The 56,068-nt window shown below is 74.1% G+C and carries 52 protein-coding genes and 1 riboswitch; of the genes, 42 read left to right on the top strand and 10 right to left on the bottom strand.

Annotated elements, in window-relative coordinates; genetic code table 11:
* Positions 1–78 precede the first annotated feature (78 nt).
* The 11 genes from ligD (ACILRH_RS10280) (at position 79) to ACILRH_RS10230 (ending at position 11,364) form a co-directional block, all read left to right on the top strand.
* Positions 79–1,002, top strand: coding sequence for a non-homologous end-joining DNA ligase (ligD, locus tag ACILRH_RS10280; RefSeq protein WP_395692985.1), 924 nt, complete (start codon positions 79–81; stop codon positions 1,000–1,002).
* Entirely contained in the window at positions 999–1,901 is a 903-nt protein-coding gene (gene ligD / locus ACILRH_RS10275) for a non-homologous end-joining DNA ligase (RefSeq protein ID WP_395692983.1), read from the top strand. Before ligD (ACILRH_RS10280) ends, ligD (ACILRH_RS10275) begins: the two co-directional genes overlap by 4 nt.
* A gap of 126 nt (positions 1,902–2,027) precedes the next feature.
* Positions 2,028–2,567 (top strand): hypothetical protein, encoded by a 540-nt coding sequence (locus ACILRH_RS10270; protein ID WP_395692982.1) that lies wholly within the window; start codon positions 2,028–2,030, stop codon positions 2,565–2,567.
* A gap of 175 nt (positions 2,568–2,742) precedes the next feature.
* Positions 2,743–3,321 (top strand): hypothetical protein, encoded by a 579-nt coding sequence (locus ACILRH_RS10265; RefSeq protein ID WP_395692980.1) that lies wholly within the window; start codon positions 2,743–2,745, stop codon positions 3,319–3,321.
* A 44-nt stretch (positions 3,322–3,365) separates the two neighbouring features.
* Complete coding sequence (locus tag ACILRH_RS10260) at positions 3,366–4,055, top strand: response regulator transcription factor (protein ID WP_395692979.1); 690 nt, start codon at positions 3,366–3,368, stop codon at positions 4,053–4,055.
* Entirely contained in the window at positions 4,048–5,262 is a 1,215-nt protein-coding gene (locus tag ACILRH_RS10255; protein WP_395692978.1) for a sensor histidine kinase, read from the top strand. The genes ACILRH_RS10260 and ACILRH_RS10255 overlap by 8 nt, the downstream gene beginning before the upstream one ends.
* Before the next feature lie 207 nt (positions 5,263–5,469).
* Positions 5,470–6,276 (top strand): HAD-IIA family hydrolase, encoded by an 807-nt coding sequence (locus ACILRH_RS10250; RefSeq protein WP_395692976.1) that lies wholly within the window; start codon positions 5,470–5,472, stop codon positions 6,274–6,276.
* A 4-nt stretch (positions 6,277–6,280) separates the two neighbouring features.
* Positions 6,281–9,022: a hypothetical protein gene (locus ACILRH_RS10245; protein WP_395692975.1), complete on the top strand. Its 2,742-nt coding sequence runs from the start codon at positions 6,281–6,283 to the stop codon at positions 9,020–9,022.
* Entirely contained in the window at positions 9,009–9,842 is an 834-nt protein-coding gene (locus ACILRH_RS10240; protein ID WP_395692973.1) for an ABC transporter ATP-binding protein, read from the top strand. The genes ACILRH_RS10245 and ACILRH_RS10240 overlap by 14 nt, the downstream gene beginning before the upstream one ends.
* The gene (locus ACILRH_RS10235; RefSeq protein WP_395692972.1) at positions 9,839–10,477 is read left to right on the top strand and encodes an ABC transporter ATP-binding protein; all 639 of its coding nucleotides are present in this window, start codon (positions 9,839–9,841) and stop codon (positions 10,475–10,477) included. The genes ACILRH_RS10240 and ACILRH_RS10235 overlap by 4 nt, the downstream gene beginning before the upstream one ends.
* 167 nt (positions 10,478–10,644) lie before the next feature.
* Positions 10,645–10,798, top strand: a riboswitch (cyclic di-AMP (ydaO/yuaA leader).
* Between the two features lie 20 nt (positions 10,799–10,818).
* Positions 10,819–11,364 (top strand): C40 family peptidase, encoded by a 546-nt coding sequence (locus ACILRH_RS10230; RefSeq protein ID WP_395692971.1) that lies wholly within the window; start codon positions 10,819–10,821, stop codon positions 11,362–11,364.
* Positions 11,365–11,401: 37 nt separating this feature from the next.
* Here ACILRH_RS10230 and ACILRH_RS10225 read toward each other — a convergent pair whose 3' ends face one another.
* Complete coding sequence (locus ACILRH_RS10225; RefSeq protein WP_395692970.1) at positions 11,402–11,968, bottom strand: hypothetical protein; 567 nt, start codon at positions 11,966–11,968, stop codon at positions 11,402–11,404.
* Positions 11,969–12,090: 122 nt separating this feature from the next.
* On the opposite strand from ACILRH_RS10225, the gene ACILRH_RS10220 reads away from it, so the two are divergent.
* From ACILRH_RS10220 to ACILRH_RS10205, 4 genes are all read left to right on the top strand, one after another.
* Positions 12,091–12,498: a hypothetical protein gene (locus ACILRH_RS10220; RefSeq protein ID WP_395692968.1), complete on the top strand. Its 408-nt coding sequence runs from the start codon at positions 12,091–12,093 to the stop codon at positions 12,496–12,498.
* 1 nt (position 12,499) lies between these two features.
* Positions 12,500–13,843, top strand: coding sequence for a hypothetical protein (locus ACILRH_RS10215; protein WP_395692966.1), 1,344 nt, complete (start codon positions 12,500–12,502; stop codon positions 13,841–13,843).
* Between the two features lie 463 nt (positions 13,844–14,306).
* Positions 14,307–15,368, top strand: coding sequence for an IS110 family transposase (locus ACILRH_RS10210; RefSeq protein WP_395690555.1), 1,062 nt, complete (start codon positions 14,307–14,309; stop codon positions 15,366–15,368).
* Positions 15,369–15,582: 214 nt separating this feature from the next.
* Positions 15,583–16,620 carry a hypothetical protein gene (locus ACILRH_RS10205; protein ID WP_395692965.1) on the top strand — a complete coding sequence of 346 codons (1,038 nt, stop codon included), beginning with the start codon at positions 15,583–15,585 and terminating at the stop codon, positions 16,618–16,620.
* Here the strand turns inward: ACILRH_RS10205 and ACILRH_RS10200 are convergent.
* Genes ACILRH_RS10200 through ACILRH_RS10180 form a run of 5 tightly spaced genes read right to left on the bottom strand, consistent with a single transcriptional unit; the run spans position 16,577 to position 22,255 of the window.
* Positions 16,577–17,761, bottom strand: a complete 1,185-nt coding sequence (locus tag ACILRH_RS10200; protein WP_395692964.1) for a glycosyltransferase — start codon at positions 17,759–17,761, stop codon at positions 16,577–16,579. The genes ACILRH_RS10205 and ACILRH_RS10200 overlap by 44 nt on opposite strands.
* Positions 17,758–18,558 carry an ABC transporter ATP-binding protein gene (locus ACILRH_RS10195; protein ID WP_395692963.1) on the bottom strand — a complete coding sequence of 267 codons (801 nt, stop codon included), beginning with the start codon at positions 18,556–18,558 and terminating at the stop codon, positions 17,758–17,760. The genes ACILRH_RS10200 and ACILRH_RS10195 overlap by 4 nt, the downstream gene beginning before the upstream one ends.
* Positions 18,551–19,399: an ABC transporter permease gene (locus tag ACILRH_RS10190; RefSeq protein ID WP_395692962.1), complete on the bottom strand. Its 849-nt coding sequence runs from the start codon at positions 19,397–19,399 to the stop codon at positions 18,551–18,553. Before ACILRH_RS10190 ends, ACILRH_RS10195 begins: the two co-directional genes overlap by 8 nt.
* A gap of 7 nt (positions 19,400–19,406) precedes the next feature.
* Positions 19,407–20,690, bottom strand: coding sequence for a nucleotide sugar dehydrogenase (locus tag ACILRH_RS10185; protein WP_395692960.1), 1,284 nt, complete (start codon positions 20,688–20,690; stop codon positions 19,407–19,409).
* Positions 20,687–22,255, bottom strand: coding sequence for a glycosyltransferase family 4 protein (locus tag ACILRH_RS10180; RefSeq protein WP_395692958.1), 1,569 nt, complete (start codon positions 22,253–22,255; stop codon positions 20,687–20,689). Before ACILRH_RS10180 ends, ACILRH_RS10185 begins: the two co-directional genes overlap by 4 nt.
* Positions 22,256–22,406: 151 nt before the next feature.
* Between ACILRH_RS10180 and wecB the strand changes: the two genes are divergently transcribed.
* Genes wecB through ACILRH_RS10150 form a run of 6 tightly spaced genes read left to right on the top strand, consistent with a single transcriptional unit; the run spans position 22,407 to position 32,452 of the window.
* A complete protein-coding gene (gene wecB / locus ACILRH_RS10175) occupies positions 22,407–23,522 on the top strand; it encodes a non-hydrolyzing UDP-N-acetylglucosamine 2-epimerase (protein ID WP_395692956.1) in 1,116 nt (371 codons plus the stop codon).
* Complete coding sequence (locus ACILRH_RS10170) at positions 23,519–25,309, top strand: glycosyltransferase (protein WP_395692955.1); 1,791 nt, start codon at positions 23,519–23,521, stop codon at positions 25,307–25,309. Before wecB ends, ACILRH_RS10170 begins: the two co-directional genes overlap by 4 nt.
* Before the next feature lies 1 nt (position 25,310).
* A complete protein-coding gene (locus ACILRH_RS10165; RefSeq protein WP_395692954.1) occupies positions 25,311–27,455 on the top strand; it encodes an acyltransferase family protein in 2,145 nt (714 codons plus the stop codon).
* The gene (locus ACILRH_RS10160) at positions 27,452–29,200 is read left to right on the top strand and encodes a glycosyltransferase (protein WP_395692952.1); all 1,749 of its coding nucleotides are present in this window, start codon (positions 27,452–27,454) and stop codon (positions 29,198–29,200) included. The genes ACILRH_RS10165 and ACILRH_RS10160 overlap by 4 nt, the downstream gene beginning before the upstream one ends.
* 1 nt (position 29,201) lies before the next feature.
* On the top strand, positions 29,202–31,376 hold the full coding sequence (locus ACILRH_RS10155) for a glycosyltransferase family 4 protein (RefSeq protein ID WP_395692951.1): 2,175 nt from the start codon (positions 29,202–29,204) through the stop codon (positions 31,374–31,376).
* Entirely contained in the window at positions 31,373–32,452 is a 1,080-nt protein-coding gene (locus ACILRH_RS10150) for a glycosyltransferase family 2 protein (protein ID WP_395692949.1), read from the top strand. The genes ACILRH_RS10155 and ACILRH_RS10150 overlap by 4 nt, the downstream gene beginning before the upstream one ends.
* A gap of 350 nt (positions 32,453–32,802) precedes the next feature.
* Here ACILRH_RS10150 and ACILRH_RS10145 read toward each other — a convergent pair whose 3' ends face one another.
* Positions 32,803–33,189, bottom strand: a complete 387-nt coding sequence (locus tag ACILRH_RS10145; RefSeq protein ID WP_395692948.1) for a YybH family protein — start codon at positions 33,187–33,189, stop codon at positions 32,803–32,805.
* A gap of 180 nt (positions 33,190–33,369) precedes the next feature.
* Here ACILRH_RS10145 and ACILRH_RS10140 point away from each other — a divergent pair, with 180 nt between their 5' ends.
* Genes ACILRH_RS10140 through ACILRH_RS10110 form a run of 7 tightly spaced genes read left to right on the top strand, consistent with a single transcriptional unit; the run spans position 33,370 to position 37,918 of the window.
* Positions 33,370–34,638 carry a CpaF family protein gene (locus tag ACILRH_RS10140; RefSeq protein WP_395692946.1) on the top strand — a complete coding sequence of 423 codons (1,269 nt, stop codon included), beginning with the start codon at positions 33,370–33,372 and terminating at the stop codon, positions 34,636–34,638.
* A gap of 1 nt (position 34,639) precedes the next feature.
* Positions 34,640–35,494, top strand: a complete 855-nt coding sequence (locus tag ACILRH_RS10135; protein WP_395692944.1) for a type II secretion system F family protein — start codon at positions 34,640–34,642, stop codon at positions 35,492–35,494.
* Entirely contained in the window at positions 35,491–36,408 is a 918-nt protein-coding gene (locus tag ACILRH_RS10130; protein ID WP_395692942.1) for a type II secretion system F family protein, read from the top strand. Before ACILRH_RS10135 ends, ACILRH_RS10130 begins: the two co-directional genes overlap by 4 nt.
* A gap of 20 nt (positions 36,409–36,428) precedes the next feature.
* Positions 36,429–36,623, top strand: coding sequence for a hypothetical protein (locus tag ACILRH_RS10125; protein ID WP_395692940.1), 195 nt, complete (start codon positions 36,429–36,431; stop codon positions 36,621–36,623).
* A 5-nt stretch (positions 36,624–36,628) separates the two neighbouring features.
* Positions 36,629–37,015, top strand: coding sequence for a TadE/TadG family type IV pilus assembly protein (locus tag ACILRH_RS10120; protein WP_395692939.1), 387 nt, complete (start codon positions 36,629–36,631; stop codon positions 37,013–37,015).
* Positions 37,012–37,476, top strand: a complete 465-nt coding sequence (locus tag ACILRH_RS10115; protein WP_395692938.1) for a hypothetical protein — start codon at positions 37,012–37,014, stop codon at positions 37,474–37,476. Before ACILRH_RS10120 ends, ACILRH_RS10115 begins: the two co-directional genes overlap by 4 nt.
* On the top strand, positions 37,463–37,918 hold the full coding sequence (locus tag ACILRH_RS10110) for a pilus assembly protein TadG-related protein (protein WP_395692936.1): 456 nt from the start codon (positions 37,463–37,465) through the stop codon (positions 37,916–37,918). The genes ACILRH_RS10115 and ACILRH_RS10110 overlap by 14 nt, the downstream gene beginning before the upstream one ends.
* A 64-nt stretch (positions 37,919–37,982) precedes the next feature.
* Here ACILRH_RS10110 and ACILRH_RS10105 read toward each other — a convergent pair whose 3' ends face one another.
* Entirely contained in the window at positions 37,983–38,192 is a 210-nt protein-coding gene (locus ACILRH_RS10105; RefSeq protein ID WP_395692934.1) for a hypothetical protein, read from the bottom strand.
* A 168-nt stretch (positions 38,193–38,360) separates the two neighbouring features.
* Here ACILRH_RS10105 and ACILRH_RS10100 point away from each other — a divergent pair, with 168 nt between their 5' ends.
* Positions 38,361–39,374, top strand: a complete 1,014-nt coding sequence (locus ACILRH_RS10100; protein WP_395692933.1) for a carboxypeptidase-like regulatory domain-containing protein — start codon at positions 38,361–38,363, stop codon at positions 39,372–39,374.
* A 116-nt stretch (positions 39,375–39,490) separates the two neighbouring features.
* Here the strand turns inward: ACILRH_RS10100 and ACILRH_RS10095 are convergent, their stop codons facing one another.
* The gene (locus tag ACILRH_RS10095; protein ID WP_395692931.1) at positions 39,491–41,692 is read right to left on the bottom strand and encodes a hypothetical protein; all 2,202 of its coding nucleotides are present in this window, start codon (positions 41,690–41,692) and stop codon (positions 39,491–39,493) included.
* An 87-nt stretch (positions 41,693–41,779) separates the two neighbouring features.
* Here ACILRH_RS10095 and ACILRH_RS10090 point away from each other — a divergent pair, with 87 nt between their 5' ends.
* The 5 genes from ACILRH_RS10090 to ACILRH_RS10070 are packed head-to-tail and all read left to right on the top strand — an operon-like array spanning position 41,780 to position 47,043.
* Entirely contained in the window at positions 41,780–42,226 is a 447-nt protein-coding gene (locus ACILRH_RS10090; protein WP_395692929.1) for a CAP domain-containing protein, read from the top strand.
* A 21-nt stretch (positions 42,227–42,247) separates the two neighbouring features.
* Positions 42,248–44,194: a PAS domain S-box protein gene (locus ACILRH_RS10085; protein WP_395692928.1), complete on the top strand. Its 1,947-nt coding sequence runs from the start codon at positions 42,248–42,250 to the stop codon at positions 44,192–44,194.
* A gap of 9 nt (positions 44,195–44,203) precedes the next feature.
* A complete protein-coding gene (locus tag ACILRH_RS10080; RefSeq protein ID WP_395692926.1) occupies positions 44,204–44,956 on the top strand; it encodes a response regulator in 753 nt (250 codons plus the stop codon).
* A gap of 34 nt (positions 44,957–44,990) precedes the next feature.
* Complete coding sequence (prfB, locus tag ACILRH_RS10075) at positions 44,991–46,109, top strand: peptide chain release factor 2 (RefSeq protein ID WP_395692924.1); 1,119 nt, start codon at positions 44,991–44,993, stop codon at positions 46,107–46,109.
* A 40-nt stretch (positions 46,110–46,149) separates the two neighbouring features.
* Positions 46,150–47,043 (top strand): oxygenase MpaB family protein, encoded by an 894-nt coding sequence (locus tag ACILRH_RS10070; RefSeq protein WP_395692922.1) that lies wholly within the window; start codon positions 46,150–46,152, stop codon positions 47,041–47,043.
* 89 nt (positions 47,044–47,132) lie between these two features.
* On the opposite strand, the gene ACILRH_RS10065 is transcribed toward ACILRH_RS10070, so the two are convergent.
* The gene (locus ACILRH_RS10065) at positions 47,133–47,714 is read right to left on the bottom strand and encodes a hypothetical protein (protein ID WP_395692921.1); all 582 of its coding nucleotides are present in this window, start codon (positions 47,712–47,714) and stop codon (positions 47,133–47,135) included.
* A 36-nt stretch (positions 47,715–47,750) separates the two neighbouring features.
* On the opposite strand from ACILRH_RS10065, the gene ACILRH_RS10060 reads away from it, so the two are divergent.
* From ACILRH_RS10060 to ACILRH_RS10025, 8 genes are all read left to right on the top strand, one after another.
* A complete protein-coding gene (locus ACILRH_RS10060) occupies positions 47,751–49,616 on the top strand; it encodes an alpha-amylase family protein (protein WP_395692919.1) in 1,866 nt (621 codons plus the stop codon).
* Between the two features lie 46 nt (positions 49,617–49,662).
* A complete protein-coding gene (gene ftsE, locus ACILRH_RS10055; RefSeq protein WP_395692916.1) occupies positions 49,663–50,352 on the top strand; it encodes a cell division ATP-binding protein FtsE in 690 nt (229 codons plus the stop codon).
* A 58-nt stretch (positions 50,353–50,410) separates the two neighbouring features.
* Entirely contained in the window at positions 50,411–51,322 is a 912-nt protein-coding gene (gene ftsX / locus ACILRH_RS10050; protein WP_395692914.1) for a permease-like cell division protein FtsX, read from the top strand.
* Between the two features lie 54 nt (positions 51,323–51,376).
* Positions 51,377–52,639 carry a peptidoglycan DD-metalloendopeptidase family protein gene (locus tag ACILRH_RS10045; RefSeq protein ID WP_395692912.1) on the top strand — a complete coding sequence of 421 codons (1,263 nt, stop codon included), beginning with the start codon at positions 51,377–51,379 and terminating at the stop codon, positions 52,637–52,639.
* A 55-nt stretch (positions 52,640–52,694) separates the two neighbouring features.
* On the top strand, positions 52,695–53,174 hold the full coding sequence (gene smpB / locus ACILRH_RS10040; protein WP_395692910.1) for an SsrA-binding protein SmpB: 480 nt from the start codon (positions 52,695–52,697) through the stop codon (positions 53,172–53,174).
* Complete coding sequence (locus ACILRH_RS10035) at positions 53,167–54,063, top strand: amidohydrolase family protein (RefSeq protein ID WP_395692908.1); 897 nt, start codon at positions 53,167–53,169, stop codon at positions 54,061–54,063. The genes smpB and ACILRH_RS10035 overlap by 8 nt, the downstream gene beginning before the upstream one ends.
* Positions 54,064–54,109: 46 nt before the next feature.
* Positions 54,110–55,132, top strand: a complete 1,023-nt coding sequence (locus ACILRH_RS10030; protein ID WP_395692907.1) for a hypothetical protein — start codon at positions 54,110–54,112, stop codon at positions 55,130–55,132.
* 106 nt (positions 55,133–55,238) lie between these two features.
* Positions 55,239–55,874 carry a maleylpyruvate isomerase family mycothiol-dependent enzyme gene (locus ACILRH_RS10025; protein WP_395692905.1) on the top strand — a complete coding sequence of 212 codons (636 nt, stop codon included), beginning with the start codon at positions 55,239–55,241 and terminating at the stop codon, positions 55,872–55,874.
* The last annotated feature ends 194 nt before the right edge of the window (positions 55,875–56,068 follow it).

The following is a 56,068-nucleotide window of genomic DNA, read 5'->3' as shown; positions in this document are numbered from 1 at the left end:
TGTGTGGGTGCCCAGTGTGACTCATGTGGCGGCACCGAGTCATCGGTCGGGAGTCATCGGTCGGGCAGGATGGCCCGCATGCGCCCGATGCTCGCCACCCCCGGCCACAGCGTCCCGCCGGGGGAGGAGTGGGTGCACGAGGTGAAGTGGGACGGTGTCCGCGCGCTCACCGAGGTGCGCGACGGCGTGCTGCGGATGACCAGCCGCAACGAGAACCTCATCACCGTCGCGTGGCCCGAGCTCGCCACCAGCCCGTACGCCGACCGCGACCTGCTCGTGGACGGCGAGATCATCGCCCTCAACGACCGCGGCGTCCCCGACTTCCGCACGCTCCAGGAGCGGATGCACGTCCGCCGCGCGGCGACCGCGGAGCGGCTCGCGACGAAGGTCCCGGCCGTCTACATGGTCTTCGACCTGCTCCGGCTCGACGGCCGCGACCTCGCCGGGGAGCCGCTGGCCGCGCGGCGCGCCGCGCTGGAGGCGCTCGGCCTGGACGGGACCTGGCAGGTCCCCGCGCAGTACGACGACGGCCCGATGCTCCACGAGGCGACCCGGCAGCAGGGCCTGGAGGGCGTGGTCAGCAAGCGCCGCACGTCGACCTACCGCTTCGGCGAGCGGTCGCCGTACTGGCTCAAGCTGCCGCACCGGCACCGGCTCTCCTACGTGGTCGGCGGGTGGCGGCCGCAGGAGGGCACCTCTGACCGGCTCGCGGCCCTCCTCGTGGGGGAGCCGACCGCCGCGGGCCTGCTCTACCGTGGCCGGGTGGGCAGCGGCATCGGGGCGCGGCAGAGCACGGCGCTCACGGCACTGGTGGCCGGGCTCGAGCGCACCACCAGCCCGTTCGCCGACGAGGTGCCGACCGTGGACGCGCGCGGCACCCGGTGGCTCGAGCCGGTCCTCGTCGTCGACGTGGACACCCACGGGGTCGGCTACGACCGGCTGCGGCAGCCGTCCTTCCAGGGGGTCCGCTCCGACCTCGTGCCCGAGGACCTGCTGCGGTGAGCCCGGCGAAGGAGGAGGTGCGGGTCGACGTCGACGGCCGCACGCTCACGATCAGCAACCTGCACAAGGTGATGTACCCGCGCACCGGCACCACCAAGGGCGAGGTGCTCAACTACTACGCGCAGGTCGCGCCGGTGCTGCTGCCCCACCTGGCCGGCCGCTGCGTGACGCGGATCCGGTGGCCGCACGGCGTCCAGGAGGGCAGCTTCTTCGAGAAGAACGTGCCCCAGGGCACGCCGTCGTGGGTCCACACCGCGAAGGTCCCGACGACGGGCAGCCGTGCCCAGTCCGGCAGCGACACCCTCGTCTTCCCGGTCGTCGACGACCTCGCGACGCTCACCTGGCTGGTCAACCTCGCCGCCCTCGAGCTGCACGTCCACCAGTGGACCGTGGACGGCCGGGGCCGGGTGCGCGGCGCCGACCGGGTCGTGATCGACCTCGACCCCGGGGAGCCGGCCGGTCTCCACGAGTGCTGCCAGGTGGCGCTGCGGGTGCGGGACAAGCTGGCCGAGCGCGGGCTCGAGGCGCGCCCCGTCACCAGCGGCAGCAAGGGCCTGCACCTCTACGCGACCCTGCCCCGGCGGCTTCCCCCGGACGAGTCGACCGCCCTGGCCAAGGAGGTCGCCGAGGAGCTGCAGGGCGAGCATCCCCAGCTGGTGACCGCCACCATGACCAAGACCCGGCGCACGGGCAAGGTCTTCCTCGACTGGTCGCAGAACGCCGGCTCGAAGACCACCATCTCGCCGTACTCCCTGCGCGGTCGGGAGGTGCCCACCGTGGCCGCTCCCGTCTCCTGGGCGGAGGTCGAGCAGGGCGCCGAGGACGTCGAGGGCCTGCGCCAGCTGCGCCTGGAGGAGGTCCTCGACCGGGTGGCCGAGCGGGGCGACCTGTTCGCCTGAACGGCTGCGGGACCCGCCCGGGAGCTGTTACCGAACGGTGGAGATCTCTTGGAGATCGCGTGGATCTGACGTGCACCCGTCGCGCCTAGGGTTGGGAGGCGTACCAGAGGACTGGGGGGCCGTCCGATGACAGCGATACCGATCAACGCCGCGAACGCGGCGAGCACCGCCCGGAAGTTCCTGATCCCGGTCGGGAGCATCGTCGCGGCCGGACTCGTGGCCAGCATGATGGGGGTGCCGTGGACCAGTGCCAGCGAGGCGTCCGACGGCGTCAAGCTCGTCGCCGACGCGCACCAGGGCGCGACCCTCACCATCTCCCAGCTGCAGCCCGGCGACTCGGTGTCGCGCAGCGTCACCATCCGCAACTCCGGTGCCCAGCCGTCGCGGCTCTCCTTCCAGGAGACCGGTGGCCCGGCCCCGTTCGCGGACGGCGAGCTGCACCTGCAGATCGCCCAGGACGGGCGCACCCTCTACGACGGCAACTTCGCCGCGATGAGCGACCTGGCCCAGGACGTCGGCGTGCTCGACCCGGGGGCGTCGAGCACCTTCGTCTTCAAGGTCTCGCTCCCCGACGACGCTCCGTATGCCAACCAGGGGGCGCCGGCGACGGCGTCCTACACCTGGACCAACTCAGACCTCGGCACGTCCGACTCGTGGAGCGGCTAGGCGAACGCCTCGCCACGACATGAGGAGGACGGCCGTCCGTGCGACCGGGGGAAGCCCGGACGGGCCACCTCGGAGCCGGTGACACGGACCGGCTCGTCCGGCGCAGCGGGGGGCCGCGCCGGACGAGCGGTCCAGTCGGCTCGACACCCCCCCCGGACCAGTTCTCGGAGACCCCATGGAGATCGCGACCTCCCCGCAGCACCCGGCGTCGACGCCGTGGTGGCGGTTGGTCGCGCTCGTCGTCGTCCTCGCCCCGGTCAGCGCGCTGGTGCTCCTGCCGGTGGGCCTGGGCCTGCAGCGGTACGTCGCGAGCGGCGACGCCATGGACGGCGATCGTCCCGGTGGCATCCCGCGCGGCGCGGTCGTCCTCGAGCGGGAGGTGCCGGCCGACGACCTGCGGCCCGGTGACGTGATCTCCTTCCATCCGCCCTCGTCGTCCGGCGTGGACCGGATGGTCACCCGCCGGGTGGTGTCGATCGGCCCCGGCGGCATCGTCACGCGCGGCGACGCCCTGCCGGCGGCCGACCCGTGGCGGCTGCGACCGGGCGGGGACCCGGTCCCCCGGGTCGTGATGGTCGTGCCGTGGGTCGGCTACGCCTACCTGGTGGTCTCCGACCCGCTGGTGTGGCTGGTCGTCCTCGGGTCCGCGGCCGCGGTCGGGCTGCTCGCGACGCGGACCGGCCGGCGGGCCCGGGACGCGCCGGCTCCGCGGGCCGGGCCGGTCACCGCCCTGGGTCGCGGGACACAACCGTGAGCACTCCGCACGAGCGTGGCCCCGAGGGCCCTATGCTCGCTTCCATGGCGCACAAGGTTCTGGTCGTGGAGGACGAGGAGGACATCGCGTTCCCCCTGGTCCGCACGCTGGAGCGTGAGGGGTACGACGTGTCCTGGGTGGACAGCGGGCAGAAGGCCCTCGACACCCTGGCGTCGGCCCCGGAGGTGGTGATCCTCGACCTCGGGCTGCCCGACATCGACGGCCTCGAGGTGTGCCGTCGAGCCCGGGAGGCGGGGTTCGAGGGGGCGATCATGATCGTCACGGCCCGGGCGGGCGAGCTCGACCGGGTGGTCGGGCTCGACTACGGGGCCGACGACTACCTGGCCAAGCCGTTCGGCCTGGCCGAGCTGCAGGCGCGGGTGCGCGCCCTGCTGCGCCGTACCTCCTCGACCACCGGCGGGGCGGACGCCCAGCCGGACGGTCTGCGGATCGACGTGGACGCCCGGCGCGTCTACGCCGGCACCGAGGAGGTCCCGTTGACCGGCAAGGAGTTCGAGGTCTTGAACATCCTCGCCGCCAACCGGGACAAGGTGGTCTCTCGGGGTCGGCTGATGGCCGACGTGTGGGACGAGAACTGGTACGGCTCGACCAAGACGCTGGACGTCACGATCGGTCGGTTGCGCCAGAAGCTGGAGAGCGTAGGCGTGACTGATCGCGTCGTGGCCGTCCGAGGCGTGGGTTTCCGCCTCGAGGGCGGCCACCCCGATGCGTGAACGCCTGACCATCGCCTTCGTCCTGCTGACGGTCACCCTCCTGCTCGGGGCCGGGGTGGTCCGCTCGTTGGTGCTGCGCGACCTGATCCGCGAGCAGGAGTCGGCGCACCTGCACCAGGAGGTCGTGCTGGTCGCCGCGATGGCCGACGACCGTCTCGCCTCGGGGGTGGCGGTCAACGACGAGTTCCTGCGCTCGGTCGTCGGCCAGCAGGCGCGCATCGAGTACGACCCGCCGCACGGGGAGTCCGTGGTCGCCCGGGGTGCGGAGTACGCCGGCAGCGGCGACCCGGCCGACGACATGTCCGCCAGCGCCGCCGTCGGGGCCGGCAAGCTGACGATCAGCCAGTCCGACGACGTGATCGCCGACATCATCTCCCGCGACCTGGTGCCGCTCCTCGCGCTGTTCGTCCTGGTCGCGCTCGTCGCGGGCGTGGTCGGGTTCGTCATCGCCTCGGCGCTGTCGGCGCCGTTCCAGCGGCTCGCGGTCGCGGCCGGCAACCTCGGTCGCGGCCGGTTCGACCTCGAGCTGCCGCGGACCCGGATCCCCGAGGCGCGGGCGATCTCCACCGCGCTGCGCACCAGCGCCCACCAGCTCGAGGAGCGCCTGCAGCGCGAGCGCGACTTCGCCGAGCACGCGTCGCACGTCCTCAAGACGCCCCTGACCGGCCTGCGCCTGGAGCTGGAGGACCTCACGCTGCGCGACGACGTGCCGCCCGACGTGAAGGAGGCCGCGACCCGCAGCCTCGCCGCCGTCGACGAGGTGAGCACGGTCGCGGGCGAGCTGGTCGAGATCTCCCGCCAGGGCGCCCTGGTCGCCGGCTCGGAGCTCCCTCTCGCCGACCTGGCCACCCAGATCGCCCAGCGGTGGGCGGACCGGCTGGCCGGCCACGGCCGCACCTTCACCGCCGCCGCGGAGGGTGACATCACCATCACCTACACGCCCGGGCCCGTGGAGCACGTCACCGACCTGCTGCTCGCCGACGTCGTGCGGCGCGGCTCCGGCGCCGTCCGCCTGGTCTTCCAGGGCGAGGAGGGTGGCCAGCTGCGGATCCGCCTCACCGCCGCAGGGCGGTCGAAGCCCCGGCGCGACGACGGTGAGCCGCAGGACCGGATCGCCCAGGCCCGCTCGGTCGTCGAGGCGCTCGGCGGGCGGGTCACCGGCGACCACCCCGCCGACGGCGTCGACGTACTGCTGCCGCGGCGGTAGGTGGCAGGGTGGATGAATCCCCGGCTGACCGGGGATTCATCCGGGGTTGTCAGGCTCTTCACGACGTTGTCAGGGGTTGCAACCCCTGACAACGTCAGGTTTCCCCGGCTGACCGGGGATTCATCCACCTCCCACGCCGGACCTACATGCCCGATCCGGCGCACCGACGCGGCGCACCGCCGCCCCGCAGGGCTCTAGGGTCGACCCATGACGTCACGCCCCGTCGAGACCTGGCTGACCGACATGGACGGCGTCCTCGTCCACGAGGAGGTGCCGATCCCCGGCGCCCAGGAGTTCATCGAGGCGCTCAAGGCCTCCGACCGGCGCTTCCTGGTGCTCACGAACAACTCGATCTTCACCCCGCGCGACCTGCGGGCGCGGCTGCTGGGCAGCGGCATCGACGTGCCCGAGGAGGCGATCTGGACCTCGGCGCTCGCGACCGCCCAGTTCCTCGCCGAACAGCGACCGCACGGGACGGCGTACGTCGTGGGCGAGGCCGGCCTGACGACCGCGCTGCACGACATCGGCTACGTGATGACCGACCGGGACCCCGACTACGTGGTGCTGGGGGAGACCCGGACCTACTCGTTCGAGGCGATCACCCGCGCGATCCGGCTGGTCGCCGCCGGCGCGCGGTTCATCGCCACCAACCCCGACCCGAGCGGGCCGAGCCAGCACGGGATGCTGCCGGCCACCGGCTCGGTGGCGGCGCTGATCAGCACGGCGACCGGGCGCACGCCGTACTTCATCGGCAAGCCGAACCCGCTGATGATGCGCAGCGCACTGAACCGGCTGGAGGCCCACTCCGAGACGACCGTGATGATCGGCGACCGGATGGACACCGACATCATCAGCGGCCTCGAGGCGGGGCTGCGGACCGTCCTGGTCACCACCGGGTCGACCCGGCCCGAGCAGGTCGAGACCTTCCCCTACCGGCCGACGCGCGTCGTGGACTCCATCGCGGACCTGGTCGCCGAGATCGAGGGTGGAAGCGCTCCCACCGCCGTACCCTGACCCGATGACCCGGTCGGCCCTCCCCCCGCTGTGGCGGGCCGCGCCGACCCGGTTGACGCGCAGCCCCGGATGGCTGCTGCTGGTGCTGGCGGCAGCGACCCTGTTCGTCGGGTCGGTGGTCGCGCCGCCGCTGTTCGTGGCCACCGCCCGGGCGACCGCGCTCGCCGACGGGCTGGCGGCCACGGCCGGGACCCCCTACGGCCAGGACTCCGGTGACCTGCGGGTCACCTGGGACGCCACGTTGGCGGACACCGCCGAGGAGGGGGTCCTCGCCCGGCTCGCCGGACTGCCGTCGTACGGCGACCCGGTGCTCACCGGCGCCGGCACGGCCCAGAGCGTGTCCAAGCGCGCGGTCGCCGTCGCGAACGGCCGCGAGTCGCGGGCGGTGCTGTGGACCCACGACGGCGCCGTGGCGGCCCTCGGTGGGGACCCGGCCTCCGACGGCGTGTGGCTCTCGGCGGACGCCGCGCGGGACCTCGGGATCGGGGTCGGCGACCGGTTCCGCCTCGGCCTGATCGACTCGTTCTTCCACGACGAGCACACGATGGCTCCGGTCGTGCTGGCCGGCACCTACGACACCGCCGCGGGCACCACGCTGCCCGCGGCGCTGGCGGGGCTGCCCGATGCCGACCGCTGGTTCCTGCCGATCGACCCGCAGAGCCCCGGGACGCCCGCCCCCATGGCGATCGTCGGCAAGCAGACCTTCGACCGGCTCGCCCGGCGGGTGGCGGCGGAGCCCTTCTACGTCGCCGACCTGCGGCTGGATCCGGACGTGACGCCGGCCGCCGCCCACCGGGCCGTCGACGCGGTCGAGAGCCTCTCCGACGACGCGTACGACGGCAGCAGCGACCTGCGCGCCCAGCTGATGACCAGCCGGCCGGAGGCCGCCGAGCTGAGCGTCGCGACCGGCCTGCCGGTCGTCGTCGAGGCGGCCGACGCCACGGCGACCTCGGCCCGCGACCAGGTGCGCCCCTACGCCGTCGGGGGCGAGGTGCTCGCCGCCGTGCTGCTGGTGGCGGCCTGGGTGCTGCTCGGGCTGAGTCGCCGGCGTGAGCAGCTGCTCGCGACCGGCGTGGGACTGCGCCCCCTGGAGCGGGCTGGGCTCGCGGCGGCGGAGGCGCTGCCGGCGTGCCTGCTGGCGGTGCCCGCTGGGCTGGCGCTGGCGCACCTGGGCGTGGCGGTCGCCGGCCCCGGCGCCGTGCCGAGCGGTCCGCTCGCGTCCGACCAGGTGCAGCGGGCCGGATGGGCCGCCGTCGTGGCCCTGGCCCTGCTCACCCTCACCGCGGGGCTGGCCGCGCTCACCGCCGACCGTCTCGACCGGGTCTCCCGGCTGGGCCGCGGAGGGGCCGCGATCCCCTGGGGGAGCGCGGTGCTGGTCGCCACCGTGGTGGTGGCGGTCGCCGTCGTGACCGTCGACGTCGGTCGGCGCAGCAGCACGCCGCTCACCACCGTGTTCCCGTTCCTCGTGGCCGCGAGCGTGGCGGTGCTGGTGCTGCGTGGGCTCGCCTGGCTGCGCTCGCGAGGACGGTCCCGGGCGCGACCGGGGTCCCCGCGTTGGCTCGCCGGCCGTCGCTCGGGACCGGTCGTGCGCGAGGTCGGTGCGCTGGCCGGTGTGGTCGCGGTGGCGCTGGGGCTGTTCGCCTACACCCTCGCGGTGCAGCGCGGCATCGAGGAGGGTGTCGCCGACAAGACCGCCGCCCTGTCCGGTGCCACCACCACGATCGAGCTCACCGACGAGCTGCGCGGCCACGGCACCGCACGCGCGGTGGACCCACCGGTCGCGAACAGCACCGCCGTGTGGTCGAGGGGGGCCTCTCTCCCGCCGGTCTTCGGGGAGATCCCCGTGCTCGCCGTCGACCCCGCCTCCTTCGCCGCGGTCGCCGACTGGGGCGGCTCCGGCGAGCTCGACCGCGGGCGCGACCTGCTGCCCCGCCTGGCCCGGCCCGCGAAGGGCCTGCCGGTCATCATCGCCGGGGACACCGACCTCGAGGCGGGGGACCAGGCCCTGCTCGACTTCACCTCCCAGGCCGAGGTGCCGATCTACGTGCTCGGCGTCGTCGACGCCTTCCCCGGGTCGGCGAGCGGTGCCGGCTCGACGACGGTGGTGGCCGACAGCGCCCGTCTGTTCCGCCTGCTGGGCCGCACGCCGCCGGCCATCGACCCCCGGCTGCGGCACGCCACGAGCGAGGACGTGGGGGCGTTCACCTCGACGCTGTGGAGCACCCGGTCGGTGGCCGACCTGCGCCACGAGATGGCGCGGGCCCGGCTCGGGACCGACGGCGCCGTGACCACCGCCGGCCAGGCCCGGGTCAGCCAGGGCCTCGTGGCCGCCACCTGGGCGGGTGGCTACGTGCTGGCGCTCGGCACGGTGACCCTCGCGCTCGCCCTCGCCGCCGGCCTCGTCCTCGCGCTGCGGCTGTCGGACCGGGACGCGGTCTCGGACGTCCTGCTGCAACGGATGGGCTACCGTCCCGGCGACCTCGCCCGCGCCCGGGCCTGGGAGGTGGGGTACGCCGTGGGCGCCGGCGTGCTCGCCGCCGCGGTCGCCACGACGGTTCTGGTGCTCGGCCCGTCCACGATCGACGCCGTCGCCGGCGTACCGCCACTCACCCGGCCGCGCGCCGCGGTGACGGACGCCGTCGCCCTCGTGGCCGTCCTCGTGGCGCTGGTGATGGTCGCCTGGCTCCTCGGCACGGTGCTGGCCCGGCGCCGGCAGGCTGCGGAGGTGCTGCGTGCGGGGGACTGAGGTGCAGCCGAGCGTCGCGTGCGAGGACCTGGTGAAGGTCTTCCGCTCCGCGACCGGGGAGACGCACGCGCTGCGCGGGATCGGGCTGGAGCTGCGACCGGGCGTGCTGACGGTGGTCGCGGGGCCCTCCGGCAGCGGCAAGAGCAGCCTGCTGACGCTGCTCTGCGCGCGCGACCGGCCCAGCGCCGGTCGGCTCACGGTCCTCGGCAGCGACGTGGGCACGGCAGCCACCCGCGAGCTGCGGCGGCTGCGGCGGCGCCGGATCGGGGTGGTCCCGCAGCGGGCCTCGAGCGCCGTCTTCCCGCAGCTGCGGGCGCTCGACCAGCTCCGGCAGGTGGCCGCCTGGCGCGGCGCCGGCCGCGACCAGCCGGACGCCGCGCTCGCCACCGTGGGGCTGGCCGACCGCGCCGAGCACCGGCCCGAGACGCTCTCGGGCGGCGAGCAGCAGCGGCTCGCCGTGGCGATGGCGCTGGTCGGTCAGCCCGACCTCGTGGTCGCCGACGAGCCGACCGCCGAGCTGGACCACGCGCACGCCGACCGCGTGATGGACGCCCTCCTGGCGGCGGCCGCCGCGGGCGCCACGGTCGTGGTGAGCAGCCACGACGACCGGGTCACGCACCGCGCGGGCCGGCTGCTGCGGCTGCGCCACGGCGTCGTCTCCAGCGAGACCGCCGGCCGCGGCAGCACCGCCGCGGTGATCGATGCCACCGGTCGGGTGCAGCTGCCGCCGGACCTGCTGGGGCTGTTCCCGGACCGGCTCGTCGTGGTCGAGGCCGACGGCGACGAGGTCCGCCTGCGGCGGCCCGAGGACGCGCCGTGACCGGCCTGGAGGTCCGCGGCGTGAGCCACGGGTACGGCGCCGGCGCCGGCCGGGTCGAGGTCCTGCACGGCGTGAGCCTGGCCGTCGGGCCCGGTGAGCTGGTCGCGCTGGCCGGGCCGTCGGGCTCCGGCAAGTCGACGGTGTGTCACCTGGCGGCGGGCCTCGAGGTGCCCGAGCAGGGGGCGGTCACCGTCGACGGGCGCCCGGTGGCCGCGGTGGCGGACTGGGCGCTGGTCGCCGTCGTGCCCCAGCAGCACGGGCTCCTCGCCGGGCTCAGCGTCGAGGACAACGTCTGCCTGCCCGCCCACCGGGCCGGCGTCGACCCGGCGCCCGCGTTCGGCCGCCTGGCCGAGGAGCTGGACCTGGCCGGGTTCGCCGGTCGCGGTGTGCGCGAGACATCGCTCGGCGAGCAGCAGCGCACCGCCGTCGCCCGGGCGCTGCTCCTGTCGCCGCGCCTGGCGGTGCTCGACGAGCCGACCGGGCACCAGGACGACGACCACGTCGCCCAGGTCGTCGCCGTCCTGGCCGCGGCGGCCGGGGCCGGGTCCGCGGTCCTGGTCGCGACCCACGACCCCCGGGTCTGGGAGGTCGCCGACCGGGTCGTGCGGCTCGACGAGGGCCGGGTCCTGGTGTGACCTTGCTCAAGCCGGGCGCCTGATCCCCGCGGGGCGTGTGAGCCGGGCCACGGTCGGAGCCGTCGCCCGGTTGGCATTTCCGATAAGTCCATGATTACGGTCGACATTCGGTGCACGACGCACCACCGGCCCGGGCGAACGCCGAGTCCTGCCACCCGGGGCCGCACCCGAGTCCACGGACCACGGCAGGAGCGGGGGAACCACCTTCGCAGCCGCACCGGCACCACCGGACCGCACCCGCGGTCCCGCGGCCGCTCGGGGTGAAGCCACCAGCCAGTGGCCGGGCAGCTTCCGCCCGAACCCGACAGCTCACCTCGCAGGCGTGGGAAGGAACCACCGACATGTCCCGCATGCCCACGATCACCCGCGCCGTCGGCCGCACCGGCGTCCGGCTGCTCGCCAGCGGCGCCCTCGCGGTCGGACTGCTGAGCACCGCCCCGGCCGTCACCGCCCGCGGCGCGACCCCGCACCACCACGCACCCCACCACGCCGGGCACCACCACGCCGGGCACCACGCCGGCCGGGTCGGCAGCGCGATGGCCGTCGCGATGCACCAGAAGGGCGACCCCTACGCGTACGGCGCCTCCGGGCCCGGTGCCTTCGACTGCTCCGGCCTGGTCTACTACGCCTTCCGGCACGCGGGCTTCAGGCACGTGCCGCGCACCTCGTCGGCGCAGGCGCACTTCGCGCACCACATCAGCCGGTCGCACATGAAGCGCGGCGACCTGATGTTCTTCCACGACGGCGGCGGCGTCTACCACGTCGGCATCTACGCCGGGTTCAAGCACGGCCACCGGATGGTGCTGCACGCGCCGTACCCGGGCCAGCGGGTGCACACCGAGCGGGTGTGGACCGACGCCTGGTTCCCCGGCACCCTGCGCCGCTGACCGGTCGCTGACCGGTCGCTGACCGAGTGCCGGCCGGCTAGCGCCAGCGGAACGTCGGGAGGACCTGCTCGACGACCTGCTGGCGCCGGCCGGCCGGGAACCGCGTGTTGAACGAGAAGGTCAGCGTGACGATCCGGTCGTCGCGGATCGCGCCGTACTCCTCGAGGTACTGCTCGTCGTTGACGAGCCCGGCGACGTGGTAGACCGGCACCCCGTCGAGCTCGGCCACCGGCAGCAGCCTCGGCGGCCGGGCGTCGATGCTCGAGGAGATCCGGGTCCGGCCCAACTCCGCGGCGCCCATGGTGGATCCGAACGCCTCGATCTCCGCGAGCTCGACGTACGCGAGCCGGTCCGGGCTGTCGGCGGCGGTGGCGTCGCTCGAGATCGCGCGGCCCCGGGTCCAGCCGGAGGGGGCGGTGACCGTGCTGTGCGGCCGGACCAGGTCGACGCCGGACGCGACACCGGCGCTCGGGGACCCCGACGGCGACACCGACGAGCCCGAGGGGGAGGACGGCGCCGGGGCGGGCGCCGGGTCGGCGCTGCCGCCGCAGCCGGCGAGCAGCGCGAGGGTGCCGAGCACGACGGGGACGACGACGCGACGCATCGGTGGCTCCTGGGTTCCGAGACAGTGACCGCGAATGTAGCCGACCAGGTTTCACCGGCCGCCGGCCCGGGCAGGGGCCCAGACGAAGCCGGCCTTCGCTCGGGGGAAGGAACAGTCAATCCATGTACGCGCTGGACATGCTCGGGGAGCTCAGCCTGCCCGAGGACCTCATCGAGGACGTACGCAGCATGCTGGGTCGCAACGCCGACGACCTGGAGACCAACAACGTCGGTCCGATCGGCGCCGTGTTCGGCGGCTCCGACAGCGGCGCGCAGCTCGGCCATCACAGCAGCGTGGCGCAGCAGCACGTCGCCCGCGCTGTGGTGCAGATGGCCGCCGGGCTGCGTGGCTACCGGGACAACCTCGCCGGGTTCGTCGACGACCTCGGCGACCGTGACCACCAGAGCGCGGCGGAGCTCAGCGGTCTCGCCCAGTCGACGGCCTGCGTCGCGGCGCCGGACTTCGGCACGAACGCGGCGTGCACGCTGCCCACCAGCCAGGCGCCCACCGGCGCGGGCGAGGAGGGCTGACGTGGGTGGACCGCAGCGGGCCCGGCTCGACCGCGCCCTGCAGGGAGCCAGCGACGGCGATCTCGAGCGGCACGCCCAGGAGTGGGACCGGTGCCGGGGCATCCTCCAGCGGATCAGCATGTCGCTGGCCACGGCGTCGCCGCAGGTCAAGGAGCGGATCGGGGGCCGGACGGGACCGGCCGTCGACGCGGCGTTCCACCGCTCCGCCCAGCACATGGGTGACAGGGCCGCCCAGCTGGTCGAGGGAGCCCAGGCACTGCGCGCCGCCGCGGACGTCATCCGCGCCGCCCGCTCCGAGCAGACCGACCTCGCCGCTCACTCGTTGACCGAGCCGCCGCCCTACCGCCGCCCGTCCGGACCGCCGTCCGAGGCGGACCTGCAGGACGAGGCGCGCAGCCGGCAGGCCCACCAGCAGTACCAGGCGGCGTACGCCGACCAGGAGGAGCGCGCGCGGCGCCAGGCGGACGCGATGGACCGGGTCTTCGACCGGTCCGCGGCGACGATGCGCCGGATCCACGGCGAGCCGGACCCTCAGCCCGACCGCGACGGCGCCGGTGGGTCCGGGGGGAGCGTCGGTGGCGGCTCCGGCGGCTCGGGCGGCTCGGGCGGCTCGGGCGGCGGCGTCGGCGGCGCGGGCGGCTCGGTGCCGTCCGGGGGCTCCCACGGGGGCTCGGTCGCCACACCCACGACCCACCCCGGCACCCACGTCGGCGGCACGACCTCCGGCACCACCTCCGGTGGGACCGGCGGCGTCGGCGCACCGCAGGGGGGCGGTGCGGTCGACCCGGCCGGCCTCCCGGCCACCGGCGGGGCCGCCGGTGGCGTCCTCGGCGCGACCGGCGCCTCCGCGCCCGGGGTGAGCGCCGGCACCGGCGTCGGGCTCGCCGGGGCGGCGGCGGGCGGTGCGACCGGCGGGCTGCTCGGCACCGGCCTCGCGGCCGGAGGCGTGCGCGGTGCCTCGGTCGCCCCGGTCACCACCGGATCGGGCACCGCGGCCAGCGGGGTCCGCGGCATCGGCAGCACGGCGCGCACCGGGGTCTCCGGGACGCTGGGGCGGCCCGGCGCCGTGGGCGCGGCCGGCACCGGCGGCTCGGGCACCAGCGCCCGCAGCGGCTCCGCAGCGGCCCGGTCGGGTGCCCGCTCGGGCGCCGGCTCCGCCGCCTCGGCGGGCCGGCGCAGCGGTACGAGGGGCAGCCGGGGCGCGTCCGGTGCCCGGGGCACCGGCGCGGTCGCCTCCGGACGCGGGGGCCGCGGCACCGACGAGAAGCGGCGCCGCTCCGACGGCTTCGACGCCGCCGAGGACTGGCTCGACGACGAGGACGCCGCCCCCGGCGTGCTCGACTGAGCTGTCGATCGGTCGTGGGGAGTGGATGAATCCCCGGTCAGCCGGGGATTCATCCAGGGTTGTCAGGCTCTTCATGACGTTGTCAGGCGTTGCAACCCCCGACAACGTCAGGAAGAGCCTGACAACCCCAAGCGCCGCCGGGCGCCGCCGCCGACCCCGCGGGATGTCATGCAGGGGTGGTTGTCGGGGTGACCGGATCGGATGACTGTGAGGATTCCGTTGGCAGCCTGATGGTGCTGGGCTGTGGGTCGAGGGCTGCGGGTGTGACCCGTCGGATGACTGGCTTCGTGCCCTTGGGGCGACTTGTCCGCTCGTGGTCCTCGGCCCCGGCCCGGGTCGGAGTAGCTGGCCTGATCAGGAGCTTGACCGTCGGGTGTTGACCCACCCGTCGTGTCTCATCACAGTCCTGCCGATTTCTCCGCCCGGACCGGATCCACATCCACTCCCAGGCAAGGAGGAACGCATGACCAGTCTGACCGATCTAAGTGATCTGGTCGACGTCGTGATCGGCGTCGACACCCACGTCGACACCCACGCCGCGGCCGCCATCGACGTCCGCACCGGTGGGGTGCTCGACGAGATCACCGTCGAAGCCAACGCCGAGGGCTACGCCCAGCTGGTGGAGTTCGCTGACCAACACGCGGTGCTGCGCGCCTGGGCGATCGAGGGCACCGGCTGTCACGGCGCGGGCCTGGCCCACCACCTGGCTCGCGGTGAGGAGCTGGTCATCGAGCTCGACCGTCCCGAGCGGGCCCAACGCCGCAACGGGGAGAAGTCCGACCCCCTCGACGCGGTCCGTGCTGCCCGCGAGGCGCTCGCGCGACCCCGGTGGGGCACCCCGCGCCAGGGCGGGGAACGCCAAGCCCTATCGGTGCTGCTGGCTGCACGACGCTCCGCGGTCCAGGCCGGCACCGACGCACAGCGGCAGGTGTTCAGCCTGGTCATCGCTGCCCCCGAGCAGATCCGTGACCGGTTCCGTGGCCAACAGCTGCCCGCGATGATCAAGACTGCCGCTGCCCTGCGAACCCACGCCTCCTGGGACACCGAGACCACCACCACGGTCACCGCCCTGCGGTCCCTGGCCCGCCGCGCCCAGGCCCTCGCCCAGGAGGCCGCCGACCATCAGAAGGCGATCAAGACCATCGTCGGCCGGTGGCGACCCGACCTGCTCGCGCAGCCCGGCATCGGACCCATCGTGGCCGCGACCGTCCTGTGCGCCTGGTCCCACCCCGGTCGCATCCACTCCGAAGCCGCGTTCGCCAAGCTCGCCGGCGTCGCCCCCATCAAGGCCAACAGCGGCAAGATCACCACCCGACACCGGCTCAACCGCTACGGCGACCGCCAACTCAACAGGGCCCTGCACACCATCGCGCTCTCACGCATCCGCTACGACCAGGACACCCGCGACTACGTCGCTCGCCGCACCACCGAAGGCAAGACACCACGAGAGATCAAACGATGCCTCAAGCGCTACATCGCCAGAGACCTCTACCGCCTACTCGAAAACCGCCCCATCACCACTTGACGAACCATAGGAGCGTCGTCCCGGGCGGCCGGGGGCGCTGCGCGGCGCACCCCGCGGCCTCCACCGACCACGGGCGGTGACAGGCCCCGCCGATAGCCGGTTCGGCAACGACGACCTCGACGATGACGCCCTTCGCGGGACATCCGCAGCCCGCCTCCCTAGCGTGGGCGCCAGGCCCGGGGCGGGCCGTCGAGGGTGCGACGAAGGGTGCGATGTGGGTCGTTGCGGGCTGCTGCTCGCCCTCCTGCTGGCGGGAGGGCTGGTGCTGGGCCTCCCTGCGGGGGCGCCGGCCCAGACCGCGTCGGCCCAGACCGCGTCGGCCGCGGCCGCTCCCAGCGGCTACCGGGACACCCGCGCGGACGATGGGCGCACGGTGCCGGCATACCTGCCGAGCACGGACCCGGACCGCGTCGTCCGGGTCTTCTCGGTGACCTTCTGGGCGCGCCAGGGCGAGCGCCGGTCCGTCACGGCCGACGTGATCGCCCGGCAGCCGGCCACGACCCCGGACAGCGCACTGATGGCGGCGGTGTCGGTCAGCTGCTCGCCGACCGGCGGTGGCGTGGCGAGCGCCGGCGCGACCCAGAACCTGGTGCGCGGCTCCGGCGCCAGGTTCACGCCGCGCTTCGTGTACGACGTGCCGCGCACCGGCATGGTCGGGTGCGTGCTGGTCGCCACCGGGCTGCGCCCGCGGCCGGTGGCGAGCGGCTACGCCTCCGCGAACCGCTGGTACGTCGACGCCGGCTCCTCCCTGTCCGTCAGCCAGCCGCTGGGCTGGTGGGCGCGGTCCCTGGAGACCGACGCGCGGTCCAGGGTGCTCGGTCGCGGGCAGAGCTGGTCGCCGATCCAGGTGGTGACCCGGGTCGACCCCGCCGGCACGGCCTTCACGGTCACCAGCGACCACAAGGTCACCACCTGCTCGTCGGTCGGCGGTAGCCGGGACGCCTCGACCGCGGGGCGCGAGCTCTGCGCCGACCGCGTCGAGACGACGGGCAGCCGGGTGCGGTCGGTGGTCACCGCCGTCCAGCTCGACCGGCGCGGCGACCCGTGCGCCCGCCCGCAGGAGTTCTCGACGCTGCGCCGGGTGACGCCGACCATCCACCACGCCATGGTCTTCAGCCAGGGGGTCGTGCGGGTGAGCCGCTCGGCGGCCTGCCGCCCGGTCTTCCGGATCAGCGGCCGGCTGGAGCAGGTCGGCGGGGCCGACCTGGTCATCCACGCACCGTCCGAGCGGACCACGATCCTGAGCCACTGAGCGCCGGCGGGGGACCGGCGGGAGCGACGGGGCCGAGGCCGGCGACGGCCGCCAGCCGGCCGACGAAGGCCGGTGCCTGGCGCCGCCAGTCCAGGTGCGCGGCGGCGTGAGCGCGACCCCGGGCGGCCATCCGCCCCCGGACGGCCGGGTTGCGGTCCAGCGCGACGACCAGGTCGGCGACCTCGCCCGGGTCGGCCCGCCCGTCCCGGAAGGGTACGACGACCCCCGCGCCGACCCCGTCGACGAGCGTCGCCGCGCGCGGCAGCGCGGTGGTGACGGCGGGCACCCCGTGGGCGAGGTACTCGACCACCTTGGTCGGCTGGGAGACCCGGTAGTTCGGCTCGTCGTGCAGCAGCGACAGCCCCGCCAGCGCGCCGTCGAGCACCCGCATCGCCTCGTTGTGCGGGCGGAAGCCGAGCCACTCGACCCCGGGTGGCGCGTCGGCCAGGGCCGCGGCCGCGGCGGTGTCGGCGGCGCCGACCAGCTGCACTCGCAACCGCCCGGCGGTCCGGTCGTGCAGGAGCCGACCGAGCTCGACCATCTCCTCGACGCCGCGGGCGCGGCTGAGGTGGCCGACGTACACGACCCGCGGCTCGTCGGGCGGTGGCACGCTCGCCGGCACGGTCGTGGTGTTGGGGACGACGGGGTGCGGCCGCCGGAACCGTGAGCGGTACTCCTCCTCGGCCAGCAGCAGGTGCACCCGGTCTTCGGCGCCGCGCTCGAAGCGGCCCACCATCCGGGCCACCGGACCGCGGGCGGGCCCGGGCAGCCAGGGCTTCAGGGTGGTGCTGGCCGCGGTGTCCTCGTGCACGTCCCACACGACCGGCGGGAGCCGCAGCCCACGGGCGGCCAGGAGCAGCTCGGGGTCGTGGAGCAGGACGACGTCGTGGCCCGCGGCGTCTCGCCGCAGCACCGACCGGGCGCCGGCCAGCGCCCGCAGCCGGTGCCGGCCCCGGGCCCGGGGCAGGTCGACGTGCGTGAGTCCGGGGCACGGCGTCGGGGTGACGGCGTACGCGTGGAACGGCGCGGCGTAGGTGACCCGCCACCCCGCGTCGAGCAGGGCCGCGACCTGGCGGTGCCGGATCCTGGCGTCCTCGGGGTGGTGGACGACGGTGACGACGAGGGCCCGGGGCGCGGTCATGACACGACCCGCGGGCGGGGCCGGGCGGTGGGCAGGCCGGTGCGCTCGGAGTACTCCTCGAGCACGTCGGCGGTGGGTCCGTCGGCCACCAGCTGGCCGTGGTCGAGCCACAGCACCCGGTCGCACATGCTGCGGACGGTCGACATCGAGTGGCTGACCAGGAGCACGGTGCCCGAGGTCTCCACGATCTCCTCGACGCGGGCCTTGCTGCGCTGCCGGAACTCGGCGTCGCCGGTCGCCAGTGCCTCGTCGATCATCAAGATGTCGGGGCGGGCCGCCGAGGAGATCGCGAACCGCAGCCGCGCGCTCATCCCGGAGGAGTAGGCCCGCATCGGCAGGTGCAGGAAGTCGCCGATGCCCGCGAACTCGACGACCTCGTCGTAGCGCTCGGCCACCTGGTCGGGCGTCAGGCCGAGCGCCAGCCCGCCGAGCAGGATGTTGCGGTGGCCCGACAGGTCGCGCATCAGGGCGGCGTTGACGCCCAGCAGCGCCGCGCGGCCCTCGGCCCAGATCGCACCCTGCGCGGTGGGGAGCGCGCCGGCGATCGCGCGCAGCAGCGTGCTCTTGCCCGACCCGTTGTGGCCGATGATGCCGATGGACTCGCCGTGGTGCGCGACGAAGGTGACGCCGCGGACCGCCTGCACGACGTCGACGGCGCCGACGTGGCGGCGCAGCCGCGAGGTCCACGACGTGCCGCTCGGTCGCCGGCCGCCGTACGTGACGTACTGGACGTGGACGTCGTCCACGATCAGCGACGGGCGGTCGGGCCGGGGCTCGACAGCGGGGTGCTCAGCCACGGGCGTACCGCTCCTCCGCGCGCCAGAAGAACCAGAAGCCACCGATCCCGGCGAGCAGTGCCCACCCCAGCCCCCACAGCCACATCGCGGGGCCGACCGTGACGCCCTCCAGGAGCGCGGCGCGGCCCAGGTCGAGGTAGACCGCGATCGGCTGGTGCTGCAGCACGGCGGCCGCGGTGTCGTCCCGGACGTAGTGGTCGATGGCGAAGAAGACGCCGGAGGTGTACATCAGCACGCGCAGGACGAACGGCACCAGCCGGCCGAGGTCGCGGTGGTCGGCGACCAGCCGGGCGCACACGAACGCGACCCCGGTGCCGAAGACCCACTGCAGGGTCACCGCCGGGGCGAGCAGCAGCCACGAGGCCTGCACGGGCTCCCCGGTGAGCGGCACGACCGCCAGCATCACCGCCAGGGCTGGCAGCAGCGTGAACAGCTCGGCCATCACGGCCGCGATCGGCAGCAGGGCGCGCGGGAACTCCAGGGAGCCGATCAGCTCGCTGTTGCCGGTGATCGACTTGGAGCCGTTGGAGATCGACGAGGTCGAGAAGTGGAAGAGGAAGACCCCGATGACGAGGAAGCCGGGGAAGTTCTCCACGCCCCGGCTCGTCCTGAGCACCACGCCGAAGACGACGAGGTAGACGCAGGCCCACAGCACCGGCGTGAGCACCGCCCAGAGCTGGCCCAGGTAGCCGCCCTGGTTGCGTGCGTACGCCTTGGACGACGCCAGCACCACCGCGAAGTGGCGCCGGCGCCAGACCTCGGCGACGTAGCGGCGCAGCGGCGGGCGCACGCCCACCGGGGCGAGGCCGTGCTGGGCCGCGATCGCCGCGAGGGCGCTCATGCGGTGATCACAGGCGGTGCGCCTCCTCGCCGACGGTGACGCCGCGGGTGTCGAAGAAGAGTCGGGACCGCGACGCGAGGTCGGCGACGTCGTACGCCGTGTGCGGCTGGACGAGCACCACCAGGTCGGCGAACGCCAGCGCGGTCTCGAGGTCCGACGCGCGCGACACGGGGACACCCGGCTCCCACTCCTCCACGTGCGGGTCGTGGTAGACCACCCGGGCGCCGAGCAGGTCCAGGTGCTTGGCCAGCGGCACCGCCGGCGACTCCCGCTGGTCGCCGATGTCGGCCTTGTAGGTCACGCCCAGCAGCAGCACCGACGAGCCGTGGATCGCCTTGCCGTGCTCGTTGAGGAGGTTCTGCGCCCGGCGCGCCACGTAGGACGGCATCGTCGCGTTGATCTCCTGGGCGAGCTCGACGAACCGGAACGGGTAGCCCAGCTTGGCGCGGACGTTGTGGGACAGGTAGTTGGGGTCGATCGGGATGCAGTGCCCGCCCACGCCCGGCCCCGGGTAGAACGCCTGGAACCCGAACGGCTTGCTCGACGCGCAGCGGATCACGTCCCACAGGTCGATGCCGAGCTCGTGGCAGAACCGCGCCATCTCGTTGACCAGGGCGATGTTGATGTGTCGGTACGTGTTCTCCAGCAGCTTGGCCGTCTCCGCCTCGCGCGTGCCGGAGGCCTCGACGACGGTCGTGACGAACTTGCCGTAGAAGGCCGCGGCGCGGGCGGTGCAGGCCGGGGTCAGGCCGCCGACGACCTTCGGGGTGTTGGCCAGGCCCCAGGTGGGGTTGCCCGGGTCGATGCGCTCGGGGGAGAAGGCGAGGTGGAAGTCCTCGCCGGCGACCAGCCCGCCGGCCTGCTCGAGCGCCGGTCGCACGACCTCGTCGGTGGTGCCGGGGTAGGTCGTCGACTCGAGGACGACCAGCTGCCCGGGGCGCAGGTGCGCCGCGGTCGCGTCCACGGCGGCGCGGATGGCGGTGAGGTCCGGGCCGCCCTCGGCGCCGAGCGGCGTCGGCACGCAGATCACCACCGTGTCCGCGGCGGCGAGGACCTCGGGGTCGGTGGTCGCCCGGAAGCCGGCGGCGACCATCGCCGCGACGTCGTCGTCGCTCAGGTCGTCGACGTGGGAGCGGCCGGCGTTGAGTCCGTCGACGCCGGCCCGGTCGATGTCGAGGCCCGCGACGGTGAGCCCGGCGCGGGTCGCCTCCTGGGCGAGCGGCAGGCCGACGTACCCGAGTCCGACCACGACGAGGTCGAGGTCGGGCCCGGCGGGGGACTGGTCGGTCATGGGGTCTCTCCTCGGGTGGTGGTGCGGGGATCGGTGTGGGCGTCGGCGTAGACGTCCTGGTAGGTCGTGGCCGCGACGTCCCAGCTGCGGGTGGCCGCGACCCAGGAGCGGGCCGCGGTGCCGAGGGCGCGGCGGGTGGCGGCCGGCGTCAGCGCGGCGATCGCCGTGGCGAGGGCGGCGGGGTCGCCGGGCGGGACCAGCCGGCCGCGGTCGCTGCCGACCAGCTCACGGAGCGGGGGCAGGTCGGACGCGACGACCGGGATGCCGAGGGCCATGGCCTCGACCGGCTTCAGTGGGGGGACCAGCCGGGTCACCGGCAGGTCGAGGCGCGGGAGGCAGAAGACGTCGAGGTCGCGGTACGCCGCGACGAGGGCCTCGTGCGGGAGACGGCCGGTGAAGGTCGCGACGTCGGCCACGCCGAGGTCGGCGGCGCGCTTCTCCAGCGCTTCGCGGGCCGGGCCGTCCCCGACCACGAGCAGGCGCACGTCGTGACCGGCCCCGCGCAGCAGCGCGACAGCCTGGACCAGCACGTCCACGCCCTCGTAGTCGTTGAGGGTGCCGCCGAGGCCGACGGTCAGCGGGCCGTCCGCGGGGTACGCCGTCGGCGCGGCCGCCAGCCAGGACGGGTCGACGCCGTTGGGGACGACGTGCACCCGCTCGGCGGGCACCCCGCGTGACACGACCTCCGCGCGCATCGCCGCGCTGAGCGTGACCACGGCGTCGGCCGCCCGCATCACGCCCGTCTCGGCGGCGCGGGTGAGCCGGTAGAAGTCGCTCGCGAGGGCGTCGGGGTCCGGGCCGCCCGGTCGCGCGGTCCGGCTGAGCCAGGTCTCCTCCAGCAGGCCGCGCACCTCGTAGACCAGCGGGACGCCGTACCGCCGGCGCAGCGCGAGCCCGACCCGTCCGTTGGCGTGGTTGCTGTGGGCGTGCAGGACCGTCGGTTGCAGCCGCTCGACCAGCCGGGCCGACCGGGCGACGTCGGCGGCCAGGCAGTCGTCGGCGCGCAGCGGCAGCCGCCCGGGCAGCAGTCGGTGGTGCGGGACGCCCTGCACCGCCACGGTGGGACTCGCGGCGAGGTGGCCCTTGAGGACCGGGAAGCCCAGGCGGGTCACGACGTCCACGTGGTGGCCGGCCCGGCGCTGCGCCCCGGCGATGCCCTGGGTGCGCAGCGTGTAGCCGGCGACGGTCTCTGGCAGGGCGTTGGTGACCAGGTGCAGCACCCGGTCGAGCCCGGCCGGGACGGGCGCGGACCGGAGCGGCGGCTCGGGGAGCGGGGCGGTCAGGAGCGCGAGGTCGCCCTCGACCAGGCGCGCCAGGACCCGTCCGACGGGCCCGCCGCGGCGGGCGAGGTCGCGCGCGCGCCCGAGGTCGCCGGCCTGCAGCGCGGCCAGCGCGGCGGCGTACTCCGGACCGGACCGGCCGGGCAGCGGCACCCCGCGGACGTGGTCGGTGTCGCGTACCAGGTGCCGCAGCGCGACCGAGCCCAGGGCGGGCACGTCCCACACCACCTTCCACGGGGCCTTCTTCGGCGCGCGGCCGGCGCGGGGGAGGACCGGTGTGCTCACGACGGTCCTCCTTCGGTGGCTGGGTCGGCAGGTGGTCGGCAGGTGGTGGCGGGTGGCGTGCGACACGCCGGGTCGGGCTGGCAGGAATTCTATAGTAAGTTACTAGAGTTAGGTCCATAACGACACCCCGGTCCCGCTCGGAGGTCGATCGATGTCCCCGCTCGCCGTTCACGTCACCGGCGCCCGCCCGAACTTCCCCAAGGCCGCGCCGGTCCTCCGCGCGCTCGCCGCCCGGGAGCCCCGCGTCCGGCAGCGTCTGGTGCACACCGGCCAGCACTACGACGAGCGGATGTCGGAGGTCTTCTTCCGCCAGCTCGGACTGCCCGAGCCCGACGTCGACCTCGGCGTCGGCTCCGGGTCGCACGCCCAGCAGGCGGCCGCCGTGATGACCGGGCTGGAGGCGGTGTTCCTCGAGGAGCGACCCGACGTCGTGGTGGTGTACGGCGACGTCAACTCGACCGTCGGCGCCGCCCTGGTCGCCGCGAAGCTGCAGATCCCGGTCGCCCACGTCGAGGCCGGCCTGCGCAGCTTCGACCGGTCCATGCCCGAGGAGGTCAACCGGGTGGTCACCGACCGGCTCTCCGACCTGCTGCTGGCCACCAGTGCCGACGCCGTCGCCCACCTCGCGGCCGAGGGCGTGCCCGCCGGCCGGATCCACCTGGTCGGCAACCCGATGATCGACACCCTGCTCGCCCACCTCGACGCGTTCGACGCCGCCGGCGCGCGGGAGCGGCACGGGCTCGCGGGGCGCTACGCGGTCGCGACCCTGCACCGACCCGCGAACGTCGACGACCGGGCCGACGCCCACGCGCTGGTCAAGACGGTGCACGCCGTCGCCGACCAGGTCGAGGTCGTCCTGCCGCTGCACCCGCGCGGCCGCCCGGGCCTCGAGGCGGCCGGCCTCGAGGACCACCCGGCGGTCCGGGTCGTCGACCCGCTCGGGTACGTCGAGTTCCTCGGCCTGGTCCGCGGCGCCGACGTCGTCGTCACCGACTCCGGCGGGGTGCAGGAGGAGACCACCGTCCTCAACGTCCCGTGCCTGACCCTGCGCCCCAACACCGAGCGTCCGGTCACGATCACCCACGGCACCAACCGCCTGGTCACCCGGGAGGACCTGCCCTGGCAGGTCGAGCGGGTCCTCGCGGCCGGGACGCCGGCGCCCCGGGTGCCACCGCTGTGGGACGGGCGCGCCGGCGAGCGGATCGCCGAGGTGCTCGCCGACCTGCTCGCCTCCGCACCCGATGGCGGGTCGGGGGTGGCCGCATGATCCGGCGGCTGCTGCGCGGCCGGCCCCGGCTGCCGGCGTACCCCCTCCCCGCGACGGCGCCCGCCCGGCCGGACCTGCGGGTCGCGGTCGTCCTCGACCCGTTCTCCGAGCTCGCCTTCGGCTACGAGTGGGCGCAGGTCACCTTCGGGCCCGACGACTGGCAGCAGGTGCTGGAGGAGCAGCGCCCCGATCTGCTCGTCGTGGAGTCGGCGTGGCACGGCAACCAGGACCGGTGGCGCCTGCACATGACCGGCTCGACCGGCCCCAGCCAGGAGCTGCGCGCCCTGGTCGCGTGGTGCCGCCGCGAGGGGATCCCGACGGTCTTCTGGAACAAGGAGGACCCGCCCGGCTACGACCGGTTCCTGCCGACGGCCCGGCTCTTCGACCAGGTCTTCACCGTCGACGCCGACCGGATCCCGGACTACCAGCGCGACCTCGGCCACGACCGCGTCGAGCTGCTGCCGTTCGCGGCCCAGCCACGGCTCCACAACCCAGTTCGTCGGGGGCCAGTCCGTCGGGGGCCGGTCCGTCAGGGGCCCGCCGGCCCGCGGCCGTACGACGTGGCCTTCGCCGGCACCTGGTTCGCCGACAAGCACCCCGAGCGTCGCGAGCAGATGGAGTTCGTCCTGGAGCCCGCGCTCGACCACGGGCTGCACATCTGGTCGCGGTGGCAGCGCGGTGGCCGGCGCTACCGCTTCCCCCAGCCCTACCGTCGCGCCGTCGTCGGCTCGCTTCCCTACGAGCAGATGCTGGCCGCGTACACGGCGTACCGGGTCTTCCTCAACGTCAACTCCGTGACGGGCAGCAAGACGATCTGCTCGCGTCGTCTCTTCGAGCTCTCGGCCGCGCAGACCGCGGTCGTGTCGGCGCCGGCCGCGAGCATCGAGCCCTTCTTCGGCCGCGCGGTCACGGTCGTCGAGGACGCCGGGCAGACCCGGGCGGCGCTCGACCTGCTGCTCACCGACGACGACGCGCGCGACCGGCTGGCGCTGCAGGCGCACCGCCGCGTGCACGACGAGCACCTCCTCTCGCACCGGGTCGACACCGTCCTCCGCGCGGTCGGGCTGGACCGGGCGGTGCGCGGCACGGCAGCGCCGACCGTCAGCGCGGTGGTCGCCACCCGGCGTCCCCACCAGCTCGACCACGTGCTGCGGTCGGTCGGCCGCCAGTCCCACCGCGAGCTCGAGCTGGTGCTGGTCACGCACGGCTTCGTCCCCGACGAGGAGGAGCTGCGCCGGCGCGCCGACGAGGCCGGGGTGCCGCGGGTGGTCCTGGTGCCGGCCGCGGCGGAGCTCACCCTCGGCGCCTGCCTCGACCTCGGCGTCGACGCGGCGGGCGGTGAGCTCGTCGCGAAGATGGACGACGACAACTTCTACGGCACGCACTACCTCACCGACCTGGTCCGCGCGCTGGACTACTCCGGTGCGGACGTGACCGGCAAGTGGGCGCACCTGGTGCTGCTCGAGGCCAGCGGCGACACGCTGCTGCGGTTCGGCGACTCCGAGCACCGCTTCGTGCGCCAGGTCCAGGGCGGCACCCTGCTGACCAGCGCCGCGGTCGCGAGGCGGATCCGCTTCCAGGACCTGCCGCGCGGCGTCGACACCGCGTTCCTCGCCGACGTACGCGCGGCGGGCCTGACCGTCTACGCCGCCGACCGCTTCAACTTCGTGTCCGTGCGGAGCGCGGACCACGCCGGCCACACCTGGCAGATCAGCGACGACGAGCTGCGGGCGCGGTCCTCGCGCCTGCTCGACGTCGCCGACCCCTACGACCTCGCGGAAGCCTGAGATGACGCTCACCCTCGACCCCGCCCTCGACCACGACGACGCCACCGGCAAGGCCTCCGCCCAAGGCGGCCGCCGGCGCGCGGACCGCACCGGTGGCGCCCGCAACAGCCGGATCCGCAAGGACATCGAGGGCCTGCGCGCCGTCGCGACCTTCCTCGTCCTGCCCTACCACGCGGGCCTGATGCTCTTCCCCGGCGGCTTCGTCGGCGTCGACGTCTTCTTCGTCATCTCCGGCTTCGTCATCACCGGCCAGCTGATGAAGGAGGCCGACCGCGACGGCAGCGTGTCGCTGGTCGGGTTCTACGCCCGGCGCGCGAAGCGCCTGCTGCCGGCCAGCTCGCTGGTCCTGGCCGCGACCGCCGTGATGACCTGGCTCTGGATCCCACGGATCAAGTGGGACGTGATCGGCGGTGACATCGTCGCCTCGGCGCTCTACGTCATCAACTGGCGGCTCGCCGACCGGTCGGTGGACTACCTCGCCGAGGACGTGACCCCCTCGCCCGTCCAGCACTACTGGTCGCTCGCGGTGGAGGAGCAGTTCTACCTGCTGTGGCCGCTGCTGGTGCTGCTGGCGGTGGTGGTCGCGGCCCGCTTCGGTGTCCGCCGCAAGGCCGTGATGCTGGTCGCGCTCACCGCCGTCGCCGTCCCCTCCCTGGCCTGGGCGGGCTACATGGCGGTGGCCCAGCCGGAGCGGTCCTACTTCGTCACGACCACCCGGATCTGGGAGTTCACCATCGGCGCGTTCGTCGCGATCCTCGCCTCCCGGCTCGACCGGATGCCGGCGCGGCTCGGCGCGGCCCTCGCCTGGGGCGGCCTCGCGCTGGTGCTGCTCAGCGGACGCCTCTACAACGCGGACATGACCTGGCCCGGCTTCGCCGCGCTGGTCCCGACCGTCGGAGCGGGCCTGCTCATCGCCGGTGGCGTGGCCGCCGGGCGGTCCGGCCCGGTCCGGATCCTCGGCAACCGGTTCATGCTGTTCATCGGCTACCTGACCTACTCGCTCTACCTCTGGCACTGGCCGCTGCTCATCGTGGCCCGCGAGCACTTCGGCGGGATCTCGGTGGCCGCCGGCCTCGCCATCGTCACCTTCTCGATCGTGCCGGCCTGGCTGACCTTCCACCTGGTCGAGAACCCGCTGCGCAGCTCGAAGCTCCTGAGCCAGGTCCCGCGGATGGCGCTGAGCGTCGGCGCCAACGCGACCCTCGTCGGCGCGGCCGCCGGGCTGGCGCTGATCGTGCTGTTCTCGAACGCCACGTCGGCGACGACGGTAGTCGACGCGCGAGGCGCGGCGGCGCTGTCGTCGCACCCGACGACCGACCCGGCCGGTGACGTCACCGCCCAGGTCAGCGGCGGGATCACGCCCGACCCTCTGCGGGCGACCGAGGACGTGCCCGACCTCTACGCGAAGGGCTGCCAGGTCGACGTCGACTCCAGCGACCCGGTGTCGTGCACCTACGGGCCGGCGGACGCGAAGCTGACGGTCGCCGTGGTCGGCGACTCCAAGGCGGCCCAGTGGGTGCCGGCGTTCCAGGTGCTCGCCGAGCAGAACGACTGGCGTATCGAGACCTACACCAAGTCCGCGTGCCAGTTCGCCACCGTCGAGACCTCGCTGGACGGCGACGTCTACAGCACCTGCCGGGAGTGGACCGACAAGGTCCTCGACAAGCTGACCGGGCCGGACCAGCCCGACGTCGTGGTGACGGCCGGCCAGCGGTCCGAGGGCGTGGTCGGGGGACAGGACGGCGACCTCACCCTCAGCGAGGACGCCATGCGGCACGCGATGGTCGACACCTGGAGCCGGATCCGCGACGCCGGCGTGAAGGTGGTCGTGCTCGCCGACACCCCGCAGACGTTCACCGAGGTCTACGCGTGCGTCGCCGAGCACCCCGACGACCTCACCCAGTGCACCTACGACCGGGCGAAGGGGGTCGCCGCCAGCGGCGCACCCACCCAGGAGGCGGCGGCGCAGGAGGCCGACGTGCCGTTCATCGACCTGGTCGACTGGATCTGCCCGTCCTCGCAGTGCCCACCCGTGATCGGGAACGTCCTGATCTACCGCCAGGGGTCCCACCTCACCAAGACCTACATCGAGTCGCTCGCGCCACGGCTCGACGAGGCGCTGCAACGCGCGGGGGTCGGGGCATGAGCGCCCCGGCCGTGCGCAGCACGACCGTCAGCGTGCTGCGGGACCGGGTACGCCGGCTGCGGCCGGTGCCCCCGGCCGCGCCCGCGTGGCAGCTCCCGCCCGAGCCGGTCGTCGTGCGCCCCGACCTGCGGGTCGCCGTCGCCGGATCGGGCCGGCTCCGGCGTGGTCTGGCCGACCAGTGGCACCAGATCCCCGCCGACCCGGCCTCGGTCCGCGGCGCGGACCTGCTGCTGGTCGAGGTCGCCGACGGGCGCGTGCCCGGCGTCGGCGCCGCCGGTGACCCCCTGGTCCGCGAGCTGCTGGAGGCCGCGACGGCCGCCGACGTACCGGTCGCGGTGTGGGTGACCTCCGGCCGGCCGCCGAGCGGGCTCGACGCGACCGCGGCCTGGTCCCGGGTGCTGGCGGCGGCGACCGTTCTGCACGTCGCCGACCTCGCCGACGCCTGGCGGGCGCTGGTGCCGGACGCGCGGCTGCTGCCTCCTGCGGCCGCTGCTCGGCGGGGACCGCGCGTGGAGCGCCCCGCGGGTGAGGACGCCGCCGCGCTGCTGGTCGTGTCCGGCGCGAGCGACGAGCTCGCGGCCGGACCGGTCGCCGCCGTGCTCGCCCCGGGCCTCGCGCCGGTCGCCGACCGCGTCGACGTGCTGCTGCTCGCCGACGACCTCCCGGTCCGCGGCGTGCTGCCCGCCGCCCTCGGCGCTGTGGCCCGCCGCGGCCACGACGGCGACCTGGCCGCCGCCGTCGCGCAGGCCGCCGTCGTCGTCGATGGTCCGCGACGCAGCCCTCGCGACACCTGGGCCGTGCTCGAGGCCGCGGCCGCCGGCACCCCCGTCGTCTCCCTCGACGGGCTGCCGCTGCCGGACGGCCTCGAGGCGTCGCGGCCCGCCACCCCGGCAGCCGTGCGCGCCGAGGTGGTCGCCCGGCTCCACCACCCCGAGCTCGCCGACCGCGAGGCGCTGCGCCAGCGTCGTGCGGTGCTCGACGGGCACACGTTCGCCGACCGGGCCCGCACGCTGCTGGCCTCCCTCGGCCACGAGGAGCCCGCGCCGCCGCCCCCCACCGTCTCGGCCATCGTGCCGACCAACCGCGAGCACGAGGTCGACCAGGTGCTCGCGAACGTCGGCCGGCAGGCCCACCGCTCCACCGAGCTGGTCCTCGTCCTGCACGGCCTCGACCTGCCCGAGGCCGAGCTGCAGGCCCGGGCCCGCGCCCACGACGTACCGCAGCTGGAGGTGGTGCGCGCACCGGGCCACCTGACGCTGGGTGCCTGCCTCAACCTGGGCGTCGACGCGGCCGGCGGTGACCTGGTCGCCAAGATGGACGACGACAACCACTACGGCACCCACTACCTGTCCGACCTGGTCGCGGCGCTGGACGCCCAGGGTGCCGGCATCGCCGGCAAATGGGCGCACTACGTGTGGTTGCGGTCCTCGGGCGCCGTCGTGCTGCGCTACCCCGACGCCGAGCACACCTGGGCGCGGCGGATCCAGGGCGGCTCGATGCTCTTCGCCGGCGACGTCGTGCGCGAGCTGCGCTTCGGCGACCTGCCGCGCGCGGTCGACTCCGACATCCTCGACCGCGCGATCGCGGCCGGAGTGCCGATCTGGTCGGCCGACCGGTTCAACTTCGTCAGCGTGCGCGGCGAGGACCGCACGGCGCACACCTGGACCGTCGAGGACGCCACGTTCCTCACCGCGGCCGGGCGGCTGGCGTTCTACGGCGACCCGCGGTCGCAGGTGGAGGTCTGAGATGTCGTTCCGGGTCCAGGCGAGGCGGGCCGCCCGCAAGCACGCCGCCCGCGCCTCCGCGGTCGTCCCCGCCGACCGCGGCCCCGAGTGGTGGCAGGCGACGGTCGGCCGGGCGCACGCCGCCGAGGCGCACCGCCGGCTGGTGGCCGACCGCGACCCCGACGGGGCGCTGGCGCTGGTGACGCCGCTGCTCGACGGCGCCGCCGCGGGGTCGCCCGCGGGCTCGCGGGCCTGGGCGGTCGCGGCCGAGGTGCACGAGCGCACCGGCACGACGACCGACGCGCTGGCCGCCGCCCGGGCGGCTGTCGCCACCGAGCCGACCTTCGCGGCGCGCCTCGTGCACGCCCGCGTCGCGCTCGCCTGCGGCGACCCCGAGGAGGCCGCCGTCGCGGTGGCGGCGCTGGTCGACACCCGCCCGCGCAACAAGGCCTCGGTCCTCGCCGTCCTCGCCGTGCTGCGGCAGGCCGGCCACGACGACGTACGACGCTTCCGCGCCAACCTGCTCGCCTGGGACCTGCCGGGCTACGACGAGGACGTGCTCGCGGTCCACGCCGAGCTCGACCTGGTCGAGGCGGCGCCCGAGGAGCTCGCCACCCGGCTCGACCAGGTGACCAACCAGCTGCGGCGGCCCCTGCTCGTGGTCGCCCGGGCGCTGGACCGGCGCCGGGACTGGGAGGTCCTGGCCGACTACGCCGATCGGCGGATCGCGGGCGGGTCCCGGGTCGCGCAGCGTCGCGCGGTCGCGCTCGAGCTGCGCCGTGCGGCCTCGCGGGCACTCGCCGCCGGGCACGCCGGTGCCGCGAAGCGGCTCGCCGGGCAGGCCCTCGCCCGGCACCCCGACGACCGCTACGCCCGCGAGACCTGGCTCAAGGCCGCCGACGACCTGGCCGTCGTCCGCGACGGATGGACCGCCCCCGCGGTCGTCGGGCACGGCTTCGACCCGCGCCCGCGCACCGTCCTGGCCGCGCTGGCCCAGTCGCTGCCGCACCGCTCCGGCGGCTACGCCACCCGGTCGCACGGCTTCCTCACCGGTCTTCAGGGCCTCGGCTGGGACGTCGAGGCCGTCACCCGGCTCGGGTTCCCCTACGACCGCTGGTCGCGCAGCGACCCGCGCCGCGTCGCGGCGTACGACGACGTCGACGGGGTCTGCTACCACCGGGTGCTGGCCACGCAGGAGCCGGGGCCCTACCCGCAGCACCCGCTGACGGCGTACGTCGACCGCTACGCCGCCGCCCTGACCCAGCACGCCCGGCGGCACCGCCCGGCGCTGCTGCACGCCTCCAGCTTCCACGTCAACGGCCTGGCCACCCGCGCCGCGGCCGCCCGGCTGGGCCTCCCGTACGTCTACGAGATGCGCGGGCTCGAGGACCTGATGAAGGTCTCGCGGGACCCCGGCTTCGCGGGCAGCGACCGGGACCGGTTCCTCGACACCGTCGAGCTGGCGTCCTGCGCCGGTGCGGCGCGCGTCCTGGTCATCACCGAGGCGCTGCGCCGGGAGATGGCGGCGCGCGGGGTGCCCGAGGACAAGCTGGTCGTGCTGCCCAACGGCGTGCACACCCACCTCTTCGAGCCGCGCCCGCGCGACGCCGAGCTCGAGGAGGCGCTCGGCCTGCGCGGCACCACGGTGATCGGGTACGCCGGCAGCCTGGTCGACTACGAGGGCCTCGAGCTGCTGCTGGAGGCGGTCGCCGCGCTCGCCGCACGGCGGTCGGACTTCCGGCTGCTCGTAGTCGGCGACGGCCCGCACGAGGCGGCCGTCCGCGCGACCGTCGACCGGCTGGGCCTGCAGCGGGTCGTGGTCCTCACCGGCCGGGTGCCGCACGAGGAGGTCGGCCGCTACCTGTCGCTGGTCGACGTCGCGCCGTTCCCACGGCTGCCGCTGCCGGTCTGCGAGCTGATCTCGCCGATCAAGCCGTTCGAGTCGATGGCGATGGGCAAGGCGGTCGTCGTCTCGTCGGTCGCCGCCCTCACCGAGATCGTCGCCGACGGCACCACCGGCCTGGTCTTCGAGAAGGGCTCGGCCGCCGGCCTCGCGCGCACCCTCGAGCGGCTCCTCGACGAGCCCGACCTGCGCGCCAAGCTCGGCGAGTCCGCGCGCACGTGGGTGCGCAACGAGCGGGACTGGTCGTCGCTGGTCGAGGGGCTCGCGTCGACGTACGAGGAGGTGCTGGCATGAGGATCGTCGACCTCGAGTCGCCGACCGTTCGGCGCGACCGCCCGGTCACCCGCCCGGTCGCGCCGCCGGTGTCGGTGGTGATGCCGGTGCTCAACGAGCAGCGCTACCTCGCCCAGGCGGTCCGGCACGTCCTTGAGCAGGAGTACGACGGCGAGGTCGAGGTCGTCCTGGCCGTCGGCCCGAGCCGCGACCGCACCGCCGCGATCGCCAACCGGCTCGCGGCCAAGGACTCGCGGATCACGCTGGTCGAGAACCCGGTCGGCCGCACGCCGCAGGCGCTCAACGCCGCGATCGCCGCGTCCCAGCACCCCTACGTCGTGCGGGTGGACGCCCACGGCCTGCTGCCCCCGGGCTACCTGCGCGACGTCGTGCACCTGCTCGAGACCACCGGCGCGGCGAACGTCGGCGGGATGATGCGCGTGGAGGGCGACACCGACTTCGGGCGCGCGGTCGCGGCGGCGATGACTTCGCCGCTGGGCATCGGCGGCTCGAAGTTCCACGTCGGCGGCGAGCCCGGCCCGGCGCGCACGGTCTACCTCGGCGCCTTCCGCCGCGACGTGCTGGTCGAGCTCGGTGGCTTCGACGAGCACTACCGCCGGGCGCAGGACTGGGAGCTCAACTACCGCATCTGCGCCGCCGGCCACACGGTCTGGTTCACCCCCGACCTCGCGGTCACCTACCGGCCGCGCCGTACCTTCCGGGCGCTGCGCCGGCAGTTCTACACCTCGGGGCAGTGGCGCCGGCAGATCGTCGAGGCGCACCCCGACACCGCCAGCTTCCGCTACCTCGCCGCCCCGGTGGTGACGGCTCTCGTCGCTCTCGGCGCGATGCTCGGGCTCGCCGGGCTGCTGGGTGGGCTGCTCGGGGTGCCGTGGGCGTGGCTCGGCCTCCTCGGCCTGCTCGCCCCGGTCGGCTACGCCGCCGGCGTACTCGCCGCCACCGCCTGGATCGGCCGCGGCCTCGGCCGCCGCTCCCGCCTGCTGCTGCCCCTCGTGGTCGCCACCATGCACCTGTCCTGGGGCACCGGCTTCCTCCGCTCCATCCCCCGCTCCCAGCGGCGGGCGCGGGGTGGATGAATCCCCGGTCAGCCGGGGATTCATCCGGGGTTGTCAGGCTCTTCATGACGTTGTCAGGGGTTGCAACCCCTGACAACGTCATGAAGAGCCTGACAACCTGGGTGTTCCTGGGCGCGGCCGCCGACCTGGTGGGATGTCATGCGGGGTGGTTGTGGGGGCGACCGGGTTGTATGACGTCCCGGCGCCGCGCGGGGGATGTCCTGCGGGGTGGTTGTGGGGGCGACCGGGTCGTATGACGTCCCGGCGCCGCGCGGGGGATGTCCTGCGGGGTGGTTGTCGGGGCGACCAGGTCGTATGACGTCCCGGCCCCCCGCCGGCGGCGACCCCGGACCCGGGCCGAGGCCAGATGCTCAGCCGAGCGGATCGGTGTGGTGCCCGACCATCCGCCACCGGCCGCCCTCGCGGCGGAAGAGGCTGGTCGCGCGGATGTCGACCGACTGGGGCCGGCCGTCGACGTGCACCTCACCGCGCTCGAACCCGACCGCGAAGCCCAGCAGGTCGCCCTCGACCAGGTGCAGCTCCTCGCCGCGGACCTCACCGCCGAGCCGGGCGTCGGCCTGCGCCTGCCAGGACGCCCGGATCGGCTCCCAGCCGTGCAGCAGCTCGCCGAACGGGCTCATGTAGCTCACGTCGTCCTCGTGCGACCAGAGCTCGCACATCGGCCCGGCGTCACCGGCCAGCACCGCGCCGAGTGCGGCGTAGAACCCGGTGGCGGCGTCCTCGAAGCTCTGCGTCATGCGCCGACGCTCCCATCGCGCGCACCACCTCGGCAATGCCAGAGGTGGCCCGGCTGGACCGGTACGCCGCCTCCTGCGCCTCACTGGCCCCGTTGTCCACAGGTTGTCGGCGCCGCGGTTTAACGATGGAGCGCGGCCGGTAAGACTGACCAGCACTGGTTCCGTCTCGGGGGCTACCACATGTCACTCACCCATCCGTCCGCACGCGCGGCGGGCGCGCACGACGACCTCGTCGAGCAGCTCGACCAGCACGTCCGCGAGCTGGTGCGGCGCGAGGCCGTGGACCCGCAGCGCGAGGCCGCCGTCGTACGTCGCATCGCGGAGCGCGTCGTCCGCGCCCACGACGACCGCAGCCTGACCGGTCAGGTCGCGCCGGTGCCCGACGTCGACTCGATGGTCGGCGAGCTGGTCGCGCGGGTGTCGGGCTTCGGGCCGCTGCAGCCGTTCCTCGACGACCCGGCGGTCGAGGAGGTCTGGATCAACGACCCCAGCCGCGTGTTCATCGCCCGCAACGGCCGTCACGAGCTGACCAACCTGGTGCTCACCAGCGCGCAGGTCCAGGAGCTCGTCGAGCGGATGCTCAAATCGAGCGGCCGGCGCATCGACCTGAGCCGCCCGTTCGTCGACGCCATGCTCCCCGAGGGCCATCGGCTGCACGTCGTGCTGGAGGGGATCAGCCGCGGCTTCTCGGCGGTCAACATCCGCAAGTTCGTGCTGCGCGCCGTGCGGCTGCACGACCTCGTCGAGCTCGGGTCGATGACGCCGCGCGCGGCCGCGTTCCTCGAGGCCAGCGTCCGCGCCGGTCTCAACATCCTCGTCGCCGGCGGCACGCAGGCGGGGAAGACCACCGCGCTCAACTGCCTCGCGGCCGCGATCCCCGGCGGTGAGCGGGTCGTCAGTGCCGAGGAGGTCTTCGAGCTCAGGTTCCCGCACCCCGACTGGGTGGCGCTCCAGACCCGGCAGTCGGGCCTGGAGGGCACCGGTGAGATCCGGCTGCGCGAGCTGGTCAAGGAGAGCCTGCGAATGCGGCCGAGCCGCATCATCGTCGGCGAGGTCCGCGCCGAGGAGTGCCTCGACCTGCTGCTCGCCCTCAACGCCGGGCTGCCCGGCATGTGCACGATCCACGCCAACTCGGCGCGCGAGGCGCTGGTCAAGATGTGCACGCTACCGCTGCTGGCCGGCGAGAACATCTCGGCCCGCTTCGTCGTCCCCACCGTCGCCAGCAGCGTCGACCTGGTCGTGCACCTGGGCATCGACCACCACGGCGTACGCCGGGTCAACGAGGTCGTCGGCGTCACCGGCCGGGTCGAGCACGACGTCATCGAGACCGAGCCGATCTTCGAGCGCCGCGGCGGCGAGCTGCGCGGCACCGGCGGCCGTCCACCGCACCCGGAACGCTACGAGCGGATCGGCGTCGACGTGCACCGCATCCTGTCGGCGGAGCGCTGAGGTGGGCGCGCTGGTGGGGCTCGGTGTCGGCATCGGCCTGATGCTCGTCTGGAGCGCCTTCTTCCTGCCGCGGTCGCCGAGCGCGCCGGCGCGTACGACGGGCCGCGCGACCGAGCTGCTCGCCCGGGCCGGGCTCGGTCAGGTGCCGGTCCCGACCTTCGTCGCGCTCTGCGTCGTGTGCGGTGTCGTGACGACCCTCGTCCTCCAGGTCGTGTCGCGGACACCGCCGGTGGCGGTCGCGTTCGGCCTGATGGGGGCGTGGGCGCCGGTCGCGGTGATCTCCGGCCGCGCCCGCCGGCGTCAGCGCGAGCTGGCCGAGGTGTGGCCCGAGGCGGTCGACAACCTCGTGTCGGGCGTCCGCGCCGGGATGTCACTGCCCGACGCCCTGGCCGCGCTGGGCGTCCGCGGGCCCGAGCCGTTGCGGCCGGCGTTCGACCAGTTCGCGCTGGACTACCAGGTCACCGGCCGGTTCGGCGAGAGCCTCGACCGGCTCAAGGAGCGGCTGGCCGACCCGGTCGGCGACCGCGTCGTCGAGGGGCTGCGGATCGCCCGGGAGGTCGGCGGGGGCGAGCTGGGGCGGCTGCTGCGCAACCTGTCGTCGTACCTGCGCGACGACGCCCGCACCCGCTCCGAGCTCGAGGCCCGCCAGGCCTGGAGCGTGAACGGCGCCCGCCTGGCGGTCGCGTCTCCCTGGCTCGTGCTGCTGCTCATGTCCTTCCAGTCCGACGTGATCCACCGGTACGCATCGGCGACGGGCGTGGTGGTGCTGACCGTCGGCGCGGTCGCGTGCGTGATCGCCTACCGGCTGATGATGCGGATCGGGCGGCTGCCCCTCGAACGGCGGATCCTCTCGTGACCCCCGCCTGGTGGGGCGCGGTGCTCGGCGGACTCCTCGGCGCCGGGGCGCTGCTCGTCGCCACGCGGGTGCGGGTGCTCCGGCGACCGCAGCTCGCCGTCCGGGTGCTGCCCTACGTGCGCGATCTGCCGCACTCCGGTCCGGTGCCGCGACCGGTCCCGTCGAGCGGGGGCCTGGTCGAGGCGCTGACCCGCCCGGCTGCCGACGCGGTCGAGCGGGTGCTCGGAGGGGCGACGTCGGTGCGGCGCCGCCTCGAGCGGGCCGACATCGACAAGAGCGTCCACGACTTCCGCGTCGAGCAGGTGCTCTGGGGCGTCGTCGCGTTCGCGGCGGCCGCCGCGGTCGCGCTGCTGCGGATGCTCACCGCACCCGGGCCGGTCCTGACCTGGACGGTCGTCTGCGCGATCGCGTTCGTCTCCGGGGTGCTCGCCCGCGACACGTGGCTGACCAGCCAGGTCCGGGCCCGCGAGCGCCGCATCCTCGCCGAGTTCCCGACCGTCGCCGAGCTGCTCGCGCTGGCGGTCGCCGCCGGCGAGGGCCCGGTCGCCGCGCTCGACCGCGTCGTACGCCGCAGCGGCGGCGAGCTGTCCACCGATCTCGCCCGCGTGCTCGCCGACATCCGCACCGGCGAGCCGGTCGGCGCGGCGTTCGACCGGATGGCGGCATCGACCGGCCTGCCGCTCGTCGCCCGGTTCGCCCAGGGCGTCGCGGTCGCGGTCGAGCGCGGCACCCCGCTGTCCGACGTCCTGCACGCCCAGGCCGCCGACGTCCGCGAGGCCGGCCGCCGCGAGCTGATCGAGACCGCGGCCCGCAAGGAGGTCTTCATGATGGTCCCGGTGGTGTTCCTCGTGCTGCCGGTGACCGTGTTGTTCGCCTTCTGGCCCGGCGTCATCGGCCTCAGCCTGACCACGTGATCCCCGACCAGGAGGAATCGATGGAACACCTCGGCACCATCCTCACCCGGCTCTACCTCGCCCTGACCGTGCCACGCGTGCGCGACGAGCGCGGCGACGTGCCGGGCTGGGTGATGATCACGGTCATGACCGCGGGGCTGGTCGTCGCGATCACGGCGGTCGCCCGGCCCCAGCTGCAGTCGATGCTCAGCTCGGCGCTGGAGCAGGTGAAGTAGCGCCGATGTCCCGCCCGCGCGGGGAGCGGGGGTCCGCGGTCGTCGACTTCGTGCTGGTGCTCGTGGTGCTGGTGCCGGTCTTCCTCGGGGTCCTGCAGGTCGCGCTCGTCATGCACGTGCGCAACACGCTGGCGTCCGCGGCGTCGGAGGGGGCGCGGTACGCCGCCACCCTCGATCGCGGGCCGGCCGACGGTGCCGCCCGCACCCGCCGGCAGATCGACGGGGCGGTCTCCGGGCGGTTCGCCGACGACATCGAGGCGCACCCCGCGACCGTCGACGGCGCGCCTGGCGTCGAGGTCGTCGTCCACGCGACGGTCCCGGCCCTGGGCATCGGCGGGCCGGGGGTCTCCCTGACCGTCACCGGGCACGCGGTCGAGGAGCAGCGGCCGTGAGGCGCACCCGGGGTGAGGAGCGGGGCGAGGACGGTAGTGCCCTGGTCGAGCTGGTCTGGCTGGGCGTCCTGCTGCTCCTGCCGATGGTGTGGATCGTGGTCTCGGTCTTCGACGTGCAGCGCGGGGCGTTCGCGGTCAGCGGTGCGGCCCGCGCGGCGGGACGGGCGTACGCACTGGCCCCCGACGATGCGACGGGCCGGTCGCGCGCGGAGGCCGCAGCGCGGCAGGCGCTGACCGACCAGGGGGCCGGAGGTGCGCCGCTGTCGCTGCGCATCACCTGCACGCCGTACCCGCACGACTGCCACAGCGGGACCTCGGTGATCACGGTCCGGGTGTCCTCCCGCGTCGAGCTGCCGCTGCTGCCCGACGTGCTCGGCGGGGGAGCGCCGAGCTTCGCGCTGGACGCCACGCACACAGTGCCGATCGGGCAGTTCCAGGAGGTGACCGGTGCCGGCGGGTAGGAGGGCCCGGACTGAGCAGGGCCAGGCGACGCTGATGATCGTCGGGTTCGCCTTCGTGCTGGCGATGGCGGTTGCGATGGTGGTGGACGCGTCCGCGGCGTACCTCCAGCGCCAGGGCCTCGACACCGTCGCGGACGGCGCGGCGCTGCGGGGTGCCGACCTCGGCGCCACGGGCCGCGAGGTCTACACGGAGGGCGTCCCGGCGGGCCGGCTCGACGTCACGGTCGCGGCGGTGCGCGCCTCGGTGCACGACTACCTCACGGCCGCCGGTGCCTACGGCCGCTACCCCGGGCTGCGGTACGACGTCGCCGTGGACCCGGCCACCTCCCGTGTCACCGTGCACCTGCAGGCACCCCTCGACCTCCCGCTCACCGTCCCCGGCTCGCCCGGCGTGGCCACCGTCGGCGCCACCGGGTCGGCGGTGGTGGTCGCGGAGCGGTGACCGGGGCTCGTCCGCGCGACCACGATGCCGACGTGCCGACCGGGCCCTGCTGAGGCGAGCACGGTCAGCGCTGCCGGTCGGTGTCGGCGGCCTCCTGGCGGGCCACCCGCATGTTGACAAGGGATGAGACGACGGTGATGACCAGGAGTCCGCCGCCGAGGAGGACCCACCAGGGAGCCGACCACGTGGTGCTGATGGAGTCGACCACCAGGAGCCAGATCGCGCAGGACCCGCCGAGCACGGCGGGGAAGAGGGCGTGCCACGTCGCCTTCATGATGTCTCCGTCCCGAGTCCTGAGGGCAGGGTACGACGCGGGGATGCGTGGCGGATCACCCTTCGAGGCGCCGGCGCCACAGGGTCGGCCGTCGTGGTGGCGGAGCGGTGAAGCAGCGATTCGGCGACTTCCCCGCGCGAGCGGCGTCGTGCTCGTAGGGTTCCCCGCATGTCACGCCGTCGGGGGCTCTCGGGTCTGACCGTCCTTCTCACCGCCCTGGCCGCGGCGCTGCTCGGGATCGGCCCCGTGACGGGTTCGGCGGACGCGGCCGCCCAGGCGCCCGGCCGGATCACCGGGACCGTGACCGGCCCCGGCGGTGTCCCGCTCGAGGGGGCGTTCGTGTCGGCGTACCCGGTGCGCTGCCCCAACGGGTGTGACGGCTACGCCGCCACCTCCGGTGCGGATGGGAGCTACGAGCTGGAGAACGTGGCTCCCGGGGCCTACATCTTGCTCTTCCAGAAGGGCTTCGACTACGTCGCCGAGTACTACGACAACGTGGTCGAGAACGAGAACGCGACCCACGTCAAGGTCACCGCGGGCAGCACCGTCACCGGCAAGGACGCCCAGCTCGAGCTGGGCGGCCATCTCACCGGCACCGTCACCGGCCGGGGGAGCCGTCCCCTGAAGGACATCTCGGTCCGGGCGTACGTCCGGGAGGGGGGCACGTGGCAGTACGTCGGCGACGACCAGACGGCGAGCAACGGCGACTACGACATCGGCAACGGCCTGCTTGGTGGCGTCTACCGGCTGTGCTTCGTCGACGACCGCGAGCCCGGCTACGTGTCCGAGTGCTACCGGGGCGCCGCCACGGTGCAGACCGCCACCAACGTCGTCATGGAGGAGAACGAGACCGTCGACGGCCTGGACGTCCGGCTCGCCTGGCCGGTCCATCTCCGGATGGTCGAGCCGCCGAAGATCATCGGCAAGCCCCGGTCCGGCGCGCTGCTCCGGCTGTTCCCCGGCAAGTGGGCGCCGGCCAAGGTCTCGGTCCTGGTCTACGGGTGGTACGCGGACGACCTCTACCACTACCTCGGGAGCCACCACCCGACGCTCCGGCTCACCGGACGCGCCCTCGACCTGGCCCGGGGCCACTACGTCAAGGTCCGGTTCACCGTGACCGCCCGGGGCTACTTCACGATCGACCGGACGCTGACGCTGAAGGGCGGCCCGGTCCCTCGCTGATCCGGGTCGTGTGCTCGAGAACTACCTCTGGGTCGGTCTCAGGCACACGACCCGCCACCTGGGCTCGCCGACAGCAACCCCGGGCGCCCGGCCGGGACCCGGCCGCGTGACAGCGCTCAGCGAGCCACCCGCGCGACGTACCCGAGCACGTTCCAGGAGCTGCCCTCCATGGTGATGCCGTAGGTGGTCGAGCCCCACACGAGCCCGCCGGGGACCCGGGTCACCGACGTGGTCTCGTGAGCGCGGCCGTGGGTCGGGTCGGCGACCACGGCGCCGGTCCTGGCATTGAGGTAGTGCCGCTGGCTCCCGCCGACCCAGAGCAGGTCACCCAGTGCGGTGGTGCGCAGCAGCACGCCGTTGTGGTCGAAGGGGGCGGGGTCGAAGGCCGCGACGTGCCTGGAGCGGGCGTCCATCTTCAAGATGTCGGGGTACCAGTCGCTGAAGAGCCCGGTCGCGTAGATCGAGCCGCCGCTGACGGCCGCGTGGTAGACCGCGCCGTCCAGGTGCGGGTCGAAGCCGAGCCGGAGGGCGCCGTCGCGCAGGCCGAACCGGACCATCACGGAGTCCCACGGCCGCTTGTGGGCGGGCGAGGCCTTGAAGCTGCCGACCGCCAGCAGGTCGCCCTGCACGCTGGTCAGGTAGGAGATGTAGCCGCGCAGCGGCATCCGGTAGGTGTGCTCGACCCGGCCGTCGGGGCCGTAGACGGTGATCCGGTTGCCCGGGAACTTCACGTCGCTGCGGAGCCGCTGCGCGACCACCAGCCGGCTGCCGACGGTCGTGAAGCCGGTCAGGTTCCGCACCCGGTGGGTGCGTCGTGGGTCCGCCGCGCCGGTGTCGCGGTCGTAGGCGCGGATGACCTCGGTGTCGTCGGTGTAGTACGGCGGCTGCGTGGTGATCGGGTCGTAGCCGTAGAAGTGCGCCTTGCCGACGTAGAGCGCGTTCGGCGCGGCGACCAGCTCGCCACCCCACTGGGACGCGGCCCGGGCGTGGAAGCCCGCCACCGGCTGCAGCGTCTTGTCGTCGAACGCCGCGAGCCGGGTCGTGCCGGCGGGCTCGTCGAGGAAGAAGTGCCCGCCGACGTAGAGCCCGGTCCCGCCGGGCGTGATCGCGTTGACCTGGTTGGTGAACCCGGGCACCTTCGGGCTGCTCAGCGCCGCCCCGGTCTGGGTGTCGAGCACCGCGAGGTCGCGGCGCGCCTTGCCGCCGGCCGAGCTGAACGCCCCGGCGACCCAGATCTTCTCGCCCTGCACGCTGAGGTCGAAGACGCCGCCCGTGCTCGAGTACGACGCGCGCCCACCACTCACCCGGGGGTCGAAGCTCGTGTCCAGGGCGCCGGTGCCGGGCACCACCGCGGCGAGGTAGCCGCTGCGGCCGGCGACCTTCGGCGCGTCGCTGCCGACGTAGAGCCGGCTGCCGACGTAGGCCAGCGTGTGCACCGAGGTGTGCTGCCCCGAGATCGTGACGTGGAAGGCGTCGTCCGGGGCACCGGTGTCCGGGTCGACCGCGATGACGTCCGGCCCGCCGACGTAGAGCAGGCCGCCCCCGAGCGCGAGGGCGCCGATGCTCGGGCCGGTCGCGGTCGGCTCGAACCCCTCGACCGCTGCGCCGGTCACCGGGTCGACCGCCTCGACGTGGTCGGAGCCGACGTAGAGGTGGCCGTCGCCCAGCAGCAGCTCGGTCACCCGCTGGTCCTGGTCGGCGCGGAAGGACCGCACCGCCCCGTCGGAGACCCGGACCGCCGCCAGGTTGTGCCGCACCGCGGTGCCGACCCGGTCGAACTGGCCGCCGACCCACAGCGTGCCGTCGTCGTAGGCCAGTGCGCTCACCAGCCCGTTGGTGCCGACCCCGAAGGCGGGGTCCTCGGTGCCGTCGGCGAGCACGTGCTGCAGGCCGCCGCGCCCGTCGGGGTAGTCGCCCATGTCGAAGTCCCCGCCGACGTACCAGCCGCCGTTGCCGTCGCCGACGACGACCGACACCTGCCCGTCGGGCAGCACCGGCGCCGGGAGGTCGGCGCCGGTCACCACGTCGATGACCCGGCCGGGCCCGGTGTAGGTGCCGACGTGGTCGAACCCGCCGAGGGCGTAGACCCGGTGCCCGCTGTGCACCACCTGGTCGACCGGCCCGTCGGCGACCACCGAGCGCGTCGGGAGGTGGGCGTACGTCGTCGCGCGGCTGCCGACGTCCACGACCGCGGCGGCGGCCGGGGCGGCGGTGTGGGTCGCCGTCGTCGTCGACGCGAGCGCGAGGACGAGCGCGGCCGGGACCACGGCGAGGAGCGAGGTGCGCGAGAGCATGCCAGGAGGTCGGCGCAGGGACATGGCTCGCACCGTATGAGCCCGCCGGGGCCGGCGTCGGGGCTACGGTGGGTCCCGTCGGGGGTTGTCTAGCCCGATCCGGGAGGCACGATGAAGGCCCTGACCCTGGCAGCGACGCTGGTCGTCGCGGTGAGCGGGTGGTTCAGCCCAGCCGCGGCGGCGACCACCGCCGCGACGTACCAACGCGACATCTTCACCGTCACCAACGAGCAGCGCGCCGACCACGGTCGGGTGCTGTTCACCCACCAGTCGTGCGTGCAGCGCTACGCCGAGCGCCAGGCGGCCCGGATGGCGGCGCAGGAGCGGATCTTCCACCAGGACCTGCGCAGGGTGCTGCGCGACTGCAACCTGCGCTCGGCGGGCGAGAACGTCGCCTTTGGGTTCGACACGGGTCGCTCGGTCGTGGAGGACGGCTGGATGCGGTCGGCCGGTCACCGCGCGAACATCCTGCGGGCCGGGTTCCGCCTGCTCGGCACCGGCGCGCGCCGGGGCGACGACGGGCTCTGGTACGCCGTGCAGGTCTTCGGCAGCCGCTGACCGGGCAGGTAGGTTGCCCCCATGTCCGGGGGAGAGGGACACGGGGGAGCCGTCTTGCCGACCATCGTGATCGTCGACGACGCGGTGGAGGTGCGGACGCTGGTGCGCACCCGGCTGCGGCTGTCGGGGCGGCTGGCGGTGGTCGGCGAGGCGGCCGACGGCGCCGAGGCGGTCGAGGTCGTCCGGGCGCTGCGTCCCGACCTGGTGCTCCTCGACGTGTCGATGCCGGTGATGGACGGGCTGGAGGCGCTGCCGTACCTGCTCGTCGCCTCGCCCGGCACCCGCGTGGTGGTCTACAGCGGATTCCAGGAGCAGGGGCTGGCGCACCGGGCGGTCGCGCTCGGCGCCTCGGTCTACCTCGAGAAGTCCACCTCGCTCGACACCCTCGTCGACGACCTGCTGGCCGTGCTCGAGGACGCGGCCGCGGCGCCCCCGGACGAGCCCGACGACGACCCGGTCGACGACGACCCCGACGCCGCGGTCCTGCGCCAGCACCTCGAGCGGTTCCGCGAGGTCTTCGAGGACGCCGCGATCGGCATGGCCACCGTGACCCTGACCGGCCGGGTGGTCCGGGCGAACGCCGAGCTGGCGCGGCTGCTGGGCACGCCGGTCGACCAGCTGGTCGGCACCACGTACGCCGACCTGGCCGGTGACGCCGCACCGCGGCTCGCCGCCGCCCTCGAGCAGATCGTGGCGGGCGACGGCTTCGTCGTGCAGGTCGAGCACCAGACCGGTGGGCGCGGTGCCCGGCGCCGGGTCGTCGCCACCGTCGCGCCGGTGCTCGACGGGGCCGGCCGCCCGCTCTACCTGTTCCTCCAGCTCCAGGACGTGACCGCGCAGCGCGCCGCCGAGGAGGAGCTGCGGCTGAGCGAGGCCAGCTTCAAGATGCTGGTCGAGGCGGTCGAGGACTACGCGATCTTCATGGTCTCGCCCGAGGGCCTGGTGGAGACCTGGAACACGGGTGCGGAGCGGATCCAGGGCTGGACCGCCGAGGAGATCGTCGGTCAGCACTTCCGCGTCTTCTATCCGCCGGACGTCCAGGCGGCCGGCCACCCCGAGCACGAGCTCGAGGTCGCCCTGCGCGAGGGGCACTACGAGGAGGAGGGCTGGCGGGTCCGCAAGGACGGCAGCCGGATCTGGGCGAGCGTGCTCATCAGCGCGGTCCACGACGAGAAGGGCCGCCACGTCGGCTTCGCGAAGATCACCCGCGACAACACCGAGCGCCAGGCCCTGCACGAGGAGCGCGAGCGGGCCGCCGCCGCGCTGGCCGAGGCGAACGCCCGGCTCCAGATCGCGGCCGAGGACCAGGCGCACTTCCTCGCGGTCACCGCCCACGAGCTGCGGACGCCGGTCGGCGTGCTGGCCGGCTCGGCCGAGATGCTCCGCGAGCACGGCGCGCTGCTCGACGACCAGGAGCGCGAGGAGCTGTTCGCAGGGATGGCCAGCAGTGCCACCCGGCTGCGCCGGCTGCTCACCGACCTGCTCACGGCCTCCCGGCTGCAGGCCAGCGCCCTCGACCTGTCCCTGGAGCGGGTGGACCCCGCGACCGTGGCGGAGACCGCGGTCGCGACGGCGCGCCGCCTCCACCCGGAGGCCGAGATCACGCTCGAGGCCGAGCACGGGCTGGCCGTCCAGGCCGACCCCGACCGGCTCGCCCAGGCGGTCGACAACCTGGTCGGCAACGCGCTGCGGCACGGCGCGCCCCCGGTGTGCGTCGCGGTGCGGCGCGCGGGGGAGCACACGGTCGAGATCGCGGTGAGCGACGCCGGCGACGGCGTACCGAAGGACATGCAGGGGCGGCTGTTCGACCGGTTCGCCACCGGACGCTCGCGCGGCGGCACCGGCCTGGGGCTCTACATCGTGCGCCAGCTGGCTCGCTCCCACGACGGTGACGCTATCTACCGGCCGTCAGGATCGGCCGGTCCGGCGAGCGGTGAGTTCGTGGTGTCGCTGCCGCTGAGCACGTAGGCTGCCGCCGTGCCCATCCGCGTCCTCCTGGTGGACGACGTCGTTGAGGTACGCCGGCTGGTCCGGACCTCGCTCCGATTCCGGGGTGGGTTCGAGGTCGTGGGCGAGGCGGCCGACGGTGCGGAGGCCGTCCGGCTGGCCGAGCAGCTGCGTCCCGACGTCGTCGTGCTGGACCTCGGCCTGCCCGACATCGCCGGGCGCGAGGTGCTCAGCCGGGTCCGCGCGAGCGCACCGGACTCGAAGGTGGTCGTCTTCTCCGGCCTCGACACCGCCGACCGGGCCTGGATCCGCGCCCACTCCGAGGGCTACGTCCTCAAGGACGCCGACCTCGGCTACCTCGTCGAGCTGCTCGAGGCGGTCGGATCCCCGGACAACCAGGCGACCCTCGACCTCCCGCACGACCTGAGCAGCGTCGCGACCGCCCGGCGGTTCGTGGAGCAGCGGCTCGCCGAGTGGGGCATCGAGGGGCTGTCCGACGACGCCCAGCTGGTGGTGAGCGAGCTCGCCGCCAACGCGCTGACGCACGCGGGATCGTCGTACCGCCTGCGCCTCTCGGCCACGCCGGTCGCGCTGCGCATCGAGGTCGACGACGCCGGGGCCGGCACCCCCGAGCCGCAGCCGCTGACCGAGACCGAGGAGCATGGCCGCGGGCTGCACCTGGTCGACGCGCTGGCCGCGTCGTGGGGGATGGAGTCCGGCGACGGCGGCGGCAAGCGGGTCTGGGCGGAGCTCGCCCTGCCGGCGCGAGCGACTGCGGAGTAGGCCCACCGCCCTCGGGCCCGTAACCTTGTCCCTCGTGGCAGGTCCGGACTACGACGTAGAGATCAAGCAGCTGCAGGCGACGATGCGCACCATCGAGCAGGTGCTCGACCTCGACGCCATGCGCGCGGAGATCGCCGACCTCGGCGAGCAGGTCGCCGCGCCGGACCTGTGGGACGACCAGGCCAACGCCACCCGCGTCACCGGCCGCCTCTCGGCGCTGCAGGGCGAGGTCGACCGGTTCACCGCGCTCCGCGGACGCGTCGACGACTTGGAGCTGATGGTCGAGATGGCTCGCGAGGAGGGTGACGCGGACGCCCTTGCCGACGCCGAGGCCGAGCTCGGGCGCCTGCACAAGGCGGTCGAGGCGCTCGAGGTCCGCACCCTGCTCTCGGGGGAGTACGACGCCCGCGAGGCGATCATCACGATCCGCTCGGGCGCGGGCGGGGTCGACGCCGCGGACTTCGCCGAGATGCTGATGCGGATGTACACGCGCTGGGCCGAGCAGCACAAGTACCCCGTCGAGGTCTTCGACGTCTCCTACGCCGAGGAGGCCGGCATCAAGTCGGCCGAGTTCGCGATCCACGCGCCGTACGCCTACGGCACCCTCTCGGTCGAGGCCGGCACCCACCGCCTGGTGCGGATCAGCCCCTTCGACAACCAGGGCCGCCGGCAGACGTCGTTCGCCGCCGTCGAGGTGGTGCCCGTGCTGGAGCAGACCGACGAGATCGAGGTCGACGAGAACGAGGTCCGCGTCGACGTCTTCCGCTCCGGCGGCCCGGGCGGCCAGTCGGTCAACACCACCGACTCGGCGGTCCGGCTGACCCACATCCCGACCGGCATCGTGGTGAGCTGCCAGAACGAGAAGTCGCAGCTGCAGAACAAGGCCTCGGCGATGGTGGTGCTCAAGGCCAAGCTGCTGGCCAAGAAGAAGGCCGAGGAGGCCGCGCTCAAGAAGGACCTCAAGGGCGACGTCGCCGCTGCCTGGGGCGACCAGATGCGCAACTACGTGCTGAACCCCTACCAGATGGTCAAGGACCTGCGCACCGGCCACGAGGTCGGCAACCCGCAGGCGGTCTTCGACGGCGACGTCGACGACTTCATCGAGGCCGGCATCCGCTGGCGGCGCGGCGCGGAGAAGGCCGACAGCAACTGACCCTCCCCAGGCGGTGCGCGCTGCTCTAGCGTGGGCAGGCATGAGGCGCGACCACTGGAGGCGCTACAACGACTCCCTCGACCCGGCGACCGAGTACGTCGAGATCTACGGCAAGGTCGTGGGCCACGAGTTCCCGTGGGACATGAACCAGGCGCTCGGGTTCGCGCTGTTCCGCACCTACGCCGTGCCGGGCATCGGCCGGCTGCTGGACCGGACGGGAGAGTTCACCCGCCGTACCCAGAAGCGGTACGACGACACCGCGCTGCTCCTCGAGCCGGCGTACCGCCTCGGGTTCGAGGAGCCCGAGTCCCGGGCCGCGATCCGCCGGATCAACCAGATGCACCGCGCCTACGACATCCCCGACCACGAGTTCCGCTACGTGCTCAGCACCTTCGTCGTCGTGCCGAAGCGCTGGCTCGACGAGTTCGGCAAGCGGCCGCTGACGCCCAACGAGCTCGAGGCGAGCGTGCAGTACTACCGCACGCTGGGCCGGCACATGGGCATCAAGGACGTGCCGGAGACCTACGAGGGGTTCGAGCGGCTGATGGACTCCTACGAGGCGGCCCACTTCGGCCACGACCCGGGCGGGCGTCGGGTCGCCGACGCCACCCTCGCGCTGATGGCCGGCTTCCAGCCGGCGCCGGTGCGGCCGCTGATGGACGTGTTCAGCCGCTCGCTGATGGACCCGCCGCTGCGCGCGGCGTTCCGGTACGCCGACCCGCCGGGCTGGGTGGAGGCCGTCTCGCGAGGGCTGCTGCGCGCCCGGGGCCGGCTGCTGCGGTTCTTCCCCGCCCGCAAGGACCCGAAGCTGGTCGACGACCTGCCACAGATCCGCAGCTACCCCGACGGCTACCGGATCGAGGAGCTCGGCACCTTCCCGGTGCCCGGCGTCGCGGGCTGTCCGGTGCGCCACGAGGAGCAGGCCACCGGCTGATCCGCGTCGCTCCTCGCTGTTCGACCACCGGTTGCACCGGTGGTCGAGCTTGTCGAGACCCCTGCACCCGGGCGACCGCCCAGCCGCGGTTACTCCTGGGCGGCCTGGGCGACCGTGACACACCAGCGGCCGGTGCGGTCGAGGTCGGCGGGGGGTTGCGTGGTGATCGCGCAGGAGAGCCAGGCGTCGCCGAAGAGGCCGTGGAAGGCGGTGGTCCCGTCGTCGCAGCGGACCGCGACCGACGAGGCGCCGTACGCCGGAGCGGCGCGGACCGCGCGGCAGCCCTCGGCCTTCTTGGCGGCCCGGCGCAGCGACTCGGCGCGGTCGGGCGTCACCGGCGGAGCGAACACCCAGGCGGTCACGGTCGCTCCGTCCGCAGCGACCCAGCGGCAGCCGAACTCGTGCGCGACGTCGGTGGTGTCGTCGCTCAGCCGGGCACGCTCGCCGTTGGCCCACTCGCCCGACGACTCGACCGGCCCGCCGAGCGCGTCCTCGACCGACGCCGGCGCGACGTTCGCGCAGAACGACGCCCGGGCGACGGTCAGCCCAGAGGTGTCGAAGGCCGACAGCGGGGTCGGCGTCGGCGTGGCGGGCGCCGGCGTGGGGTCGCTGCCGCCCGAGCATCCGGTCGCGGCGAGCAGGAGCGCAGCGACGGCGAGCGGACGGAGCATGTGCCCAACCTAGGGGCTGCGCTTGAATACGTGACGATGAGCGACATCACCACCAGGGACGAGCAGACGTTCGCCCTCCGCCTGGACCGCTGGGGCGGCGACCTGCGCGACGCGGTCGCCGAGCTGTACGCCGACCCCGACGAGGTCGTGCGCCGGCTGCTCGACGTCGCGGCGCGCCGGTACGCCGAGCGCCCGGCCGAGCTGCACCTGCTCGACGAGCGCCGCCTGCTCGAGCCCGACTGGCTGCAGCAGCCCCGGATGTTCGGCTACGCCTGCTACGCCGACCGGTTCGCTGGCGACCTGGCGGGGATCGCCGACCGGCTCGACCACCTGGCCGACCTGGGCGTCACCTACCTGCACCTGATGCCGCTGCTCGCCACCCGCGAGGGCGACAACGACGGCGGCTACGCCGTCACCGACTACCGCTCGGTGCGCCCCGACCTCGGCACCACCGACGACCTGCGCGACCTCGCGACCCGGCTGCGGGTGCACGGGATCAGCCTCGTGGTCGACCTGGTGCTCAACCACGTCGCCCGCGAGCACGCATGGGCCGAGCGGGCCCGGGCCGGCGACGCGGCGTGCCGCGACCGGTTCCTCGTCTTCCCCGACCGCGAGCAGCCCGACGCCTACGAGCGCACGCTGCCGGAGGTCTTCCCCGACTTCGCGCCCGGCTCGTTCACCTGGGACGAGGAGCTGGCCGGCTGGGTCTGGACCACCTTCAACTCCTGGCAGTGGGACCTGAACTGGGCCAACCCGGACGTGCTGGTCGAGTTCGCCGACATCGTGCTCGAGCTGGCCAACCTCGGCGTGGAGGTGTTCCGGCTCGACGCGATCGCGTTCCTGTGGAAGCGGCTGGGCACCGACTGCCAGAACCAGCCCGAGGTGCACGCGATCACCCAGGCGCTGCGGGCCGTGACGCGGATCGCGGCCCCGGCGGTCGCGTTCAAGGCCGAGGCGATCGTCGGCCCGCGCGACCTGGTGCAGTACCTCGGCCTGGGCCGGCGCGCCGGCCGGGTGAGCGACCTGGCCTACCACAACAGCCTGATGGTGCAGGTCTGGTCGATGCTCGCCACCGGCTCGGTCACGCTGGCCCGGCACGCGCTGCAGGCGCTCCCGCCGGCCCCGACCACGGCAACCTGGATCGGCTACGTGCGCTGCCACGACGACATCGGCTGGGCGATCGACGATGGTGACGCGGCGGCGGTCGGGCTCGACGGGACGCTGCACCGGCGCTTCCTCTCCGACTGGTACGCCGGCGAGTTCCCCGGCTCCTGGGCCCACGGCCTGGTCTTCCAGGCCAACCCGGCGACCGGCGACCGCCGGATCAGCGGGACGGCGGCCTCCCTGCTCGGCGTCGAGGACGACGCCGACGCGGCGCTGGCGCGGCTCTTCCTCGCGCACGCGGTCGTGGCCGGGTGGGGCGGGATCCCGGTGGTGTGGAGCGGCGACGAGCTCGCCCAGCCCAACGACCCGCGCTGGGCCGACGAGCCCGCCCACGCCGCCGACAACCGCTGGGCGGGACGGCCACGGCTCGACCCCGAGCGCGCGGCCCGGCGCCACGACACCGGCACGGTCGCCGGGCGGGCGTTCACCGGCCTGGCCCACCTGGCGCGGGTCCGCGCCGGGCTGCCCCAGCTGCACGCCTCGGCGCCCAGCGAGGTGCTCGACGGCACCGACGACGGCGTGCTCGCAACGGCCCGCCGGCACGCCGCCGGGCCGCTGGTCGGCCTCTACAACGTCACCGGCACCCCGCGGCCCTTCCCGGTGCACCGGCTGCACGAGGCCGGCCTGGCGGCGCCGTACGACGCGCTCGGCGGCCACCCGGTCACGAGCGGGGCGGACGGGGTGGTCTGGCTGCCGCCGTACGCCGCCTGGTGGGTGGTGGACGGCCCGCCGGGCTGAGAGGGGTCCCGCGGACGCTCAGGTGGAGCGTCTACGCTCGACTCCCGTGATCCGCTTCGAGAAGGTCGTCAAGACCTACCCCGGCCAGGCGCACGCGGCGCTCGACCAGGTGTCGGTCGACATCGAGAAGGGTGAGTTCGTCTTCCTCGTCGGCTCCTCGGGCTCGGGCAAGTCGACGTTCCTGCGCCTGGTGCTGCGCGAGTACCGCGCCACGTCCGGTCGCGTCTACGTCGCCGGCAAGGAGGTCAACCGCCTCGCCAGCTGGAAGGTCCCGCGGCTGCGCCGCCAGATCGGCACGGTCTTCCAGGACTTCCGGCTGCTGCCGAACAAGACGGTGAGCGAGAACGTCGCGTTCGCGCTCCAGGTGATCGGCCGCCCGCGCGCGGAGATCGCGAAGGTCGTCCCCGAGACGCTCGAGCTGGTCGGCCTGGAGGGCAAGGGCGACCGCCTGCCCGACGAGCTCTCCGGCGGCGAGCAGCAGCGGGTCGCGATCGCCCGGGCGTTCGTGAACCGGCCGATGATCCTCATCGCCGACGAGCCGACCGGCAACCTGGACCCGACCACGTCGGTCGGGATCATGAAGCTGCTGGACCGGATCAACCGGACCGGCACCACCGTCTTGATGGCCACCCACGACGCCGGGATCGTCGACCAGATGCGCAAGCGGGTCATCGAGCTCGACGACGGCCGGGTCGTCCGCGACCAGGCCCAGGGCATCTACGGCTTCCAGCACTGATCCAGCACTGATCCAGCACTGACGCACGACCCACCACGGACAGGAACCCCCCTCCGCCATGCAGCTTCGTTACGTCTTCTCCGAGCTCGGCCAGGGCCTGCGGCGCAACCTGTCGATGCACGTCGCCGTGGTGCTGACGCTGCTCGTCTCGCTCGCGCTGGTCGGCTTCGGCGTGCTCCTGCGCGAGCAGTCGGTCAAGGCGACCGACCAGTGGGGCTCCGAGCTCCAGATCACGGCCTTCCTGTGCAAGGCCCGCGACGACAACCCGGCCTGCACCAGCGAGGTGACCGACGCCCAGAAGCAGCGGATCGCCCAGGAGGTCGAGGACAGCCCGGAGGTCGCCGGCTACCGGTTCGAGAGCAAGGAGGAGGCCTTCGCCAAGGTCAAGGAGCTCCTCGGCGCGGACAAGTTCGAGGGGCCCAACCCGGCCGCGACCGCCGACGACATGCCGGAGTCGATCTGGATCACGCTGAAGGACCCCGACCAGTACCAGGGGATCGAGAGCGCGATCATCGGCCTGGACGGCGTCAGCAGCGTGCGTGACCAGCGCGACGTGGTCGGACCGATCCTGCGCGGCATGACGGCGATCCGGATCGGCTCCCTGGTGACCGCCATCGTGCTCGTCGTCGCGGCGCTGCTGCTGGTCGCGAACACGATCCGGCTGGCGGCGTTCGCGCGTCGACGCGAGATAGGCATCATGCGGCTGGTCGGCGCCTCGACGCTCTACATCGCCCTGCCGTTCCTCATGGAGGCGCTGGTGACCGCCGCGATCGCGCTGCTCTTCGCGGTGGGGGCGCTGGTCGCCTTCATGTACTTCGGCGTCTACGGGTGGTTGAAGGACCAGTTCCACTTCATCCCGTGGATCGACTGGAGCAACGTGGTGACCCCGGTCGTCGTGATGGCGATCCTCGCGCCGCTGCTCACCCTGCTCCCGACACTCGTGCTGACGCGCAAATACCTCAAAGTCTGACCGGCGCGCGTTACGGTCGACGCGTTCACTTCCCCGAACGCAGAAGGCAGACCGGTGCGTCTCTTCCCCCGTACCGCACGCCCTCGCCTGGCGGCAGCCACCGTGGCCTGCTCGCTGGCGGTGGGTGCGCTCGCCATCCCCCTGGCCCACGCCGACGACCCGCGCGACCTCAAGCACCGCCAGCACCAGGCGCAGAGCCAGGTCAAGCACGCCCAGGCCGACCTCGACGAGTCCAGCAGCGAGCTGCGCTCCGCGCAGGCCGCCGTGGACACCGCCGTCCGGCAGCTGGCGACGGCTCGCACGGCCTTCCAGTCCGCCAGCGCGCGGCTGAGCGCCGCCCGCGTGCTCGACCAGCAGATGCAGGCGCGCCTCGAGGCCGCCGAGGCGAAGCTCGAGCAGGCGCAGGCCGACCTGACCGCCGGGCAGACGGCGCTCGCCGACCAGCGCGACGAGCTGACCGACACGGTCACCGACATCTACGAGCAGGGCAACCCCGAGCTGCTCGCCCTCTCCAGCCTCCTGCACTCGCGGTCGACGACCGACCTGACCCGCCAGGAGGCGCTCAACGACGTCATCGTCGGGCGCGAGGACCAGGCCTACGACGACCTGCACGCGGCCGAGGTGCTGCTGCAGGTCCGTGAGCAGCAGGTCCAGCAGGCGCGCGACGCGGTCGAGGTGGAGCGCAAGCAGGCCGCCGACCACCTGGTCGTGATGCAGGGTCTCGAGCAGGAGGCCCGGGCCGCCCGCGACGACGTGCTCGCAAAGGTCGCCACCCAGCGCGACGCGAGGTCCCGTGCGATCGCGGCGCGCCAGGCCGACCTGGCGGCGCTGAAGGAGGCCAAGCAGCGCGAGGACCACATCCGGCAGCTGATCCTGGCCGCTGCCCGGCACTCCAAGGGCGGCTACACGGGCCCGACCAACGGGCTGTTCATCCGGCCGGTCCCGGGCTCGGTGACGTCGCCGTTCGGCTACCGGATCCACCCGATCTACCACTACTGGGGCCTGCACGACGGCACCGACTTCGGCGTCTCCTGCGGGGAGCCGATGCGGGCCATCGCCGGCGGCACCGTGATGGAGCGCTACTGGTCCGACGTCTACGGCAACCGCCTCTACGTCAACCTCGGCCAGATCAACGGCAAGAACTTCACCGCGGTCTACAACCACGCGACGTCCTACCGGGTGAACGTCGGCGACACGGTCAGCCGGGGCGAGACGGTCGGGTACGTCGGCTCCACGGGCTGGTCGACCGGCTGCCACCTCCACTTCACCCTGCTGGTCAACGGCACCGCCGTCGACCCGATGGACTACCTGCCCTAGCGACCGGCCCCCCTCGCGATTCAACCCGGTTGCGACCTCCTGGGAGAATGGCGGGATGGCCAGGGAAGAGGGGCGCAAGCTCGTCGCGCAGAACAAGAAGGCGCGGCACGACTACCACATCGAGGACACCTTCGAGGCCGGCCTGGTCCTCCAGGGCACCGAGGTGAAGTCGCTGCGGCTGGGTCGGGCGTCCCTGGTCGACGGGTTCGTGGACATCGAGGGCCACGAGGCGTGGCTGCACGGCGTGCACATCCCGGAGTACTCCCAGGGCACCTGGACCAACCACTCCGCGCGCCGCAAGCGCAAGCTGCTCATGCACCGCGCCGAGATCGACAAGATCGAGAAGCGGGTCAGCGAGAAGGGCCTCACGGTCATCCCGCTGGCGCTCTACTTCAAGGACGGCCGCGCCAAGGTCGAGATCGCGCTGGCCAAGGGCAAGAAGTCCTGGGACAAGCGGCACGCGATCGCCGAGCGCACCGCCAGGCGTGAGACCGAGGTCGAGGTCGGGCGCCGGATGAAGGGCATGCGTGACTGAGCCGCACCCGGACGTCGCGCCCGTCCGCGCGTTCTGGGAGGAGCTCGGCCTGCCCGGGCTCTTCGACGTGCACGTGCACTTCCTGCCGCCCACCATCCAGCGCGCCGTATACGCCGTCTTCGACGCCGCCGGCCCCAAGATCGGCCGCGAGTGGCCGATCCGCTACCGCGAGGAGCACGCCGAGCGGGTCGAGATCCTGCGCGCGATGGGGGTCCGGCGCTTCCCGACGCTGCCCTACGCGCACAAGCCCGGCGTGGCGGCGTTCCTGAACGAGTGGGCCGCCGGCTTCGCGCGAGACGTGCCGGAGTCGCTGTGGTCGGCCACGTTCTACCCCGAGGACGGCGCGGCGGCGTACGTCGAGGAGCTGGTCGCCGCCGGCGTGGAGATCTTCAAGATCCACCTGCAGGTGGGGGAGTTCCACCTCGACGACCCGCTGCTCGACGGGGTGTGGGGTGTCCTCGAGGACGCCGGCACCCCGGTCGTCGTGCACGCCGGGTCCGAGCCGGTCGGCAACGCCTACACCGGGTCGGGGTCGGCCGAGCGGCTGCTGCGCCGCTTCCCGCGGCTGGCGCTCGTCGTCGCCCACATGGGTGCCGCGGAGTGCGCGGAGTTCCTCGACCTGGCCGAGCACCACGAGCGGGTCCGCCTGGACACCACGATGGTGTTCACCGACTTCGTGCCGGCGTACCCGGTCGAGCTGCTGCCGCGGGTGCGCGACCTCGGCCACAAGATCCTGCTGGGCAGCGACTTCCCGACCATCCCCTACTCCTACGCCCACCAGCTGGAGAGCCTGGCCCGGCTCGACCTCGGGGACGACTGGCTGCGGGCGGTCTGCTGGGACAACGGCTCGGCCCTGTTCGGGCGGGGACGGACGGCAACGCCCGGGTGACCTTCGACCCTGCTCCGCGCGGCGGACGCAGGAGTGGACTGGAGGCGTGCTCGAGACCGGTGTCCGTCTGGACCGGGTGTCGTCGTACCGCCTCTGGGTCGTCGCCTGTGCGGTGGCCGAGACCATCGGCATGACGGCCGCGGCCGGGGCGGCGCGGGCCGCCGACGGGCTGGCCGGAGCCGCCGCGTTGAGTGTGGTCGTCGCTGGCGGGCTGGTCGAGGGCACGGCGCTGGGCGTCGCCCAGTCGACCGTGCTGGCCCGGGTGTTCCCGCGCCTGTCTCGAGCGCGCTACCTGGCGGCGACCGTCATCGTCGCCGGGTTGGGCTGGGCCGCGGCGTCCGCGCCGTCAGCCCTCGGAGGTGGGGGCGATGCCGAGCAGCCTCCCGTGCTGCTCGTCGTCGCGGGAGCGGTCGCTCTCGGGCTGGTGATGGGTGCCGTCCTCGGCGCCGCCCAGGCCGCCGCCCTCCGGGGCGTCGTGCGGCACCCCGGGCGCTGGGTGGTCGCGAGCACCGCGGCCTGGCCCCTCGCGATGGCGCTCATCTTCCTCGGCGCCACGCTCCCCGACGCGGGCTGGTCGACCTCGGCCGTCCTGCTCACCGGCGCCGTCACGGGGGCGGTCGCCGGCACGGCGCTGGGCCTGGTCTCCGGGGTCTTCCTCCCGACCCTCTCCGGGCTGTCGGCCTCGAGCCATGCGGTGCTCGCGCTGCTCGAGTCGCCGCGCGGGGAGACGATGGGGCGGTCGCTGGTCGGGCTGGCCGTGACCGGGACGGTGAGCGGCCGGACCTACCGGCTACCGGTGCAGTACGCGCGCACCGGGGCCGGCCTGGTCGTCCTGCCCGGGGACCCGGACCACAAGACCTGGTGGCACAACGTCCGGCCGACCCTCACGCCGGTCGAGGTCCTGCGCGACGGCACCTGGGTGCCCGCGTCGGCCCGGCTGCTGCGGCCCGGCGACCCCGGCTACGCCGTGGCGCTGACGGCCTACCTCGACCGCTGGCCGCGCACCGAGATCACCGCCGACCAGCCGCTCGTGCTGGTCCGCCCCGGCGTCGCGACCCTGGCCTCCTGACCGCCTGCCCAGCCAGCTGTAACGCCGGGTTGGTCCTTGTTCCCACCATGGTGCAGCAGGGTGGGAACAAGAAGTAGCCCGGCGTTACAGCCGCCATACTGGCGCCGTGGACCACTGGGACCGGATCGCCGCGGAGCGCCGCTCGCTCGCCGACCTCCTCGACACGCTCACCGCTGAGCAGTGGGCGACGCCCAGCCTCTGCGGCGCGTGGACGGTCAAGGAGGTCGCGGTGCACCTCACCAGCGGCCCGTCGACGTCGATGCTGACCTTCCTCGAGGCGATGGTCCGGGCCCGCGGCAGCTTCGACCGCGCGAACGAGTGGCTGGTCACCCGCCGCGCCGACGTCGAACCGGCCCAGGTGACGGCGTGGCTGCGGGAGTACGCCGAGCACCGGTTCACGCCGCCGACGATGGACTGGCACGCGCCGTACTCCGACCTGCGCCTCCACACCCAGGACATCGTCGTCCCGCTCGGCCTCGACGCCGGGGTGCCGGTCGAGGGCTGGCGCGACGTGCTCGACTTCCTGGTCTCGAAGGCGGCCCTCCGCGGCTTCGCCCCGAAGGGCCGCCCGGACGTCGCGCTGTCGGCCACCGACCTGGACTGGTCGCACGGCTCCGGCCCTACCGTCAGCGGCCCGGCCTGCGCGCTGGCGATGGTCCTCTGCGGCCGCCCCGCCCTCCTCGACCGCCTCGACGGCGACGGCCTCCCCACCCTCCGCACTTGGCCCGCCCTCGCTGGTTGAGGAAGGCAACCTGCCAGGCTCCCGGTGGTTGAGGAAGGCGCTCTGCCGGGCTCCCGGTGGTTGAGGAAGGCGCTCCTTGAGCTCAGGCGGGAGTGCAACGCCTTGATCTGATCGAGGTGTTCTTGATGGGTCGTCCTCCTTGGCCGCGTGAGAAGCAGAGGGAGTTCTGGAAGCAGATCGCTGCCGGGTTGTCG

This window comes from Nocardioides sp. (assembly GCF_044226765.1).
Classification (GTDB): Bacteria; Actinomycetota; Actinomycetes; order Propionibacteriales; family Nocardioidaceae; genus Nocardioides.
The sequence above is the reverse complement of the archived record's forward strand: the minus strand, read 5'-3'. Positions and strand labels throughout refer to the sequence as shown.

What these genes read in the sequence shown, in the direction of transcription:
- ligD (WP_395692985.1), top strand. Translation starts at nt 79, where the DNA reads ATGCGCCCGATGCTCGCCACCCCCGGCCACAGCGTCCCGCCGGGGGAG.
- ACILRH_RS10270 (WP_395692982.1), top strand. Translation starts at nt 2,028, where the DNA reads ATGACAGCGATACCGATCAACGCCGCGAACGCGGCGAGCACCGCCCGG.
- ACILRH_RS10265 (WP_395692980.1), top strand. Translation starts at nt 2,743, where the DNA reads ATGGAGATCGCGACCTCCCCGCAGCACCCGGCGTCGACGCCGTGGTGG.
- ACILRH_RS10260 (WP_395692979.1), top strand. Translation starts at nt 3,366, where the DNA reads ATGGCGCACAAGGTTCTGGTCGTGGAGGACGAGGAGGACATCGCGTTC.
- ACILRH_RS10255 (WP_395692978.1), top strand. Translation starts at nt 4,048, where the DNA reads ATGCGTGAACGCCTGACCATCGCCTTCGTCCTGCTGACGGTCACCCTC.
- ACILRH_RS10250 (WP_395692976.1), top strand. Translation starts at nt 5,470, where the DNA reads ATGACGTCACGCCCCGTCGAGACCTGGCTGACCGACATGGACGGCGTC.
- ACILRH_RS10245 (WP_395692975.1), top strand. Translation starts at nt 6,281, where the DNA reads ATGACCCGGTCGGCCCTCCCCCCGCTGTGGCGGGCCGCGCCGACCCGG.
- ACILRH_RS10230 (WP_395692971.1), top strand. Translation starts at nt 10,819, where the DNA reads ATGTCCCGCATGCCCACGATCACCCGCGCCGTCGGCCGCACCGGCGTC.
- ACILRH_RS10225 (WP_395692970.1), bottom strand. Translation starts at nt 11,968, where the DNA reads ATGCGTCGCGTCGTCGTCCCCGTCGTGCTCGGCACCCTCGCGCTGCTC.
- ACILRH_RS10220 (WP_395692968.1), top strand. Translation starts at nt 12,091, where the DNA reads ATGTACGCGCTGGACATGCTCGGGGAGCTCAGCCTGCCCGAGGACCTC.
- ACILRH_RS10210 (WP_395690555.1), top strand. Translation starts at nt 14,307, where the DNA reads ATGACCAGTCTGACCGATCTAAGTGATCTGGTCGACGTCGTGATCGGC.
- ACILRH_RS10200 (WP_395692964.1), bottom strand. Translation starts at nt 17,761, where the DNA reads ATGACCGCGCCCCGGGCCCTCGTCGTCACCGTCGTCCACCACCCCGAG.
- ACILRH_RS10190 (WP_395692962.1), bottom strand. Translation starts at nt 19,399, where the DNA reads ATGAGCGCCCTCGCGGCGATCGCGGCCCAGCACGGCCTCGCCCCGGTG.
- ACILRH_RS10185 (WP_395692960.1), bottom strand. Translation starts at nt 20,690, where the DNA reads ATGACCGACCAGTCCCCCGCCGGGCCCGACCTCGACCTCGTCGTGGTC.
- wecB (WP_395692956.1), top strand. Translation starts at nt 22,407, where the DNA reads ATGTCCCCGCTCGCCGTTCACGTCACCGGCGCCCGCCCGAACTTCCCC.
- ACILRH_RS10170 (WP_395692955.1), top strand. Translation starts at nt 23,519, where the DNA reads ATGATCCGGCGGCTGCTGCGCGGCCGGCCCCGGCTGCCGGCGTACCCC.
- ACILRH_RS10165 (WP_395692954.1), top strand. Translation starts at nt 25,311, where the DNA reads ATGACGCTCACCCTCGACCCCGCCCTCGACCACGACGACGCCACCGGC.
- ACILRH_RS10160 (WP_395692952.1), top strand. Translation starts at nt 27,452, where the DNA reads ATGAGCGCCCCGGCCGTGCGCAGCACGACCGTCAGCGTGCTGCGGGAC.
- ACILRH_RS10155 (WP_395692951.1), top strand. Translation starts at nt 29,202, where the DNA reads ATGTCGTTCCGGGTCCAGGCGAGGCGGGCCGCCCGCAAGCACGCCGCC.
- ACILRH_RS10150 (WP_395692949.1), top strand. Translation starts at nt 31,373, where the DNA reads ATGAGGATCGTCGACCTCGAGTCGCCGACCGTTCGGCGCGACCGCCCG.
- ACILRH_RS10145 (WP_395692948.1), bottom strand. Translation starts at nt 33,189, where the DNA reads ATGACGCAGAGCTTCGAGGACGCCGCCACCGGGTTCTACGCCGCACTC.
- ACILRH_RS10140 (WP_395692946.1), top strand. Translation starts at nt 33,370, where the DNA reads ATGTCACTCACCCATCCGTCCGCACGCGCGGCGGGCGCGCACGACGAC.
- ACILRH_RS10125 (WP_395692940.1), top strand. Translation starts at nt 36,429, where the DNA reads ATGGAACACCTCGGCACCATCCTCACCCGGCTCTACCTCGCCCTGACC.
- ACILRH_RS10120 (WP_395692939.1), top strand. Translation starts at nt 36,629, where the DNA reads ATGTCCCGCCCGCGCGGGGAGCGGGGGTCCGCGGTCGTCGACTTCGTG.
- ACILRH_RS10105 (WP_395692934.1), bottom strand. Translation starts at nt 38,192, where the DNA reads ATGAAGGCGACGTGGCACGCCCTCTTCCCCGCCGTGCTCGGCGGGTCC.
- ACILRH_RS10100 (WP_395692933.1), top strand. Translation starts at nt 38,361, where the DNA reads ATGTCACGCCGTCGGGGGCTCTCGGGTCTGACCGTCCTTCTCACCGCC.
- ACILRH_RS10095 (WP_395692931.1), bottom strand. Translation starts at nt 41,692, where the DNA reads ATGTCCCTGCGCCGACCTCCTGGCATGCTCTCGCGCACCTCGCTCCTC.
- ACILRH_RS10090 (WP_395692929.1), top strand. Translation starts at nt 41,780, where the DNA reads ATGAAGGCCCTGACCCTGGCAGCGACGCTGGTCGTCGCGGTGAGCGGG.
- ACILRH_RS10085 (WP_395692928.1), top strand. Translation starts at nt 42,248, where the DNA reads ATGTCCGGGGGAGAGGGACACGGGGGAGCCGTCTTGCCGACCATCGTG.
- ACILRH_RS10070 (WP_395692922.1), top strand. Translation starts at nt 46,150, where the DNA reads ATGAGGCGCGACCACTGGAGGCGCTACAACGACTCCCTCGACCCGGCG.
- ACILRH_RS10065 (WP_395692921.1), bottom strand. Translation starts at nt 47,714, where the DNA reads ATGCTCCGTCCGCTCGCCGTCGCTGCGCTCCTGCTCGCCGCGACCGGA.
- ACILRH_RS10060 (WP_395692919.1), top strand. Translation starts at nt 47,751, where the DNA reads ATGAGCGACATCACCACCAGGGACGAGCAGACGTTCGCCCTCCGCCTG.
- ftsX (WP_395692914.1), top strand. Translation starts at nt 50,411, where the DNA reads ATGCAGCTTCGTTACGTCTTCTCCGAGCTCGGCCAGGGCCTGCGGCGC.
- smpB (WP_395692910.1), top strand. Translation starts at nt 52,695, where the DNA reads ATGGCCAGGGAAGAGGGGCGCAAGCTCGTCGCGCAGAACAAGAAGGCG.